Source organism: Actinomadura sp. K4S16 (assembly GCF_008327685.1).
Lineage (GTDB): Bacteria > Actinomycetota > Actinomycetes > Streptosporangiales > Streptosporangiaceae > Spirillospora.
Genome location: NZ_BDDE01000016.1, coordinates 400,089 through 456,365 on the forward strand (window position 1 = coordinate 400,089; position 56,277 = coordinate 456,365).

Consider the following 56,277-nt stretch of genomic DNA (forward strand, 5'->3'; position numbering starts at 1 on the left):
CTCATGCCGCTGTTGTTCGCCGGTCCCGCTTTCTTCTCTTTGGAGGTGATGGGCCGTGGGTGACGTGGTGAAAGCGCGGGCGGCCGCTGGCGAGGGGTGGCGGTCGGCGGCTGCGGCGCTGGTGGCTGACCTGGAGCGGCGGGGCCTGGTGGCCGAGGTGATCGGCAATGGCCTGGTGCGGGTGCGCAACCCTGCCGGGGAGCCGGACGGCGGTGATCCGCGGGTGCGGGCGCTGAGTCCGGGGCTGCGGCAAGAGGTGTTGTGCCGTCCGCACCGGGGGGCGTTGTGGTGGTGGTGGGTGTGGTCGGGTCCGACTCGCCATGCGCTCTCGGAGTTGGAGCCGTTGTGCCCGGTGGCCAACACCGCGTTCGCGGGGGAGCGCATCGCACGGGTACTGGCCGTCCCCTTCGCCAGCTCGCCGGAAGAGACGTCGGACGGGTGCCAGTGATGGGCGTGTCATGGGTGGCGACGGCGGCGGTGTCACCGGAGTTGAGTCGGCGGCCGGTGGCGGAGCAGATCGAGCGCGAGTTCTCCGGGGTCGTGGCCTGGTACGGCGAGGTCACCGGAGCATGGTGGGCCATGGTGCGGGTTCGCGGTGACGCGCGGTTGGTGGAGGCCCTCACTCCACGGGAGTTGCGGGACGCGATCGTGAACGCGCGGGGCTGGCCGTGGCCGAGGTAGTACGGGGCGGGCTCCGCTGACGCCCTGGCCGGTGGGCGGGCTGGTGGCGAGATTGGTGCCGGTGGTGGTGGGCTGTAGCCGTGACGCGGGTCCGGGTCGGCGTTACGCTGCGATGTGGTGCGCTTATGTGGTCAAGCGCCAGAGTCGTCAGGTGGTCGTGATGTCGGGTTTGGAGTTCGAGCCCCCGAAGTATGCGCGGGTGGTGCTGGAGCTGCGCCGCCGGATCGAGAACGGGGACTACGCGCCCGGCGCCATGCTGCCCTCGGAATCTCAGCTCGTGCGAGAGTTCGCGGTGGGGCGTACCACGGTGGTTCGGGCGCTGCAGATGCTCCAGCAGGACGGATGGATCATCCGCGAGCACGGGCGCGGCTCGTTCGTCAAAGGCCGGCCTGTCTCCTCGGCGCGGCCGTCTCGTCCTGGCCTGGCGGTGCTGGACCAACCCGAAACCGCGGCCGGTGTCACGCTGGTCGACGTCGGCTCGGTGCAGGCTCCTGCGGCGGTCGCGGGCCTGCTGGGCGGTGACGGCGGCCGTGTGGTGATGCGGCGGTGGGTGACCGTTCGGGACGGGATCGCCTCGGAGGTGGTGACGTGCTGGTTCCCGCAAGAGCTGGTGTACGGCACCGACCTGGACAAGGATGCGGCGCTTCCGGTGGGGCTGCGGGCGCACCTGCGCACGGTCAAGGGCCTGCGCATCGATCACATCTCCGAGCGGACGGCGGCGCGGCTTCCCGCTGGTGACGAAACCCGCCTCTTGCAGATCAAGAAGTCTGAGCCGGTGCTGTCGGTGCTGGCGGGTCTGCATGACGCCTCGGATGCGGTGCGGTTCGTCGCCGAGGTCGTGATGCCCGGATCGCTGCATGAACTGGAAGACGTCTACAGCGTTCCGGAGTGATCCCGGCCGCCTGACCTGCCTACATGCAAAATGTGACGCAGGTCACTCCTTGTGAAGGTTGTCCGGTCGAGTGGCTGAGGTACTTTCAAGGCATGCACTCGTCCGGACAAGCGGACGAATGAACGTCTGGAGGTAGCCGCAATGGCGGTCAAGGGTCCGTTCAAGGTCGCGTTCGGGGACGTGTTCCCCTTCGGCGCGTTCGTCAAGGGCGGTGTGGAGGCGGTGCGCGACTTCGACCGCTCCACCGCCGAGAACTTCGTGCAGGCGCGGGACAAGGACACCGGGGAACTGGTGTGGGCGGTGGAGGTGCTCGACGCCGATCCCGAGTCCAAGGGGACGTTCAAGGTGAAGCTGACCGCGCCGGTTCAGCCGATGATTCCGGAGGCTCCGGCGGGGTTCCCGTTCGTGCCGGTGGAGTTCGAGGGGCTGGCGGTGACGCCTTACGTCAACTCCGGTACCGGGCGGCTGGCGTACTCGCTGAAGGCGTCGGCGGTACTCCCGGCCAACCTCAACAAGGGCGGCGGCCGTGCGGCTGCGAAGGATGCGGCCTGATGGCGGGCGGGCGTATGTCGGCGCTGTCGCTGCCGATCGACGCTGCGGCGTCGGTGGAGTTCAAGCCGTTTCGGGCGCGTACGCCGCTGTTCACGGTCTCGGCGGGTCGGGTGCTGGTCACCCTGACTCTTCCGGAGCGGGTGAGCGCGGGTGATGTGGAGTTCGCGCGGGGTCTGGCGGTTCAGGCTGCGGCGTACGCGGTGGAGGTGGAGCGGCTGTACCGGTCGGGGCGTCGTCCCTCGTCGGGCCGGTCCTCGGGCAAGGGGAAGGCGGCGTGATGGAGACCTCGTACAGCTACACCACGGTGAGTGTGGACTCCGACGGGGCCTCGACGGTGAACGTGGCCTTGCGGCCCGACCGTGATGTCTCGGTGCTGTGCGCCCGTGGCCGTGACCGCGCGCAGATCTCGATCTCGCACGCTCGGGCGCACGTGACCATCACCCCGACCAACCCGACCGCACCCACCGCCGAAGACGTCGCGACCGCGCGCCAGCTCGCCGGGTTGTTCGCGCGGTACGCGGCTGAGGTCGAGCGGCTCCACGCCAACGGTGCTTCGGTGCCGGGCGGGTCGGTCGAGTCGGCGGCCTGAAAAGCAAGGTGGGGCGGCTGGAGTTGGTACCTCCGGCCGCCCCGCTCTCTCCCCTGAACTGCGCAAAGAAGAGGTGTGACCCATCATGGCATGGGAGTTCCGCAAGCTCGGCCCCGGTGAGAACGTCGCCGTAGAAGCGCAGCGTGACCCGTTCGCCGCTCCGAAGTGGGCGCCTCCGGTGTGGCACATGCCCGAGGGCCTCGTGCTCGTGGTCAACGCCGTCCGCGCCCTCGTCCGGACCGTGGTGTTCCTGGTCCGCAACATCGTCCCCGTCTCGGTCCTGTCCGGCCTGGGCTGGCTCGGCTACCGGTACGGCTGGACGGTCCCCGTCGTGGTCCTGGCCCTCGTCGCCGTGGGCCTGGTGGCGTGGGCGGTGCTGGAACGTCCCTCGTTCGTCCGGTGGGTGGTCCGTCCGGCTCATGGCTGGTGGCGGCTGGTGGCGGTGTACCGGCGGCATTGGCAACCCGTCCTGGTGACGGCGGGCCTGACCAAGGTCCACAAAGGGCGGGAGTACCTGCCCTCCCTGGTGCGGGTCCGCTGCGGCCCGACGTCCGATCGGGTGCTGGTGAAGATGCTCAAGGGGCAGGCTCCCGACGCGTGGGAGAACGTGACGGCGAACCTGGCGCACGGGTTCGGCGCGGTGCTGGTCCGGGTGCGGGATGGGGACCGTCCGGGGCGCATCTGGCTGGAGTTCGTCCGCCGTGACGCTCTGGCCGTCCCGTTCCCTGCGCTGCCTGTCCCGGACGCGTCCGCGGTGGACCTGTCGGGGCTGGTGATCGGGCGGCAGGAGGACGGTTCGCCGTGGCGGCTGCGGCTGCTCGGTACGCATGTGCTGATCGCGGGGGCGACGGGTGCCGGCAAGGGCTCGGTCATCTGGTCGACCGTTCGGGCGCTGCTGCCGTTGATGATGGCGGGCCTGGTGGAGGTCTGGGCGGTCGACCCGAAGCGTATGGAGCTGTCGTTTGGGCGTCCGCTGTTCGAGCGGTACGGGCGGTACTCCTCCGACCCGTCCGGCGGCATGGTCGCGCTGCTGGAGGACGCTGCGGCGGACATGAACGCTCGCGCTGAGCGCTTCGCGGGCGTCACCCGGTCGTTCACGCCGTCGCATGAGCATCCGTTCCGGGTGATCGTGGTCGATGAGCTGGCGTTCCTGACGGCGTACTGCCCTGAGCGTGATCTGCGCAAGCGGGCCGAGTCGGCGCTGGCGGTGCTCACCTCGCAAGGCCGGTCGGTGGGGTACTGCGTGATCGGTGCGCAGCAGGACGCGCGCAAAGAGGTCAACAACCTGCGCAACCTGTTCCCCGACCGCATCGCCCTGCGCCTCGATGAGGACGAGCAGGTTGACATGGTGCTCGGCGACGGTGCCCGCGACCGTGGCGCCCTGGCCGACCAGATCTCATCGGTTCCTGAGATCGGCGCGGGCGTGGGGTTCGTCCGACTGGAGACCACCCCCGACCCGGTCCGGGTGCGGGCGGCCTACGTCTCCGACGACGACATCCGGGACATGGTCGCGCTCGGCCTCCCCGATGTGGAGGCGGCGTGACGCAACCGGCCCTCGACGGTTCGGTCTCCGAGTCGGCTCCGGCGGCCCCTGCGGAGACGGGCGCGGTGGTCAAGACGCTGCCTCCGCTGGCGCGGGGCGTGCTGGAATCGGTCGCGGTCGAACACGGCGTGTGCATCCGCCCTGTCCCGATGCGGCGGGTGGACCTCAACACCGGTGCGGCCGAGGTCGTCTACGTTCCGTGTGGTCACACGCTGGCCTCGGTGTGTCCCTCGTGCGCTGAGCGGAAGCGCAAGCTGCGGGCGGTGCAGTGCTCCCAGGGCTGGCACCTGACCGAGGAGCCGGTCATCACGCGCGCCGATCCCGACGATGAGCAGCGTGCGTGGATGGAGTTGCGGGCGCAAGCGGCTGCGGCCCGTGACAAGGCGGCCGAGGAGGGGGCGGCGGACGGGGAAGACGTCGGGTTCTGGGATGCCGTGATCCGTGACCTGGACAACGAGCTTGAACGCACGGGGGTCCGGGGTGCCCTCAAGTCGGCTGAGGACATCAGAAGCCGGCGGACTCGGTCGACTCGGCGGCGGCAGGACGCACCGGACCTTCCTCGGCGTCCAGTCGACTCCCGCACTCTCGGCAAGGTCTACCGGGGCAAGGACGGGAAGACGTTCCGGCCGTCGATCTTCCTGACGCTGACGCTGGATTCCTACGGGCGGGTGCGCTCGGACGGGACGCCGGTCGATCCCGAGTCGTACGACTACACGCGGGCGGCTCGGGACGCGTTGCACTTCTCCAAGCTGGTGGATCGGTTCGTGCAGAACCTGCGCCGGTTCGTCGGCTACGACGTGCAGTACTTCGCCACCGTAGAACCGCAACGCCGTCACGCTCCCCACCTGCACATGGCCATCCGCGGAACCATCTCGCGGGCGGAACTGCGTCAGGTCGTGGCGGCGACCTATCACCAGGTGTGGTGGCCCTCGACCGATCGCGTGGTCTTCTCCGGGGATCACCTGCCGGTCTGGGATGACGTGGCGGGTGAGGACGGCGGCGGCTATCTCGACCCTTCGACCGGGGAAGTCCTGCCGACCTGGGATGACGCGCTTGACGCCCTCGGCCTGGACGACGAGGCCGAACCCTTGCACGTGGTGCGGTTCGGGCGGCAGATCGACGCACAAGGCGTCATGCCCGACTCTCCCCAGTCCCGCAAGCTGATCGGCTACCTCACCAAGTACCTCGTCAAGGGCGTCGCCGAATGCCACCAGGCCGAGACTGGCGCGCAGCGTGAGCATGTCGACCGGATGGCCGAAGCACTCCGGTATGAGCCGTGCTCTCCGACGTGTGCGAACTGGCTGCGCTACGGCATCCAGCCCAAGAACCCGCGCAAAGGGATGCAACCCGGGTTCTGCAAGGGCAAGGCACACCGCCGCGAGCACCTCGGCTACGGCGGCCGTCGCGTCCTGGTCTCCCGCAAGTGGTCCGGCAAGACCCTCGCCGACCACAAGGCCGACCGGAAGGCGTGGGTCCTGGCGCGGCTGGCTGAGGCCGGTATCCCGGTCTCCAACCCGGCCGATCCGAACGCCGTCCACGTCTGGGAACGCGCCGGTCCCGCCGATCCCGACGTCAAGCCGACCGAGGCGCGGCTGTTGCACCTGATCAACGAACGCATCCAACGGCGCCGCCAGCTCGACGCCGCGACCCACACCCCAACCCCCGAACTTTCGGCAACTGCGGAGGCAGCGTGACCGACCGGCGTAAGCAGATGACGGCCCTCGACCCGGATGACCGCCTCCTGACCTACGACCAGGCGGCCGACGTCCTCAACACGACTCCGCGGTTCCCCCGCCGCCTGGTGGAGGAACGGCGCATCCGCTTCGTCAAGGTCGGGCGGTTCGTCCGCATCCCCGAGTCCGCGCTTCACGAGTTCATCGCGGCCGGGCTCGTCGAGCCGGTCACCCTGCGCGGCAGGAACACAAGGAGGGCTGCCTGATGGCTGGCAAGCGACGCTTCGGGCGCGTCCGCAAACTTCCCTCTGGTCGATTCCAGGCTCGGTATCCGGGGCCTGACGGCCTGGACCGACCTGCGCCACACACCTTCGCGACCAAGCGGGACGCTGAACAGTGGCTCGTCCTCAAAGAGGCGGAGATCGCGCGGGGGGAGTGGATCGACCCGAACGCGGGCAAGGTGCCGTTCGACGTCTACGCGAAACAGTGGATCGATGACCGCGTACTCAAGCCTCGCTCTGAGGGCCTGTACCGCAGCCTTCTCCGCAACCACCTGAGCCCGACTTTCGGCAACTACGATCTCGCCGACATCCGTGAGGCCGACGTGCGCCGCTGGCGGAAAGAACGCCTCGGCGTGGTCGGGCAGTCGACGGTCGCCAAGGCCTACCAACTCCTCAAGTCCATCCTGAACACGGCGGTGGACGACGAGTTGATCCGCCGGAACCCGTGCCGCATCAAGGGTGCCGGCACCCCGGACACACCTGAGCGGGAGATGATCCCGCTGACCAAGGTGGTCGAGATCCTCACCGTGATCCCGGACCGGTACCGGGCGCTCGTCCTGCTCGGCACGTTCGCGAGTCTGCGATGGGGTGAGCTGGCGGCGCTGCGTCGCAAGCACCTCGACCTGAACGCGGGCGTCGTCCGGGTGGCGGGCTCGCTGGCCGAGTTGGACGGCGGCAAGCTCCTGGAGGACACGCCCAAGTCCCGAGCCGGTCGGCGCATCGTCTCCATCCCGCCGGAGATCATCCCGGACCTGCAAGCGCACCTGGACGAGTTCGCCGAAGACGGTCCGGACGGTCGGGTCTTCGTCGGCCCTCGGGGCGGCCCTCTCCGGCGCTCGGGCTTCCGGCGCATCTGGAACAAGGTGCGGGTGGACGTCGGTCTTCCTGATCTGCACTTCCACGACCTTCGTCACGTCGGCAACACCCTCGCCGCCACCACGGGCGCGAGCCTCAAAGAGCTGATGGTCCGCATGGGCCATGCCTCGTCGCGGGCGGCGCTGATCTACCAGCACGCCAGCCAAGATCGAGACAGGGTGATCGCGGCGGCGCTCGGTGAGGCGTTCAAGGTCGCTCGGGCTGGTGACAAGAGTGACAAGCGCACCCCGAAACGATCGGGCACGCAACGGGCACGGAAGCCCTAGCGATCATGGCAAAAAGCAAGGCCCAGGTGGGGAAACAGGGTTCCTACCTGGGCCTTCGCAGTGGGAGCGGGCGACGGGAATCGAACCCGCGTAGCCAGTTTGGAAGACTGGGGCTCTACCATTGAGCTACGCCCGCTAGGCGTCTCGGGGCCTGGGTGGGCCTCGATCGCCATCCCGTAGCGTACAGGGTTCTTGGGGTGGTCGTGCCTTGGCGGAGCGGGCGGGGGGCGAACGGGACTACACTGCTCGCGTTATCGCGTTCGGCGGTGGTGTGCGGGCTGTAGCGCAGTTTGGTAGCGCACTGGCTTTGGGTGCCAGGGGTCGTGGGTTCAAATCCCGCCAGCCCGACTGTCTAGCCCCGCTTCCTCCTCGGAAGTGGGGCTTTGTCGTGCCATCGGGTATCGCTCCTCTGAGACGTCGTCAGGGGGAAGCATGGAGCCACTGCAGTACCGGGAGGTCGGGAAGGCGCCGGAGGTCGTGATGGTGTCCGCGCCTGTGCCGGGGCTCTTGAGGTTCTGCTGAAGGTGACCGCGGTCGGGGTGCCATTCGGACAGCGCGGTCATGAGCCGGCGGCTGGTGGATCAGCGCTGCCAGTTCACCGCATCGCAGGTTTGCGGACGTGGGGCGATCGGTCTGGGGCCGGTGCGTGATGATGTGCGAGGGCGGCCGCTCCGGCCGGTGAGAGCGGAGGTCGCAAGGCGGGCGGTCTTGATTCGGTACGCGTTGTACCTTGATGATCATGACGACAGAGGTGCGAGGCTGGCCGGACGGGCTTGGGGTGGTCCAGGTTCGGGTTGCGCGGCCCACCGACAGGCTGGACGAGGTGGTCACCTTTTATAGGGACCACTTGGGCCTGCCCGAGCTCTCCCGGTTCAGCGGCCATGCCGGTTATGACGGCGTGATGCTCGGCCTTCCCGGCACCGACTACCACCTGGAGTTCACCTCGCACGCCGACGGCAGCCCTTGCCCGGCGCCCACCGGCGACAATCTGCTCGTGCTGTACTTCGCGGGCGAGGCGCAGATGCACGACGTGGTCGAACGGCTCGCGGTGGCCGGGCACGACCCGGTGCCGGCGGAGAATCCCTATTGGACTGAGAACGGCGCTCTGACCTTCGCAGACCCGGACGGCTGGCGCGTTGTCTTGGTGCCCAAGCCCGTCTTCTGATGGCTGGACGTGCCCGCGGCCTGCGCATCGACAGCGCCGTGCTGGCCGCCACCGTCGAACGCGGCGTCCGCACGGGTGTGCGGACGCCGCGTCCGGTCATGCCTGAGCCGCCAGGAGGGCGCGGGCTTCGGTTGCCGCGGTCGTGAGCGCCTTCGGAAGGTTCTCCGGGTGGCGGCCGCCCGCGTTCGCGATCGGGCCCTTGCCGCCCGCGCCGCCGCCCACCTCGCGGGCCGCGGAGGTCAGCAGGTCGCGGGCCTGGAGGCCGGTGGACGTGCCCGCCGCCGCTACCAGCACCGCCTTGCCGTCCGTTTCGGTGCCGAGGACGATGACGCCCCGCTGGTCGCGGCGGGTGAGGACGCCGGTCGCGATCGTGCGGAGGTCCGCGCCGGTCAGGCCGGGGACGGAGCGCGCCACCAGCCAGCCGCCGGGCACCGGTTCGGCGAGCGAGGCCAGGTGGTCGGCGTGGCGGTCGAGTTCGGCGTTGTGCATGGTCTCCAGGCGGCGCTGGGTCTCCGCCAAGGTTTCCAGGCGTTGGCGGAGGCGGTCCGGGGCCTGGTCGGGGCGGGCGTTCAGCAGCGCCGCGAGCTCCTTCAGGAGCGACGCGGTGCGGTCGTGGTGGCGGAGGGCGTCGGCGCCGGTGAGGGCCTCGATCCGGCGCAGGCCGGTGCCGATGGACGACTCGCCGACGATGTGGACGGGGCCCGCCTGCGAGCCGTGGCCGACGTGGGTGCCGCCGCAGAGTTCGCGGGAGGCGTCCCCGATGTCCACGATGCGGACGTCGTCGCCGTACCTCTCGCCGAACAGCGCGATCGCGCCCGCGCGTTCCGCCTCCGCCCGGCTCGCCTCCCAGACGCGCACCTCGGGGTCGGCGAGGAGGTAGTCGTTGACGAGGGTCTGGACGAGGTCGGTGTCGACGGGGGAGAAGTGCGCGAAGTCGAAGCGCAGGCGTCCGGGTTCCACGCGGGAGCCCTGCTGCGCGGCGTGGTCGCCGAGGGTGCGGCGCAGCATCGCGTGCAGGACGTGGGTGGCGCTGTGCGAGCGCGCGGTGGCCGCGCGGCGGTCTCCGTCCACGACCGCCTCGGCGTCGTCGCCTGGGCGGACCTCGCCGTCCACGATGCGGACGGTGTGGACGTGCAGGCCGTCCAGTCCTGGCCGGGTGTCGACGACCTCCAAGGTCGCGCCGGAGGTGCGGATCGTGCCCGTGTCGCCGACCTGGCCGCCTGACTCCGCGTAGAACGGGCTGCGGGTCAGGATCACCTCCAGTTCGTCGTCCTCGGCCGCGGTGGGCACCTCGCCGTCCGGGCCGAGCAGGGCGCCGATCCGTGTTTCGGCTATTTCGGTGGAGTGGCCGACGAAGTCGGTGAGGCCGTGTTCCGCGGCGACGCGGCGGTAGAGGTCCTGGCGCGCGACCGCGCCGCCCTTGCGGCCCTGGCCGGCGCGGTGCGCCTGGCGGCGCTGCGCTTCGAGGAGCTCGGCGAACGCCTCCTCGTCGACGGTGAGGCCGGCCGACCGCGCCGCGTCGACCGTCAGGTCGATGGGGAAGCCGTAGGTGTCGTGCAGCTCGAACGCGGTCCGGCCGGAGATGGTGGTCGTGGCGCGGCCGATCGCCGCGTCGAGGAGCTGGGAGCCCTGGCGCAGCGTCCGCTCGAACGCCTCCTCTTCGGCCGTGACGACCTGCTCGATCAGCTCGGACCGCCGCGCCAGCTCCGGCCAGGTGTCGCCAAGGGTGCCGACGACGCTGGAGGTCAGTGCGGGCAGGGCCGGGCCCTCGATGCCGAGCCTGCGCGCGTGCCGGATCGCACGGCGCATCAGGCGGCGCAGGACGTAGCCGCGGCCGTCGCGGGCGGGCATGACGCCGTCCGCGACGAGGAACGCGATCGAGCGGGAGTGCTCGGTGACGATGCGGAAGGACGTCGAGTCGTCGCTGCCGTCGCGCCCCGGGTAGCCGCGTCCCGCCATCTCCTGGACGAGCCTGAACGTCGGCGCGAGCATGTCGGTCTCGCACGCGGTGTCCACGCCCTGCAGCACCGCCGCGAGACGGTCGAGACCGAGCCCCGTGTCGATGTTCTGTGAGGGGAGCTCGCCGAGGATCGGATATCCGCCCTTGCCAGAGCCCTCCCCACGGAGGTTCTGCATGAAGACGAGGTTCCACAGTTCCAGGTATCGCTCGCCGTCCACGGCGGGCCCGCCCTCACGTCCGAAGGACGGCCCCCTGTCGTAGTGCAGTTCGGAGGACGGTCCGCAGGGGCCGGGGATGCCCATCGACCAGTAGTTGTCCTCCATGCCGAGCCGCTGGATCCGCTCGGAGGGGACCCCGACGCGGCGCCAGAGCCGGACGGCCTCGTCGTCGTCCAAGTAGACGGTGACCCAGAGGCGCCCCGGGTCGAGGTCGTAGTGGCGGGTGAGCAGCTCCCACGCCCAGGAGATCGCCTCAGACTTGAAGTAGTCGCCGAAGGAGAAGTTGCCGAGCATCTCGAAGAACGTGGTGTGGCGCGCGGTGCGGCCCACGTTCTCGATGTCGGACGTACGCACGCACTTCTGCACGGACACCGCACGGGGGTGTTCGGGCGTGGTCTCGCCTAGGAAGTGGGGCTTGAACTGGTTCATGCCCGCGTTCACCAGCAGGAGCGTGGGATCCGAGGGGATCAGCGGGCTGGACGGCACGACGCGGTGGTCGCGCTCCTGGAAGAAGCCCAGGAAGGTGGAACGGATGTCAGTCGAGCGCATGGGACGGCCTCACGAGGTCGATGGGATGACGGAGCACACCGCCGAGCCGGGCCGGGCACGTCTGCGCGTTCCCCGGCTCGGCGCGGCTAGCTCGCCGTCCCACCCCGTGAATGACCATCGCCGTCCACGTTAGCTGCGCACGTCCTCCGCCTGCACGTCGTTTTGGCGGGCGTCGTAGTCGGCGCGGGCCGTGTCGATCTGGACAAGGTGGTCCTCGGCCCAGGCGACGAGGGTGCCGGCCGCGTCCATCAGCGTCGCGCCCATGGGAGTGAGGGTGTACTCCACGCGCGGAGGCACCACGGGGTAGACGGTCCGGATGACGATGCCGTCGCGTTCCAGGCCGCGCAGCGTGACGGTGAGCATCCGCTGGCTGATGCCGTCGATCTCGCGCTTCAGCTCGGTGAACCGCTTGGTGCCCTCGCCGAGCAGCGCGATGACCAGCAGGGACCACTTGTCCCCGATCCGGTCGAGGATCTCGCGGGCGCGGCAGCCCGCGACGGTGTGCTCCATTGGTTCTCTCCAGGTGACCAGGGCAGAAAAAAGTGCCTTCTTGTGCCGGTTGGTGGGGTGTCCGCACCATGGTGACGGTTCCCAATCGGAACCGCCTTACCTTCCATAACCGTAGGAGACACGATGACGGCCCAGCTTGTCGAGATCCCCGGCTACATCGCCGGAACCTGGACCATCGACCCCCTGCACACCGGGATCGGCTTCACCGTCCGGCATCTGATGGTCAGCCGGGTCCGCGGCCGCTTCGGGACGTTCGACGGGACGATCGTGACCGGCGCCGACCCGCTCGACTCGTCGGTGACCGCGACGATCGACCTGGCGTCGGTCGATACCGGGAACGCCCAGCGCGACGAGCACCTCAGGTCCGCCGACTACCTGGACGTCGCGAAGTACCCCGCCATGACCTATGCCTCCACCGGAGTGCGCCCCGACGGCGAGGACTTCGTGCTGGACGGCGAGTTGACGCTGCGCGGGCTGACCAGGGAGGTCCCGCTCCGATTGGAGGTCGGAGGGTTCGGCCCCGACCCGTTCCGGCAGGACGACCCGTCCAAGGGCGCCCGCGCCGGTTTCACCGCGACGGGTGAGATCAGCCGGCTGGAGTTCGGGGTCGGCGCGGCGACGACCCTCGCGGGCGGCGGGCTCGCGCTGAGCGACAAGATCCAGATCGTCCTGGAGATCGAGGCGGTCCTCCAGACCGACTGAGACGGCCGAGCGCCCCGGGCGGTGCGCGCCGCCGCCGCGGAGGCGGTGCCCACCGCCCGGGAGAGCGGACGGTCAGCCCGTGAGCAGCGGGGGGAGCGCGTCCAGCGTCGTGATGCGCGGGACGTCCAGGGCGGACGGCTCCGGGGCGCCGGAGCGGTCGAGCCACACGCCGGTGAGGCCCGCGGCGGCGGCGCCCTGCGCGTCGGTGACGAGGCGGTCCCCGACGTAGGCGGCCGCGTGCGGCTCGGCGCCGAGGGCCGCGCAGGCGGTCAGGAAGATCCCGGCGGCGGGCTTGGCGGAGCCGGCCTCGCTGGAGGCCACGACGACGGGGAGCCGGTCGGCGAACCCGATCCGCTCGACCTTCGAGCGCTGCTGCGCGGCGTCGCCGTTGGTGACGACTCCGAGGCGGAGGCCGCGCGCGGCGAGCAGGTCGAGCACCGGTTCCGCGTCCGGGAACGGGCGCCAGGCGGCCTTGTAGCGGGCCACGTACCCGCTGAGCCGGGCGTCGGCGCGGGCGTCGTCCCAGTCGCCGAGGCCGAGTTCCCGGGCGAGCGCGACCATCCGGAAGCGGCGCTGCCCGATGAAGGTCAGCTCGCCCGCCACGTACCGGTCGACCGCCTCGTCGGTCAGCTCCGCCCAGCGCGGGACGAGCCACGCCGGATCGACGTCCGGGAACGTCGCGACGATCGCCTCGCGCGAGGCCCCCTCGTGGTCGAGGAGCGTCCCGTCCAGGTCGAACAGCACCGCCGTGATCATGTGAGGAAGCCGAGGAGCGCGGCGGTCAGCTCGGCGGGCGCGTCCTCCTGCACCAGGTGACCCGCGCCTTCGATCGGCTGGAGGCGCGAGCCCGGGACGAGATCGGCCAGCTCGCGCCCCTTCTCGATCGGGATCCAGGTGTCCTCGGCGCCCCAGCAGATCAGGACCGGGAGGTCCAGCTCGCCGTAGCGGCTCTGGATCTCGTCGGTGAAGCGCTGGTCGGCCTGCGCGATCTGCTGGTAGAACGCGGGCTGGCCGGCTTCTCCCAGCCACGGATCCACGAGCGCGTCGAGGGCGGCCGGGTGCAGGCCGCGGTGGCTCGCCGACGTCACGTACTCCCGGACGAGGGCGCCGTGCAACGCGGGCGGCAGCTGCTCGAACACCTCCGCGTTGGCCCCCACAAGGCGGAAGAACGGCGAACCCCACGGGGCGAGCGCGACCGGATCGACCAGGACGAGGTCGCGGTAGCGCGCACCGTGCAGGAGATGCGCCCGCAGGGACACGGCACCGCCGAAGTCGTGCGCCACGACGGACGGCTCGGCCAGGCCCCAATGCGCCAGCAGCTCGGTGAACACCCTGCCTTGCGCCGCCAGCGAGACGTCCTGCCCATCGCTCATCTCGGACGTCCCATAGCCGGGCATGTCCCAGACGTACACACGGTGGGTAGCTGCCAGAGCGCGCACGACGCCACGCCACACGTAGGACGAGAACGGTGTGCCGTGCAGGAGGACGACCGGATCCGCATGCTCGTTCCCGAACACATCCCACCTGACCTCACCACTCCGGCTTCGGTGGATCTGACGCAGCGTCCAGTCCTGCAAGGAAGCTCCCCAATGTCGTCGAATCGGCTCAGCCGAACCCGTGGGATTCGGCGAGTACCCGTGCCGCCTCCATGACCGACGCGCGGCGGCGCGCGAAGGCGGCGGCGTCGTCCTCCTCGTCCAGGATCACCCGGCGCAGCTGCGGGACGGCGAAGTTCCACGCGATGAGGCCGAACACGGTGAACATCAGGTCCTGGACGGCCCGCGTACGGCCCGGGTCCGCGGGGTCGTCGCCGTGCTCCGTGAAGCGCGCGGCCTTGCGCCGGAACTCCTCGCGGCGCTCCGCCTCGCCCTGCACCTGGCCCGGGGTCTCCAAAGCTTCCCAGAGCAGCAGCCTGACCAGCTCCGGGTGCTCCCTGTACCAGTCGAACAGCCGGCCCACGGAGTCCGCCAGGCCGTCCGGATCGATGTCGGTCGCGTTGCCGATCTCCGCCATCTTCGCGCGCACCACGGCGCCGAACAGCTTCTCCTTGCCGCCGAAGTACAGGTAGATGGCCTGCTTGTTGGCCCGCGCCTCGGTGGCGATGCGATCGATCCGGGCGCCCGCGAGCCCGCGCGCGGCGAACTCGGCGGTGGCGGCCTGGAAGATCCGCCGGCGGGTCGCCTCCGCGTCGTAGCCCATACGCGGATTAAACCACCCGGTTGACTTGGGCCGGTCCGGCGGGCACTCTAAAACAACCAGATGGTTTATTTGTGGAGGACGCATGACCACGACCGAAGCACCCGTCCCGGTCCGCTCACCGCTCCCGCAGGGCCTCGCCGGCCGTACGGCGGTGATCCTCGGGGGCAGCTCCGGCATCGGCCTGGCCGCGGGGGAACTGCTCGCCTCGGTCGGTGCGCGGATCGTGCTCGCGAGCCGCGACAGGACCCGGCTGGACACCGCCGTGGCGCGAGTGGCCGCGGCCGGGACCGCGGCCCAGGTGCTGGGAGCGGCCGCCGACGTCACGGACGAGAACGCGCTGGAGGAGGTCTTCGAGAGCGCCGGCACCGTCGACCACGTGCTGGTGACGGCCGGGCGCCCCGCCGGGATGGGGCCGCTCACCGGGCTCACCCGGGACGTCGTGCGGGACGCCGTCGAGGGACCGGCGTGGGCGGTGGTCGCCGTCGCGCGCGCCGCCGCCCGCCGGATGCCCCCGGGCGGGTCGATCACGCTGACCTCGGGCATCCTCGTCACGCGTCCCCGTCCGGGGATGTCCGCGCCGGTCGCGGGGGGCGGTGCCGTCGAGACGCTCACCCGCGCGCTCGCCGTCGAGTACGCGCCCGCACGCCTGCGGGTCAACGCGATCCGGTTCGGGGCCTTCGACACCCCCCTGCTGCGGACGGCCTACGGAACCGCCTCCGGCGCGGAGGGCGACGCGGCCATGGCCGAGGCGGGCGGGTCCATGCCGCTCGGACGGTTCGGGACGGCCGAGGAGGCCGCCTCCGCCGCCCTGTTCCTCATGGCCAACCCCTACATGAACGGCGAGATCCTCACGGTGGACGGAGGCCAGTCCCTCGTCTGAGCAAGGGGCGGGCCCCTGACCGGCGTCCGGTGGTCAGGGGCCCGAAGTCTCGGCTGTCTGAGGGGCTGGGAGACCCCTTCTGCGAACAGCTCAGCCGAGACCGCTCTTGATCGCGGTGATCAGTTCACCGCCCGTCGTGTCGCCGCTGAGCTCCCAGAAGAAGGCGCCGCCGAGACCCTGGTCGTTGGCGAAGCCCGTCTTCCCGCGGATGGTGGACGGGGTGTCGTAGCTCCACCACTCGCTGCCGCATTTGGCGTAGGCGGTCCCGGCGACCGTCCCCGTCGCGGGGCACTTGCCCTTGAGGACCTTGTAGTCCTCGATGCCGGCCTCGTAGGTGCCGGGCGCGGCGCCCGTCGCGGTGCCGCCCGGCTCGGACTGGGTGACGCCGGTCCAGCCGCGGCCGTAGAAGCCGATCCCGAGCAGGAGCTTGGCCGCCGGCACGCCCTTGGCCCGGAGCTTGGAGATGGTGTCGGTGGTGTTGAAGCCCTGCTGCGGGATGCCCGGGTAGGACGTGAGCGGCGAGTGCGGCGCCGTCGGTCCCTTGGCGTCCCAGGCGCCGAAGTAGTCGTAGGTCATGGGGTTGTACCAGTCGACGTACTGGGCGGCGCCCGCGTAGTCGGTGACGTCCATCTTGCCGCCGTCGCTCGCGTCCGCGGTGATCGCGGCCGTCACGAGGTTGCCGGACCCGAACTTGGCCCGCACCGCCGACATCAGCTTCTTGAACGCGTCCGGGCCGCTGGTGTCGCAGGTGAGGCCGCAGGCGTTCGGGTACTCCCAGTCGATGTCGATGCCGTCGAACACGTCGGCCCAGCGCGGGTCCTCGACGAGTTTGTAGCAGGACTCGGCGAACGCTGCCGGGTTCTGGGCGGCCTGGCCGAAGCCGCCGGACCAGGTCCAGCCGCCGAAGGACCACAGCACCTTGAGGTTCGGGTGCAGCTTCTTCAGCTTGCGCAGCTGGTTGAAGTTGCCGCGCAGCGGCTGGTCCCAGTTGTCGGCGACGCCGTCGACGCTCTGGTCGGCGGTGTAGGCCTTGTCGTAGTCGGCGTAGGAGTCGCCGATCGCGCACTGGCCGCCGGTCACGTTGCCGAACGCGTAGTTGATGTGCGTGAGCTTGTCGGCCGAGCCGCTCGTCTCGATGTTCTTGACGTGGTAGTTGCGCTGGTAGACGCCCCAGTTGGTGAAGTAGCCGACGACCTTGCCGCCGCCGCCCGGGTTGCCGCCGCCGTCGGCGGTGGTGACCGACAAAGAGGCCGACGCGGGGGAGGTGTTCCCGGCGGCGTCCTTCGCCTTGACGGTGAAGGTGTAGGCGGTCTTGGCGGACAGCCCGCCGACGGTCGTGCTGGTGCCGGTCACGGACGCGGCCTTGGCGGAGCCGTTGTAGACGTCGTAGCCGGTGACGCCGACGTTGTCGGTCGAGGCGTTCCAGGCCAGCGACACGCTGGTGGCGGTCGTGCCGGTGGAACGGAGGCCGGACGGAGCCGAGGGGGCCTCGGTGTCGTCGCCGGGGGGAGTGGAGCCGTCGCAGGCGGCGCCGTTGATCGTGCAGCCGGTGAACCAGCCGGAGCCGGTGCCGCCGAACCCGAAGCCGACGCTCGCGCCCGCGGCGACCGTGCCGTTCCATCCGGCGTTGGTGAACGTGTAGTGGTTCCCGGACACGGTCTTCGTCGCGTCCCAGACGCTGCCGACCGACGTCCCCGACGGCAGGTCCGCCTCCAGCTTCCAGCTGCTGATCGCGGAACCGGTCCCGTTGGTGATGGTGCACTTGCCGTCGAAGCCGGTGCCCCAGTCGGAGGTCTTGGTGCAGGCGGCGGTGACGGTCCCGGCCGACGACGCCGGGGGCGCCGTGAGCAGGGCGGTGGCCGCCGTCAGTATCGCTGCGCCGGCGAGCGCGATGGCCCGCCGTCCGCCCGGTCGTGACATGGTTCTCCGTTCGGTTCGGCCCCCGAAGCAAACAGGAATCCCCGCATACTCTTAGGAAAGTTTCCTAAGAATTGCGCCGATCGTAACCGGGCCGAACGGTGCCGACAAGGCCCTCCGGGCGCCCCGCGGACGCCGGATTGAGTGGTCTAAGCGACTGCCTGGACCCATACGGTCACCGGCCGCGCAGAAAAATCAGGACGTGCCGAACCATCCCGGCATGTCGAGCCGCCACAGGTCCGCGGGCGTCATCCGGCGGAGGTCCTGCTCCAGGGCGCGCATGCGGTCGGCGCCGAGCGTTCGGACCCAGTCGCCCCGGATCCGCTCGAAGACGCGCTCGGACCGGGCGAGGGAGTCCACGGCCCGCGGGGTCAGTCGGACGATCTTTCGGCGGGCGTCCCGCGGGTCGCTGCCGCGCTCCAGGTAGCCCGCCCGCTCCAGCGACTTCACCATCTTGCCCGCGGCCTGCTTGGACACTCCGAGCCGGCGGCCGAGCTCCACCGCCGTCGTGCCGTCCGGGCCGATGGCCTGGAAGACGAAGCCGTGCATCGGGCGCAGGTCCGGATGCCCCTCCCGGGCCAGTTCGGCGTGCAGTTCGTCGCTGATCGTGCGGAACGCCAGGAAGAGCCGCAGCGGCAGCTCGAAGCCGGGTGCGTCCCGCGGCCCGTCGTCACTTGACATGAAAGACAACCTCGTTGACTATATGGACAACCACATTGTCTAACTTAGGGGACGGGGAGCCATGACGCTCATCCGCAACGCCGAGAGCCGCCGGACCGAGACGCCGAACGCCGTGATGATCACCGCCGCCACGCCGACCCAGGGCGGCACCGAGGGGCTCGCCGTCTGGCGCGTGGAGATGGCGCCGGGCAAGACCGGTCCGCTGCACGCCATGGACACCGAGCAGGTGTGGACGTTCCTCGACGGCGCCGCAACCGTCGACCTGGACGGCCGCAAGCTGGAGGCGGGCCCGGGCGACACCGTCGTCCTGCCCGCCGACGCGCCCCGGCAGATGACGACCGGGGACACCGGTTTCACCGCCGTCGTCGCGGCCCACGCCGGCTGCCTCGCCTACGACCCGGAGGCCCTGGTGGACGAGACCCGGTGCGCGATCGCGCCCCAGGGGGACGAGCGGATCGTCCCGCCCTGGGCCCAGTGACCGGAGGCCCGGTGACCGGAAGCCCCGGTGATCAGGCGCCCAGGTAGGCCAGGACCGCGAGGACGCGGCGGTTGTCGTCCTCGGACGGCGGCAGCCCGAGCTTGCCGAAGATGCTGTTGGTGTGCTTGCTGATCGCCTTCTCGGTGACGAACAGCTTCGCGGCGATCGCGGCGTTCGAGCGGCCCTCCGCCATCAGCCCGAGCACCTCGCGCTCGCGGGGGGTGAGCTGCTGCAGCGGCTCCTCGCGGGCGTGCCGGGTGAGCAGCTGGGCCACCACGTCCGGGTCGAGGGCGGTGCCGCCGTCCGCGACCCGGCGCACCGCCTCCACGAAGACCTTGACGTCCGAGACGCGGTCCTTCAGCAGGTAGCCGATGCCGCCCGTGCTGTCGGACAGCAGCTCCCGCGCGTACAGCTGCTCCACGTGCTGCGACAGCACGAGCACCGGCAGGCCCGGGATCTCCTTGCGGGCCTCCAGCGCGGCCTTCAGGCCCTCGTCGGTGAACGTCGGCGGGAGCCGGACGTCCACCACCGCCACGTCCGGGCGGTGCGCGGTCAGCGCCCGCAGCAGGGACGGGCCGTTGTCGACCGCCTCGACGACCTCGAAGCCGAACGCCTCCAGCAGGCGGATCAGCCCGTCCCGGAGGAGGGCGAGGTCTTCGGCGATGACAACGCGCACGGCAGCTCCATGGTCACGACGGTCGGCCCGCCGACCGGGCTCGTCACGGCCATGGTCCCATCGAACGCCGCGAGCCTGCGCTCGATACCGCGCATTCCGCTCCCGGCCGCCGGGTCGGCGCCGCCCGTCCCGTCGTCCCCGACGATCATGAGCAGCCGGTCCCCGGTGTGCTCGATCTGCACCCACGCGCGCCGCGCGGCCGAGTGCTTGACGGTGTTGGCGAGCATCTCCGCGACCGCGAAGTACGCCGCCGACTCCACCGGGGCGTCGCCGCGCCCGGGCAGGTCGATCCGGACGTCCACGGGCAGCGGCAGGGTGAGCGCCAGCGCGCGCACCGCCCCGTCGAGCCCGCGCTCGGCCAGCACCGGCGGATGGATGCCCCGGACCAGGTCGCGCAGCTCCGTCAGCGCCGTCCCGCTCGCCTCGCGGGCCTCGGCCAGGAGCCGCTGCGCCGTCTCGGGGTCGTGCTTCATCATCTCCTCGGCGAGGCCGATGTTCATGCTCAGCGCGACCAGCCGGGCCTGCGCGCCGTCGTGCAGGTCCCGCTCGATTCTGCGCAGCTCGGCCGCCGAGGCGTCCACCGCGTCCGACCGCGTCTCGGTGAGCCGCTGGACGCGCTCGGCCAGCGCGCCCCGCGTCGGCGCCAGCAGCGACCGGCAGAACATCGCGTGCGCCCTCAGGAAGACCGGCCCGAGCCGGGCCGACACCGCGGTCAGCGCGGCGCCCAGCACGACCGTCCCGACGACGCCGACCACGCCCCAGTCGCTCAGCATCCAGAAGGGGCCCCACCCGTAGTCGGTCAGCTGCGCCACCCACGGCGCCACGAACACGCCCTCGAGCCCGTAGATCGTCATGCCCCCCGCGAGGACGCCGAGGACGAGCGCGACCGGCACGTTCAGGATCGTCCACAGCAGGTCCCGCCACGAGGCCGGGTCGGTGAGGACCCGCTTCAGCCGGCCGAAGGGGCCCGCGCCGGCGGGCTCCGGCCGGTACGGGACGGGGATCGCCACCCCCGACCACTCGGCCGCCCAGGCGCGCTGCTGGTTGGCGACCGTGCGGATCGCCTGGAACATCACGGGTGCCAGCACGACCCCGAACCCCAGGGGGATGAACGCCACCGACAGCACGGTCAGGATGAACAACGGCAGGCCCACCGCGTACGCCAGCACGATCTGGACGACGGAGCGGAGGAAGTCGATGAGGGCGCGCCGCCCGTACTCGCGCAGTAGCTCGCCCACCCGTTCCTCCAGGGATTCGCCGTTCTTGCGGACCTCCACCATTGTCATGGTTCGCGCCCCGGCGCTCGGTGGTGCTAGACCCCCTCTTCACGGCCGGGGCGGTGGGGTTAGGCCTACCGTCATTCGGCCCCGACAAGACAACAGGCCCCGTTCCCTGGACAATGCACAGGCGACACCCAGGGGAGAAAGCGAATCCAAGCTGTGACAGCGACCATCAGCCAGACGTCCGACGGCCAGGGCCACGGGCCCGCCCTCCGGCCCATCACCGAGCGCATCGCCGAGGAGATCGGCGTCCGCGAGGGCCAGGTGCGGGTCGCGGTGGACCTGCTCGACGGCGGGGCGACCGTCCCGTTCATCGCCCGCTACCGCAAGGAGGCGACCGGAGCGCTCGACGACGCCCAGCTCCGCGCGCTGGAGGAGCGGCTGCGCTACCTGCGCGAGCTGGACGAGCGCCGCGCCGCGATCCTGGAGTCGGTCGAGTCGCAGGGCAAGCTCACGGACGAGCTGCGGGCCCAGATCATGACGGCCGACTCCAAGGCGCGGCTGGAGGACATCTACCTCCCGTACAAGCCGAAGCGCCGCACCAAGGCGCAGATCGCCCGCGAGGCCGGACTCGAACCGCTCGCCGAGATGCTGCTCGGCGACCCGTCCCGCGACCCGCAGGCCGAGGCCGCCGCCTTCGTGGACGAGGAGAAGGGCGTCGCCGACGCGGCCGCCGCGCTGGAGGGCGCCCGCGCCATCCTGGTCGAGCGCTTCGCCGAGGACGCCGACCTCATCGGCGCGCTGCGCGAGCGCATGTGGAACCAGGGCCGCATGGTCTCGCGCGTCCGGGAGGGCAAGCAGGAGTCGGGCGCGAAGTTCTCCGACTACTTCGAGTTCGCCGAGCCGTTCGCGAAGCTGCCCTCGCACCGCGTCCTCGCGCTCTTCCGCGGGGAGAAGGAAGAGGTCCTCGACCTCGACCTGGAGCCCGAGGAGGCGGGGGACGACCCCGCGGCGCGCAGCTCCTACGAGGTGGAGATCGCGCGCCGGTTCCAGATCGCCGACCAGGGCCGTCCGGCCGACAAGTGGCTGTCGGACGCCGTGCGGTGGGCCTGGCGCACCCGGATCCTCGTCCACCTCGGCATCGACCTGCGCACCCGGCTGCGGCAGGAGGCCGAGGACGAGGCGGTCCGCGTGTTCGCGGCCAACCTGCGCGACCTCCTGCTCGCCGCGCCCGCCGGCACCCGCGCCACCATGGGCCTGGACCCGGGCCTGCGCACCGGCGTCAAGGTCGCCGTCGTCGACGCGACCGGCAAGGTCGTCGCCACCGACACGATCTTCCCGCACGAGCCCCGGCGCAAGTGGGACGAGTCGATCGAGACGCTCGCCAGGCTGGCCCGCGAGCACCGCGTCGACCTGGTCTCGATCGGCAACGGCACCGCCTCGCGCGAGACCGACAAACTCGCCGCCGACCTGATCGCCCGGTACCCCGACCTGGGGCTCACCAAGGTCATGGTGTCGGAGGCCGGCGCGTCGGTGTACTCGGCGTCGGAGTACGCGGGCCGCGAGCTGCCCGGCATGGACGTCTCGCTGCGCGGCGCCGTGTCCATCGCCCGCCGCCTCCAGGACCCGCTCGCCGAACTGGTCAAGATCGACCCAAAGTCGATCGGCGTCGGCCAGTACCAGCACGACGTCTCCGAGGTGAAGCTGTCGCGCTCCCTCGACGCCGTCGTGGAGGACTGCGTGAACGCCGTCGGCGTCGACGTCAACACCGCGTCCGCGCCGCTGCTCACCCGCGTGTCCGGCATCGGCGAGGGCCTCGCGGAGAACATCGTCGCGCACCGCGACGCCAACGGCCCGTTCCGCAGCCGCGCCGGGCTGAAGGGCGTCCCGCGGCTCGGCCCGAAGGCGTTCGAGCAGTGCGCCGGCTTCCTGCGCATCCCCGGCGGGGACGACCCGCTCGACGCCTCCAGCGTGCACCCCGAGTCCTACCCGGTCGTCCGCCGGATCCTGGACGCCGCCGGCACCGACATCAAGGCCCTCGTCGGCAACACCGCCGTCCTGCGCTCGCTCAGGCCGGCGGAGTTCGTCGACGACACCTTCGGGCTGCCGACCGTCACCGACATCCTCTCCGAGCTGGAGAAGCCCGGCCGCGACCCGCGCCCCGCGTTCCGGACCGCCACGTTCAAGGAGGGCGTCGACAAGCTCGGCGACCTCGAACCCGGCATGGTCCTGGAAGGGGTCGTCACCAACGTCGCGGCGTTCGGGGCGTTCGTGGACGTCGGCGTCCACCAGGACGGGCTCGTCCACATCTCCGCGATGTCGGACAAGTTCGTGTCCGACCCGCGTGATGTCGCCAAGCCCGGCGACATCGTCCGGGTGAAGGTCCTGGACGTCGACCTCCAGCGCAAGCGCATCTCGCTGACGCTGCGCCTGGACGACGAGCCGGGCCGCGACCAGCAGGGCGGCGGGCGCCGCGGTGAGCAGGGCGGCGGGCGCCGCGGCGGCGAGCAGCGCGACCGCGGTCCGCGTCCGGGCCGCGGCGGGCAGGACGGGCGCGGCGACCAGAACCGGCGCGGTCAAGGACAACGCGGCCAAGGCCAGCGCGGTCAGGACCAGCGCGGCCGGAACCAGCGGGGCGGGCAGCGCAGCGGCGGGCAGGGCGGCGGCGACTTCTCCGGAGGCGGCGCCATGGCCGACGCGCTCCGGCGGGCCGGCCTGGACAAGGGCCTGCCCGGCAAGGACAAGGGCCTGCCCGGCAAGGACAAGGGCCGCTCCGGCAAGGGCCGCTGAGCCCGGCTACGCGTGACGGACGGCGTCCCGTGCTCCGCGCAGGGGCGCCGTTCAGCCGTCGCCGAAGCCGCGCCAGCGACCGTCCGAGCCCGTGTCGGTCGGGGGCTGCGGCCGGACGGGACGGCGCGGCTGCTGCGACGCCGCGTCCGGATGAGGGGCCTCGGGACGGTCGTAGGGGCCCCTGCCGAGCGGGTCGGTCGCATACGGAGAGCGCTGAGGCGGCACCTGAGGCGCCTGCCCGAGACGCGGGCCGCCCAGGACGGGCCCGCCGACCGCCGTGCTACCGAACGGGTCCACCTCGTCGGCGGCCTCCGTGCGGGCGGAGTCGCCCGGCCCCTCCGGTATCGGCCGGTGCCGGGGGAACTGGAGGACGGCGATCGCGCCCAGCGCCAGCGCGCCCAGCCGCATCGCGGAGCGGCCCACGTCCTGCGGCCACGGCTCCGCGTAGAGGAAGGTGCCCATGGTCAGCAGGTAGCTCTTCGCGCTCACCGTCATCACGGTGGCCACGATCGACACCCGGCAGCGCTGGAAGGCCGCGACCATGATCCCGAACCCGACCGCCGCCGCCAGCACCGTCAGGTACGGCCACGGCGTCGCGGCGATCCGCAGGCTGGTGGCGTGCGCGTCGTCGCTCCATCCCTTGATCGCCAGCTCGGCGGTGCCGACCGGGAAGCCCGAGCTCAGCCCGTAGGCGATGCCGGTGACCGGGCGCGCGTGCCGGCCGTCCGGCCGGTGGTCGCCGAGGACGAGGATCAGCAGCGGCACGATCACCGCGGGGGCGACCACCGCGGCGATCTTCCACAGCGGCGCGTCGGCGGAGCCGATCGGCTCGTCCCCGCGCAGCGACCCGGTCAGCAGCAGGATCGCCGCGCCGATCAGCACCAGGCTGAGCCACTCGCGCGCGATCAGCCGCTCGCCGAAGAACACCAGCGCGATCAGCAGCAGCGGCACGATGCCGGACATGAAGATCGGTACCGCGGTGGACAGGGGCAGGTTGCGCAGCGCGAGAATCTGCAGGCCGAGCCCGCCGAGCACGATCCCGAGCGCGATCAGGAAGATCCAGTTGCTGAGGACCGTCCATGCCAGGTGCGGGATGCGGTTGCCCCGGACAGGGGGCATCCGGTCCGCCGCCAGCTTGAACACGGCGAACCCGAGGTAGTAGAGACCGGTCGCACTGAAGGCCGCAGCTATCCCGTTCATCCCGGACGAGTATGGGGGTTCCGGTGTCCTATGTCACTGCCCGTGCGGCATCGTTGACGCGGTTTCGCCGGGCTTGTGGGCGTCCGATGTCCGCAGACGGCGCCGCTACCCCATAGACTTGGCCGCGCGAAGGCGCGGAGCCGTATCTCGGCGTGGCCGCGCCGCTGAGAGACTGACCGGCCGAGCACCGCGGTGCAGCCGCCGCGCGGAGGCCGAGGGCTCGCAGGCAAGAGAGAAGAGTACGCGTCGAACGCCGCGGCCGAGACAGCGCCCGATCAAGGAGACCGACCCCAGTGAAGACCGATGTCGAGGAGCTGACCCCCACGCGGGTCAAGCTCACCGTCGAGGTTCCGTTCGACGAGCTCAAGCCGAACCTCGACAAGGCGTACAAGGAGATCTCGCAGCAGGTGCGGATCAAGGGCTTCCGGCCCGGCAAGGTTCCCGCCCCGCTGATCGACAAGTACGTCGGCCGGGGTGCGGTCCTCCAGGAGGCGGTCAACGACGCGCTTCCCGAGCTGTACGGCCGCGCCGTCGAGGAGTCCGAGATCTTCGTGCTCGGGCAGCCCGACGTCGAGGTGACCGAGCTGGAGGACGGCACCCAGTTCGCGTTCACCGCCGAGGTCGACATCCGGCCGAAGTTCGAGGTGCCCGACTACGACGGCCTGGAGGTCGTCGTCGAGGACGCCGAGGTCACCGACGAGCAGGTCGAGGAGACCATCGGCAACCTCCGCGAGCGCTTCGCCTCCCTCACCGGCGCCGAGCGCGCGGCCGAGGAGGGCGACTTCGCCACCATCGACCTCGTCGCGCGGATCGACGGCGAGGAGATCGAGGACGCTTCCACCACCGGCTACTCCTACGAGGTCGGCAGCAACTCCGCCATCGAGGGCCTGGACGAGGCGATCACCGGCCTGGCCGCGGGCGAGGACAAGACCTTCACCGGCACCCTGGTCGGCGGCGAGCGCGCCGGCGAGGAGGCCGAGATCACCGTCACCGTGCAGAGCGTCAAGGTGAAGAACCTGCCCGACCTGGACGACGAGTTCGCCCAGCTCGCCAGCGAGTTCGACACGATCGAGGAGCTGCGCGAGGACGTTCGCGTCCGGCTCGGCCGGCAGGTGAAGCTGCAGCAGCTGTCCGAGGCGCGCGACAAGGCCCTCGAGGCGCTCCTGGAGAAGGTCGACATCCCGCTTCCCGAGAAGGTCGTGGAAGAGGAGATCAGCCGCCGCAACCAGCAGCTGGAGCAGCAGCTCCAGATGGCGGGGATGTCCAAGGACGACTACCTCGAGGAAGAGGAGAAGACCGCCGAGGAGTTCGACGCCGAGGTCGCCGACGCGGCCCGGCTCGCGGTCAAGGGCGGCTTCGTGCTCGACCAGCTCGCCGTCCAGGAGGAGCTCGGCGTCGAGAACGAGGAGCTCAGCGAGTACGTCGTCTCGCAGGCGATGCAGATGGGCGTGCAGCCGCAGCAGCTCGCCGAGTACCTGACGCAGAACAACCAGCTTCCGGCGATCGTCTCCGAGGTGCTGCGCAGCAAGGCGCTGAACCTCGTCGTCGAGCACGTCACGGTCAAGGACGAGTCCGGCAACGAGATCGACGTCGACGCCGTCCAGCGGGAGCTGAACGGCGAGACCGTCCAGGCGGAGGACGCCGAGACCGAGGTCGAGACCGAGGCTGAGGCGGGCGCGCAGGACGAGACCCCCGAGGAGACGGCTGAGGCCGCCGCTGAGGAGACCCCGGCCGCCGAGGCGGCCGACGAGCAGGACGCGAAGAGCAAGGACGCCTAGAGCCTTCTGGACGCCTTCGACGCACCGGGCGCGCCCCGCATCCGTACGACGGGTGCGGGGCGCGCGCGTGAGCGGGCCCGGCCGGCCCGCCGGCGGTGAGGATCCTCCCCAACGTGCGAGTCGCCCGGGCAGCCCCGGGTACGCCCCTGGCGAAAAGCCGGGCCCCCGGGCGTGAGTGGGCCCGTGAGCGCGTTAATGTCCAATCATCCGAACCGATTAAAAGGACCGGAGGAACACCCGGTGAGCATGCCTCCGACTTTCGAAGAGTCGTCGCGGATCCAGGCGCGGGTCGCCGAGGCGCCCCTGCTGCCTCTGGGCGACCAGCTTTTCCAGCGGCTGCTGCGCGAGCGCATCGTCTTCCTCGGCCAGCAGGTCGACGACGACATCGCCAACCGCATCTGCGCCGAGCTCCTGCTGCTGTCGGCCGAGGACGGCCGCCGCGACATCACGCTCTACATCAACTCGCCAGGTGGCTCCGTCACCGCCGGCATGGCGATCTACGACATCATGCAGTACGTCCCGAACGACGTCGTCACGGTCGGCATGGGCCTGGCCGCGTCGATGGGCCAGTTCCTGCTGTGCGCGGGCGCCCGGGGCAAGCGTTACGCCCTGCCGCACGCGCGGATCATGATGCACCAGCCGTCCGGCGGCATCGGCGGCACCGCCTCCGACATCAAGATCCAGGCCGAGCAGATGCTGTACGTGAAGAAGACGCTCGCCGAGAAGATCGCCGAACACACCGGCCAGGAACTCGACCAGATCGAGCGCGACTCCGACCGGGACCGCTGGTTCACCGCCGACGAGGCCAAGGACTACGGGTTCGTCGACCACGTGGTGCTCAGCGCCAACCAGGTGCCCTCCGAGGGCCCCGTCTCCTGACGACCTCACAACGATTCGGAGGCACACAGTGAGCGACCTCATCCGACCCGGCTTCAGCGATATGGTCCGGCCCGGCGCGTACGCCGGCGGGGCCCCGCGGCCGGTCGACGACCGCTACATCATTCCGTCGTTCGTCGAGCGCACCACGTACGGGGTCAAGGAGATGAACCCGTACAACAAGCTCTTCGAAGAGCGGATCATCTTCCTCGGCGTGCAGATCGACGACGCGTCCGCCAACGACGTGATGGCCCAGCTGATCACGCTGGAGTCGATCGACCCCGACCGCGACATCAGCATCTACATCAACTCGCCCGGCGGCTCGTTCACCGCCATGACGGCGATCTACGACACGATGCAGTTCGTCAAGCCCGACATCCAGACCGTGTGCATCGGCCAGGCCGCGTCCGCCGCGGCGGTCCTGCTCGCGGCCGGGACGCCGGGCAAGCGGGCGGCGCTGCCCAACTCGCGGATCCTGATCCACCAGCCCGCGACCGAGGGCACCTACGGCCAGTCCAGCGACATCGAGATCCAGGCGCGCGAGATCATGCGGATCCGCGACCTGCTCGAGACGATCCTGGCCGAGCACAGCGGCAAGGGCATCGACGAGGTCCGCCGCGACATCGAGCGAGACAAGATCCTCACGGCGGCCGAGGCCGAGGACTACGGCCTCATCGACGACGTCTTCGCCAGCAGGAAGCGGAAGGCCGAGGTAGTGTCGTCCTGAGACGGCACGAGGACGAGGGAGTCCCCCAGCCCGGTCGTCACACTTCCGGGCGAGGGGCTTTCCAAGTCCGCTGGAGGCGGTAACGTCGATTGCGACGTCGTGAGCCTCCGGGACGCAGACCAGCTGCGCCGCATCCTCCAAGGCTGGCGGCCCCACGAAAAGGAGACGGTTGGGTGGCACGCATCGGCGACGGCGGTGACCTGCTCAAGTGCTCGTTCTGCGGGAAGAGCCAGAAGCAGGTCAAGAAGCTCATCGCGGGTCCGGGCGTGTACATCTGCGACGAGTGCATCGATCTCTGCAACGAGATCATCGAGGAGGAGCTCTCCGAGACCTCCGACCTCAAGTGGGACAACCTGCCCAAGCCGCGGGAGATCTACGAGTTCCTCGACTCCTACGTCATCGGGCAGGAGACGGCGAAGAAGGCGCTCTCCGTCGCCGTCTACAACCACTACAAGCGGATCCAGTCGGGTGACACCGGCCGTGACGACCTGGTCGAGCTGGGCAAGTCCAACATCCTGCTCCTCGGTCCCACCGGATCCGGCAAGACGCTGCTCGCGCAGACGCTCGCCAAGCTGCTCAACGTCCCGTTCGCGATCGCGGACGCCACGGCGCTGACGGAGGCGGGCTACGTCGGGGAGGACGTGGAGAACATCCTCCTCAAGCTGATCCAGGCGGCCGACTACGACGTCAAGAAGGCCGAGACCGGGATCATCTACATCGACGAGGTCGACAAGATCGCCCGCAAGAGCGAGAACCCGTCGATCACCCGCGACGTGTCGGGGGAGGGCGTCCAGCAGGCCCTGCTGAAGATCCTGGAGGGCACCACCGCGAGCGTCCCGCCGCAGGGCGGCCGCAAGCACCCGCACCAGGAGTTCATCCAGATCGACACCACCAACGTGCTGTTCATCTGCGGCGGCGCGTTCGCCGGCCTGGAGAAGATCGTCGAGTCCCGGGTCGGCAAGCAGGGCATGGGCTTCGGCGCGCAGATCCGCTCCAAGTCCGACTTCGAGGAGTCGTCGGCCGTGCTCGGCGACGTGATGCCGGAGGACCTGCTGAAGTTCGGGATGATCCCCGAGTTCATCGGCCGGCTCCCGGTGATCACCTCCGTGCACAACCTGGACCGCGAGGCCCTGATCAACATCCTCACCGAGCCGAAGAACGCGCTGGTCCGCCAGTACCACCGCCTCTTCGAGCTCGACGGGGTCGACCTGGAGTTCACCGACGACGCCCTGGAGGCCATCGCCGACCAGGCGATCCTGCGCGGCACGGGTGCCCGCGGCCTCCGCGCGATCATGGAGGAGGTGCTCCTGTCGGTGATGTACGAGGTGCCGAGCCGCCAGGACGTCGCCCGCGTCGTCATCACCCGCGAGGCGGTGCTGGAGCACGTCAACCCGACCCTCGTCCCGCGCGACCGCCCCAAGCGCGAGCCGCGGGAGAAGTCGGCCTGACGCCGCACGGAACGGTCTGAGACCACAGAAGAGCAGCGGGCGCCCACCGGGCCCCGCTGCTCTTCGCTTTCCTCACAGGGCCCGCCGGGTCAACGGAGCGATCGGCCGCGGGACGGGTGGTTCCTGAGGGCGAAGTCGACCGTGTCCAGCGCCCACGACCAGGACGCGTCGGCGTCGCGGCGGGTGTGGCCGAAGGCGCCCGCCAGTTCCAGGCTCACATAGCCGTGGAACACGCTGCCGAGGAAGCGCACGGCGTCGGTCTGGTCGGGTTCCGGAAGGTCGTATCCGCGCAGGATCGCCCTCGTCATCTCCGCGTGCCGAGGCCCGGCGCTCGCCGCCGCGGTCTCGGGGTCGAGTTCGAACCGGGCCGCGGCGTACCGCCCGGGGTGCTCCGCGGCGTAGGCCCGGTAGGCGCCGGCGCACGCGACGAGGGCGTCCTTGCCCGCGCGTCCCGCCACCGCGCCCGCGACCCTGTCGGCCAGCTCCTCCAGCGCCAGCAGCGCGACCCGCACCTTCAGCTCCCGGGCGTTCTCGATGTGCGCGTACAGGCTCGGGTCCTTGACACCGAGCCTGCGCGCCACCGCCGAGACGGTCAGCCGGTCGAAGCCGATCTCGTCGGCCAGCTCCGCCGCCGTCCGGGCGAGGCGTTCGGCGGTGATGCCCGCGCGCGCCATGGGACCTCCATGCCTTAAATGATTTTGTATTTGCCTAAATATATTAGGTAGCCTCGCCACCGCAACGCCCGCCGCCGCGCGGGCCACCCGCCGGCAGGGAGGCCGACATGACCGAGTGGACCACGACGCCCATCGACGCGCGCATCCTGCGCGGCGCGCTCGAACTGGAGCGCACCGGCCGCGGAGTGCTGCCGCACCGGCTGCCCCTCGCCGCCCGCGCGCAGTTCCCGGACGAGTACCTGGCGAGGACGGAGGAGCAGCCGTCGGGGGTGCGGCTGGCCTTCCGTACCCGGGCCACCGCCGTGGAGGTGGACGTCCTGCCCACCAAGCGGGCCTACCAGGGCACTCCGCCGCAACCGGACGGCATCTACGACCTCGTGGTCGACGGCCGCCCGGCGAGCCAAGGCACCGTGCCCGGAGGGAACCTGGCCGTCATCGACATGGCGACCCAGAAGGCGGTCACCACGCCGGGCGAGCCGGGCACCCTCCGGTTCGCGGGGCTGTCCGCCGAGGCCAAGGACGTGGAGATCTGGCTGCCGCAGGTCGAGACCACCGAGCTGATCGCGCTGCGCACCGACGCGCCCGTCGAGCCCGTCCCGGACAGGGGCCGCCCGGTGTGGCTGCACCACGGCAGCTCGATCAGCCACGGCTCCACCGCCGCGAGCCCCACCTCCACCTGGCCCGCGGTGGCCGCCGCCCGCGGCGGGGCGGACCTGGTCAACCTGGGGTTCGGCGGCAACGCGCTGCTCGACCCGTTCACCGCGCGGGCGATCCGCGACACTCCCGCCGACCTGGTCAGCATCAAGATCGGCATCAACGTGGCGAACGCCGACGCGATGCGCCTGCGCGCGTTCGTGCCCGCCGTGCACGGCTTCCTCGACACCGTCCGCGAGGGGCATCCCGACACGCCGCTGCTGCTCGTCTCGCCGATCCTGTGCCCCATCCAGGAGGACACGCCGGGGCCCCTCGCCCCCGATTTCGGGGCCTCGCGCCTGCGGTTCCGGGCCATGGGCGACCCGGCGGAGGTCGCGACCGGACGCCTGACGCTCAGCGTCATCAGGGACGCGCTGGCCGGCATCGCCGCGCGGCGCGCCGAGAGCGACCCCCACCTGCACTACCTTGACGGACGCGCCCTCTACGGCGAGGCCGACTACGCCGAGACGCCCCTGCCGGACGAGGTGCACCCCGCGCCCGAGACCCACCGGCGCATCGGCGAACGCTTCGCCGCCCTGGTCTTCGAGGACGAGAACGGCGCCTTCGCGCGCCGCTCAGCCGGAGCCGGGCATCGCTGAAGCGGGGGAGCGCCGTCGGGCCGGGGCGGGTCAGCCGCGCGACTCGCCGAGGCCGGCCTCGCGGGCCAGCACGATGGCCTGGGCGCGGTCGGCGACGTGCAGCTTCATGAAGATGTTCGAGACGTGGTTGCGGACGGTCTTCTGGCTGAGGAAGAGCGTCCCGGCGATCTCGGTGTTGCTGCGGCCCTGCGCGACCAGTTCGAGGACCTCCCGCTCCCGCTCGGTGAGCTGCGGGAACGCGGCCTGCCTCGGGTCGGGCATGTCGGTGAAGTAGGTGAGCACGCGGCGCGCGATCTCCGGGCCGTAGATGGCCTCGCCCGCCGCGACCGCCTTCACCGCGCGGGCGATCTCCTCCGCGCCCGACTCCTTCAGCAGGTAGCCGCGGGCGCCGGCGCGCATCGCCGCGAAGACCGAGTCGTCGTCGCGGAACATCGTCAGCACCAGCACGCCGATGCGCGGGCTGGTGCGGGTGATGGTGCGGGTCGCCTCGATGCCGTTGCCGCCGGGCATGTGCAGGTCCATGACGACGACGTCCGGCTGGAGTTCCGCCGCCAGCCGCACCGCGTCGGGCCCGTTCTCGGCCTCGCCGACGACCTCCACCCCGAGCGCCTGCAGCAGGCCCTTCAGCCCCTGCCGGAACACCGGATGGTCGTCGGTGATGAGCACCCGGATGGTCTCGGTCATCGTCGCCCGTCTCTTTCGATGGATGGACGATGGTACCCGGCGGCGGTCTCCGCGGCGGCGAGCGGGAGCCGGACGGCGACGACGGTGCCGCCGCCGTTCCGGGACGTGATCGCGCAGCTGCCGCCGACCTCGGCGGCCCACTCCTTCATCGCGGCCAGGCCGCGGCGCGGGCGCGGCTGGCCGCCGTTGCGGGCGGTGTCGGCCAGGCCGGGCCCGGTGTCGGCGACCATCAGGTGCAGGTCGGTGTCGCGGGTCAGCCTGACCGTCGCGACGCTCTCCGAGGCGTGCAGCCGGACGTTCGTCAGCGCCTCCTGCGCGATCCGGTACGCCGCGACCTCCACCGCCGCCGGCAGGCCCGCGGGCTCGCCGTCGAACCGGACGTCCACCCGCTCGCAGCAGCCCTCGGCGAACGACTCGATGGCGGCGACGAGGCCGAGGTCGTCCAGCGCGGGGGGCCGCAGCCCGTGCGCCAGGTCCCGGATCTCCCCGACGGCCGTCGCCAGCCGGTCCCGGACCTCGGCGAGCAGCGGGTCCATCCGCTCCGGCTCGCCGGCGAGCGTGATGCGCGCCGCGTCCAGGGACATCGCGAGGCTCGCGAGCGTCGGGCCGAGCCCGTCGTGCAGGTCGTTGCGCAGCTGCCGGCGCTCCTCCTCCCGGCTGGCGAGGATGCGCTCCCGGGAGCGCTGGAGGTCGGTGGTGAGGCGGCGGAGGTGAGGGAGTGTCGCGGCGCGCGCCGCCACGGCCCCCGCTGTGAACGCGCCGGCCAGCACGGCGGCGCGTGCCAGTACCGCTCGCATCCCTTCCCTCTCCCTCCGCCTGCCGTTGCGGGACTACGCCGCCCACCCTTTCCGGCGGGGCGACCCGATGTCAGGTGACCAGTGTCCCGAACGCGACGGGAAACCGCTCTCCGCCCCGGTTCGGCGCGCCGTCGCGGCCGTCCCACCCCCGGCGTCCCCGTAGAATCGTCAGCCGTGACACAGCCCAGCAATGAGCGCGGCCAGGGCGCCGCCGCGGACGTCGACCTTCCCACCCAGTACCGACCGGCCGAGGTAGAGGGCCGGCTCTACGAGCGGTGGGTATCGGCGGGGCTGTTCACCGCCGATCCCGAGCGCGCGCCGGAGCGGCCCGCCTTCTCCATCGTGATCCCGCCGCCGAACGTGACCGGTTCGCTGCACATGGGCCACGCCCTCGACCACTCCATCCAGGACACCCTCGTCCGGCGCCGCCGGATGCAGGGCCACGAGGTGGCGTGGGTGCCGGGCATGGACCACGCGGGCATCGCCACGCAGATCGTGGTGGAGCGCGGGCTCGCCAAGGAGGGGCTGTCGCGGCACGACCTCGGCCGCGCCGACTTCGTCGAGCGCATCTGGCGGTGGAAGGCGGAGTCCGGGGGCCGCATCCTCGGCCAGATGCGCCGCCTCGGCGACAGCGTCGACTGGACGCGCGAGGCGTTCACGATGGACGACGACCGCGCCCGCGCCGTCCGGACGATCTTCAAGCGGCTGTTCGACGACGGGCTCATCTACCGCGCCGAGCGCATCATCAACTGGTGCCCGCGCTGCCTGACGGCCCTGTCGGACATCGAGGTCGAGCACGAGGAGGTCGACGGCGAGCTGGTCTCGCTCCGGTACGGGTCGGGCGAGGACGAGATCGTCGTCGCGACCACCCGGGCGGAGACGATGCTCGGCGACACCGCCGTGGCCGTCCACCCGGAGGACGCCCGGTACGCGCACATGGTCGGGCGGGAGATCGAGCTCCCGCTGACCGGCCGCCGCATCCCGGTCGTCGCCGACGAGCACGTCGACCCCGCGTTCGGCACCGGCGCCGTCAAGGTGACGCCCGCGCACGACCCGAACGACTTCGAGATCGGGCGCCGGCACTCGCTGCCGTCCCTGTCGGTCATGGACGAGCGGGGCGTCGTCACCGCGCCCGGCCCCTTCGAGGGCCTCGACCGGTTCGAGGCCCGCCCGGCGGTCGTGGCCGCGCTGCGCGAGCAGGGCCGGATCGTCAAGGAGGTCCGCCCCTACAAGCACTCGGTCGGGCACTGCCAGCGCTGCGCCACGGTCGTCGAGCCGCGCGTGTCGCTCCAGTGGTTCGTGAAGGTCGAGTCGCTGGCGCGGGCCGCGGGCGACGCCGTCCGCGACGGCCGCGTGAAGATCCACCCGCCGGAGATGGCGTCCCGCTACTTCGAGTGGGTCGACAACATGCACGACTGGTGCATCAGCCGGCAGCTGTGGTGGGGGCACCGGATCCCGGTCTGGTACGGGCCGGACGGCGAGGTCGTCTGCCCGGGCCCTGACGAGGAGCCGCCCGCCGGCTGGACGCAGGACTCCGACGTCCTCGACACGTGGTTCTCGTCCGCGCTGTGGCCGTTCTCCACGCTCGGCTGGCCGGACGAGACCCCCGACCTGAAGCGGTTCTACCCCACGTCCGTCCTGGTCACGGGATACGACATCCTGTTCTTCTGGGTCGCCCGCATGATGATGTTCGGGCTGTACGCGATGGACGGCGTCCAGCCGTTCGACACCATCGCGCTGCACGGGATGGTCCGCGACCAGTTCGGCAAGAAGATGTCCAAGTCGTTCGGGAACGTCATCGACCCGCTCGACTGGATCGACGCCTACGGCGCCGACGCGACCCGCTTCACACTGCTGCGCGGCGCGAACCCGGGCGGCGACGTCCCGGTGGCCGAGGAGTGGGCGCAGGGGTCGCGCAACTTCTGCAACAAGCTGTGGAACGCGACCCGGTTCGCGCTCATCAACGGCGCGCACGTCCGCGGCGACATGCCTTCCGAGATCTCCACGGTCGACGCCTGGATCCTGTCCCGGCTGCACGCGGTGATCGAGGAGGTCGACGCGCACCTGGAGGGGTTCGACTTCGCCAAGGCGTGCGAGGCGCTCTACCACTTCGCGTGGGACGAGGTCTGCGACTGGTACGTGGAGCTGGCCAAGGTGCAGCTCGCCGACGAGCGCGCCGAGGCGACCCGGCGGGTGCTCGGCGAGGTCCTCGACAACCTGCTGCGGCTGCTGCACCCGGTCGTCCCGTTCGTGACCGAGGAGCTGTGGACGTCCCTCACCGGCGGGGAGACGGTCGTCACCGCGCCGTGGCCGGCGGCCGACCCGGGGCGGCGCGACGGCGCCGCGGAGGAGCTCGTCGCCTCGCTCCAGCGGATGGTGACCGAGGTCCGGCGGTTCCGCGCCGACCAGGGTCTCAAGCCCGGCCAGCGGGTCGCCGCGCGGATCGACTGGAACGGCTCGGCCCTGCACCGCCACGAGGACGGCATCCGCTCGCTGCTGCGCCTCACCGACCCCGAGGACGGCTTCTCCTCGACGGCGTCCCTGCCGGTCGAGGACGTGAAGGTGCACCTCGACACCGCCGGCGTGATCGACGTCGCCGCCGAGCGCAAGCGGCTGGAGAAGGACCTGGCCGCCGCCCGCAAGGAGGTCGACCAGGCGCGGCGCAAGCTCGGCAACGAGGCGTTCATGGCCAAGGCGCCCGAGGCGGTCGTCGCGAAGAACCGCGACCGGCTCGCCCAGGCGGAGGCCGACATCGGCAGGCTGGAGGCTCAGCTGGCCGCGCTCCCGGCGGGCTGAGCGCGGCGCCGGCGGGCGCATCCTGACAGCGGGGCCAACACGACGATCTTTCGGCGCGGCGGCCCCGCCGCCGTTACGATCCGGTAGGGCCTGTAGGCCTTTGCGGCATTGGAAGCATCGGGAGTGCAATGGCCGAATCACCACCTCGGTCCGGCATGCCGGACTCCCCGTCCGGCGACGACCTGGACGCGGCGCAGGCCGGCGGGGACGCTTCCGGGCAGGAGGCCGCCCCCGCGCCTTTCGGCGGCATGCGCCCCTGGTGGTCGGTCGACATGGGCGACGGGACCGGCCCGCACGCGCTGGTGAACGGCACCGGTCCCCAGCCCCTGCCGAGGAACGGCACCGGCCCGCACCCCATGCCCGGCTCGGTGAACGGCTCGGGCTCGCATCCGGTCGTGGGAGGCACGGGCCCGCACGGCGTCCTGCGGGACGGCTCGGGGGCGCATCCGGTGGTCCGGAACGGCACTGGACCGCTGCCGCCGGTGACCGGCGCACCCGCCGGTTCCCGCCGCATGCCGAAGCTGCTGCTGGTGGCGGGCGCCGCCGCGGTCGCCGGGATGGTGCTCGTCGCGGGCGTGCTGGCCTGGCGGACCGGCGGCGCCCGCAAGGCGGCCGAGACGGCGGCGGGCCCCGCGGCGTCCGACAAGGTGATCAACGCGGGCCCGACGGCCGGGGGACTGCGCAAGGACCCGCTCACCGCGCCGCAGGCGAGCGCCGCGTACCCGTTCGTCGCGGGCGCGCTGGAGGCGGGCGGCGTGCCGGTCGCGAAGAGCGGCCTGGCCGTCTACACCGAGGAGCCGGTGCGCAGGGTCAGCCTCCTGTTCGCGGGCGGGACGGGCCGCATCGGCGACCCCGCCGACTTCCTGCAGAAGACGCAGCCCACCACGTTCATCGCCGGGCAGGACGCCGACCCGGGCCGCAAGGGCGGCAAGGCGGTCTGCGGCACGTTCGCCGTCCTCGCCGAGACCCACACCTACTGCGCGTGGGCGACCCGCGACTCCTTCGGCGTCGTCGCGTCCAACAGGCCCACGGTGAACCCGCAGTTCCCGCTGATGGCCGATCTGATGCACCGCATCAGGAAGGACGTCGAGAAGCCGAAGTGACGTAGAGGCAGTCGGTGTCGGCGTCCACCGCGTCCAGGACGAGCCCGGTGAAGTAGACCGTGCCGAGGGCGACCACGCGGTGGCCCAGGGTCGCCAGCGCCTCGGGCGTGACGGCGGTCGACTCGACGACGTCCCAGTGGGGCGGCAATGCGTGGGTGAAGCGGAGGTGCGGCAGCGGCAGCCGCACGAACGTGACGGGCAGTGCGCCCAGCTCGGCGATGGCGCCGTCCAGGTCCTTGTGGTCGGGGAGGCAGACGACGGCGTGGTCGATCGTCCCCCACGCCTTTCGCGCGGCGGCGAGGGCGGCGGCGATCCCGGTCCGGTCGATCGCGGAGTCGACGAGCACCCGCGTGGCCGATCCGGGCACGTCGTGCCAGGACAGGCGGCCTGGCAGGACGATCGTGGACAGCACGTCCCGCACCGCGCCCGCGGGGGGCTCGGCCACTCCGGGGAGGCGGCGGGCGGCGGCCACGCCGAGTTCGGCCGCCGCGCGCCCGAGACCGGCGGGGAGGAGGTCCGGGGGGATTCCGCTGGTGCCGGGCTCCACGAACTCCGCGGCGGCGAGCACCCGCGCGACCTCGGCCGACTGGGGAGCCGACAGGACGCGCGTGTGCGGCCCGGCGACGCCGAGCTTCTCCTCGGCGATCTCCGCCTCGGTGTCGCCGAGGACGCCGGCGTGCTCCCGGAAGACCGGCGTGATCGCGGCGACGTCCGGCGGGAACAGGGCGACCTCGTCCGACCGCCCGCCCATGCCCGCCTCCAGGACGAGCGCGTCCGCCCCGGCGCGGCGCGCATGCAGGACGCCCGCGATCGTGAAGAGCCCCGACGGCGACAGGTAGCCCCCGGACGGGGGCGGAAGGGCCGTGACGGCCTCGTCGAGGGCGTCCGCAAGGAAGGCGAGTTCCTCGGGGGAGACGGCGCGACCGTCCATCCTGATGCGGTCCCGATGGCTGCGCAGCCCCGGACTCGTGACGGTGCACACACGGAGCCCGGCGGCCCCGAGGAAGGCCGACGCGTACGTCGCGGCCGTCCCCTTGCCCTTGGAGCCGACGACGGTCAGGACGGGAACGCCCGGCGCGAGGAGGCCCAGCGCCCTGGCGAGGGCACGGGCCCGCCCGATGTCGCGGGTCTCGCCCGGAGCGCGCCGCTCCCACTCGCGGAAGAACACCTCCATGCCTCCAGTGTGGCCGCCTCCAGTGTGGGCCCGGGCGGGGGCGCGCCCACCGCCGAGTAGGCTCTGTGACCGTGAGTCAGGTATCCGAGCCGTCCGATTACAGGGCCACCGTCGCCGCGATCATGGGGCGGGGGGTCGAGTGGGACATCGACCCGACCCTCGACCGGATCGCCGACCTGGTCGACGTCCTGGGCGGGCCGCAGCGCGCGTACCCGGTGATCCACATCGCCGGGACGAACGGCAAGTCCAGCACCGCGCGGCTCATCGAGGCGCTGCTGCGCGAGCGCGGCCTGCGCACCGGGCTCTACACCAGCCCCGAGCTGACGACGCTGCGCGAGCGCATCGCGATCGACGGGGAGCCGATCAGCGAGGAGGGCTTCGTCGAGACGTTCAACGACGTGCTGCCCTACCTCCAGCTGATCGACGGCAAGCACGAGACGCGGCTGTCGTTCTTCGAGGTGCTCACCGCGATGGCCTTCGCGGCGTTCGCGGACGCGCCGGTCGACGTGGCGGTGGTCGAGACCGGCATGGGCGGCGCCTGGGACGCCACGAACGTCGCCGACGGCGCCGTCGCGGTGATCACGCCGATCGGCCTGGACCACACCCGCTACCTCGGCGACACGCTGGAGCAGATCGCGGGGGAGAAGGCGGGCATCATCAAGCCGGGCGCGGTCGCGGTGCTGGCGCAGCAGCCGGTCGAGGCCGCCGAGGTGCTGCTGCACCGGGTCGTGGAGACCGGCGCGACGGCGGCGCGTGAGGGCGTCGAGTACGGCGTGCTGAGCCGGGACGTCGCGTTCGGCGGCCAGCAGATCGCGATCCGCGGCCTGCACGGCGTCTACGACGAGATCTTCCTGCCCCTGTTCGGCGAGCACCAGGCGAGCAACGCCGCGACGGCCCTGGCCGCCGTGGAGGCGTTCGCCAGCGGCGCCCCGACCCGGGGCGAGCCCAACCTGGAGGCCGCGACCCGGATCGCGCCCGGCGAGTCCTTCCTCGGCGGCGAGGAGGGGCAGCTCGACCCGGCGCTGGTCCGCAGCGGCTTCGCCAAGTCGGCCTCGCCGGGCCGGCTGGAGGTCGCCCGGACGGGCCCGACCGTCCTGCTGGACTCGGCGCACAACCCGGCGGGGATGGCCGCGACCGTCGCCACGGTCACCGAGTCGTTCGGCTTCACCCGGCTCGCCGGGGTCCTCGCCATCGCCGCCGACAAGGACGTCGCCGGGGTCCTCGACCAGCTCGAACCCGTGCTGGCCGAGCTGGTGGTGACCCGCAACTCCTCGCCGCGCTCGATGCCGCCCGAGGAGCTGGCCGAGATCGCCGAGGGGATCTTCGGGCCGGAGCGCGTCCATGTCGCCGAGCGCCTGGACGACGCCATCGACCGGGCGATCGGGCTCGCCGAGGAGACCGGCGAGTACCGGGGCGCCGGCGTGCTGATCACCGGCTCGGTGGTCACCGCGGGCGACGCCCGCACCCTGCTGCGCGTCGAGGAAGGCCGGTGACGGGCATGAGCACACGGACCGCCGCGAACCCGGCACGGAGGCTGTTCGCCACCGTGCTGGCGTGCGAGGCCATCGTGATCGCGCTCGCGATCCCGGTGGCGGTGACGGTGCTGGACGTGGACGGCGCGACCGCCGGCGGCGTGTGCGGCGGGCTGGCCTTCGCCTGCGTGCTGCTGGCGGGCCTGCTGCGGTTCCCGTGGGCGGTCGCCGCGGGCACGGTCCTGCAGGTGCTGATCATCGCGACCGGGTTCATGGTGCCGGCCATGTTCTTCCTCGGTGTCGTGTTCGGGGCGCTTTGGGGCACGGCCATTTGGCTGGGACGCAAGGTGGGGAACGCTCAGCCGCGCTAGGTTCGCGGGGACGGCACCATTGCGTCCGCCAATTCTCGCCAATCCCAATTATTGCCTTAATTTGGACATTTTTCCTTTCTGGGAATGTGCGTGCGGCGGATGACGACGTCCTAAGGAGCACGCCGTGTCCTCCCACGCACGCGAACACCCGCCCGGCGGCCTCGCAAGGAGGCGGCCCGCCACCGGGCCCCAGCCGCGCTTCCCCGAGGGCGCCGCCCGGCGGCGCCTCGCCATGCTCGGCGCGCTGCTGCTCACGTTCACCGCCCTGCCCGCCGCCGTCCTGGTCGTGCCCGACGCGTCCGGCGACGTGGTCCCGGCCGCCGCGAGCGCCCTCGCACTCGGCGACGCCGAGATCCCCGGGCTGCTGCGCGCCACCGGGCTGTCGCTGCCCGCGCTGCTGGTCACCGTGCCGCTCGCCGCCGTCGCCGCCCGCCGGTTCCCCGCGTGGTTCGTGCTCATGGCCGGGCTCGCGGTGCTGCTCGCCGGCACCGGCGCCGTCCGCCTCGCCGACTCGGTGCCCCTCGTCGGGGCGGTCAGGGCACTCCAGGGCGCCGGCGCGGGCATCGTCCTGCCCGCGAGCCTCGTCCTGGTGTGGGAACGGCGGAACCGCGCCCTGACCGCCGCCTGGGCCGGCGCCCTCGCGGGCACGCTGATCCTCGCGATGCCGCTGGCGCTGAAGGCCGTCCCGCCGCCCGCCGACGGCACCGCCGTCCCCGACTGGCGCGTCGCGCTCGCCCCCTACCCGCTGCTCGCCGTGGCCGCCACCGCGGCGGCGCTCGCCCACCCGCTCCTGTGCGCACGCCCCCGACGGCCGCTCGCGTTCCGGCGCACCGAGCGCGGCCAACTGCTCCTCGTGCTCGTCCCCGCAGGCGGCTTCGCGTTCCTCGCCGTCGCCGCCGCGCACAACTGGTCGCCCGGCGCGCGCCTCCTTCTCGCCGGCCTCGCGCTGCCCGCCCTGGCCGGACTCGCCCTCACCGGCGGCCGGGACTCGGCGGCGGGCAGCCCGTTCGGCTGCGCGGTCGTCATGATCGCCACCGGGCTGCTCTGCCACCCGGTCGCCGGCCCGCTGGCCGGGCTGGCCGCCGCCCGGGCCGGCACGGGGACCGGCGGCCCGCCGCTGCTCCCGTTCGCCGTCGCGGCCGCCGCAGCGCTCGCCGGGGCGCTCGCGGCCACCCGCACCGGGGCGCGCGGGGCCGTCCGCGCCGGCTACCTCCTCATGATCGTCGCCGTGCCGCTCGGCCTCGCGGGCGGCACCCCAGGCCGCTGGGCCCTGCTCGCCCCCCTCGTCCCCCTCGGCGCCGGCGCGGGGCTCGCCCTCGCCGCCTCGCTGCGGGACGCGAAGGCGGGCGCCGCGCTGTTCGGGCTGTCGCTGTGCTTCCCCGCGGTGCTGGCCGGGCAGCTGCTCGCCCTGTCGGCGCAGGCGGCGCGGTTGCAGCGGACGCGCCCCGTCACGGAGGCCCAGCAGATGCACGCGCTGCTGGAGGGCTACCGCGTCTGGCTGGTCATCGCCCTGGCGGCCGCCGTGCTGCTCGCCGGCGCCACCGCCCGCCTGTGCGCCGGACGCGCCGGGCGGCCGTGCGCCCGCGCCGCGCGGCACCCCGGGAATGCCGCCGCGGACCCGAGAGCCGGGTAGTATTCGCGCGCTCAACGAATCCGAAATCCTCGAGGAGAAAAACCCGTGTCCGAGCGCACTCTTGTCCTGGTCAAGCCCGACGGCGTTCGCCGCGGCGTCGTCGGCGAGGTCGTCTCCCGGATCGAGCGCAAGGGCCTGACGCTCGTCGCGCTGGAACTGCGGACCCTCGCCCGCGAGACCGCCGAGGCGCACTACGAGGAGCACGCCGGCAAGCCGTTCTTCGGCGAGCTGGTCGAGTTCATCACCGGCGGCCCGCTCGTCGCCATGGTCGTGGAGGGCCCGCGCGCCATCGAGGCGTTCCGCGCCCTCGCCGGCGCCACCGACCCGGTCAGCGCCACCCCCGGCACCATCCGCGGCGACTTCGCCCTGGAGATCGGCGAGAACATCGTCCACGGCTCCGACTCCACCTACTCCGCCGAGCGCGAGATCAAGCTCTTCTTCCCCGAGCTCGGCTGACCCAGGGGGAGCGACCCCCCTGGAACCCCCCGTTGCGAGCCGGGCGATCCTCACGCCACGGCTGAGGTTCTCGTGCCCGTGCGGGTTTTCGTCGTGGCGCTGCGGTCGCCCGGCTCGGCGGGTCGGGCGACCTCCAGGCGCTAGAGCGCCTTCCAGCCGCCCGACCCGCGATCCCGCTCAGGTCAACTCCAAGAGCGTGATGATGGTGGCTCATCCAAGAGCGTTGGACGTGCACGGTTCACACCCTCTTGGACTGGGTGCTCAGCCGGGGCGCGGGTAGGCGCGTGGAGCGAGCGCGGCGAGCGCAACGCGCGTGCCCGCCGACGCAGGCGACCGCAGCGACGCCGCACAAGCCGTCACAGGCACAAGAGACCGCAACGGCGGCGTGAGGATCGCCTGCGTCGTGACGGGGGTTCCAGGGGGTCGCCCCCCTGGGAAGACAGCAGTGCGGGCAGGCGCGTGGAGCGAGCGCGGCGAGCGCAACGCGCATGCTCGCCTGCGTCGCAACGGGGGTTCCAGGGGGTCGCCCCCCTGGGAAAACACAGGCTTTAAATTCCAGGGGCGGTTCGGGGGGCGGTAACGGGGGGCTCTGGCGGGTCGGGGTGCTCATCATGAGGCGGTAGATCCTCGTTCGAGGGTTGGGCTTTTTCGCGGGGGTGCGGGCGGGGGCGTGGCGCCGATTCGTTCGTGTCGGGCGCGGGGGCTGTGTTCGGGCGGCGGCGACCCCTAAGATCCTCGTTTACCCGATGGCGTCGGGTGTCCGCGGGTGCCGTGCGCACTCCGGTCGACCGTGCCGCGGGGCTGCCGGAGATCAGTCCGCCGGGTTCTCTTTATGGAAAACCGGGCTGGTCAGGACGCGTTTTTTTCGCGACGCGCGGCGCGGGGGTGACTGCCCGCGGAGGTGCGCGCACGTTACGATGGACGCGCCGCTATACACGCCCGTCAATCATGAAGGGCTCCCTTTCTTCATGGGTAACAAGCTGTCGTTTCTTGGCCGTGACATGGCGGTCGATCTTGGTACCGCCAACACCCTGGTGTACGTGCGCGGGCGTGGCATCGTCCTGAACGAACCCTCCGTGGTCGCGATCAATACCAATACCGGGAAGATCGTCGCGGTGGGCATCGAGGCGAAGCGGATGATCGGCCGCACACCGGGCAACATCGTCGCGGTCCGTCCGCTGAAGGACGGCGTCATCGCCGACTTCGACGTCACCGAACGGATGCTGCGCTACTTCATCCAGAAGGTGCACAAGCGCCGGCACTTCGCCAAGCCGCGGATCGTCGTGGCCGTGCCGAGCGGGATCACCGGGGTGGAGCAGCGCGCGGTGAAGGAGGCCGGCTACCAGGCCGGAGCCCGCCGCGTCTACATCATCGAGGAGCCCATGGCCGCCGCGATCGGCGCCGGGCTGCCCGTCTACGAGCCCACCGGCAACATGGTCGTCGACATCGGCGGCGGCACCACCGAGGTGGCGATCATCTCGCTCGGCGGGATCGTCACCAGCCAGTCGGTGCGCGTCGGCGGCGACGAGCTCGACCAGGCCGTGATCTCTTTCTCCAAGAAGGAGTACTCCCTGATGCTCGGGGAACGCACCGCGGAGGAGATCAAGATGGCGATCGGGTCGGCCTATCCCGGCGGCGACGAGGAGCCGCACGCCGAGATCCGGGGCCGCGACCTCGTCAGCGGGCTGCCGAAGACCGTCGTGATCTCCGCCGAGGAGGTCAGGCGGGCGATCGAGGAGCCGGTCAACGCCGTGGTGGACGCGGTGAAGACGACCCTCGACAAGTGCCCGCCCGAACTGTCCGGCGACATCATGGACCGCGGGATCGCGCTCACCGGCGGCGGCGCGCTGCTGAAGAACCTCGACGAGCGGCTCCGTGAGGAGACCGGGATGCCCATCCACCTGGTGGACAACCCGCTCGACTCGGTGGTGCTCGGCACGGGCAAGTGCGTCGAGGACTTCGAGTCGCTCCGGCAGGTCCTCGTGCCGGAGCCGCGGCACTGATTCGGACGTGGCCCGCCAGGGGGCGTGAGGGGTCGTCCCTCCGGCGGGCTGATTCGGACATGGTCCGCCGAGGGGGACGCGGGGGCGTCCTGCCTCGCGAGGCACCGGGCTCCCGGCGGACCAGGGAACGGGAGGTCGGTGCGTGAAGGACACCCGTCGCACCCGCGTGGTCCTCGGCGCGCTGCTGGTCGTGGCGCTCGCGATGATCACCATCGACTACCGCGGTGGGCAGGACTCGCCGCTGCACGGCCTGCGCGGCCTCGGCGCGACGGTGTTCGGCCCGGTGGAGCGGGCGTCGGCGTCCGTCGTGCGGCCGGTGGGCAACACCTTCGACGCGATCACCGACGCGCCGGGCGAGCGGCGCCGCGCCGACCGGCTGGCGCGGCAGAACCAGCGGCTCCGCGAGCAGCTGCGCTCCAGCCGCCTCGACCAGGACCGCTCCGAGCAGCTCCGCAGGCTCCTCGGCACCGCCGGGATGGGCGGCTACCGGATCCACGCCGCGCAGGTGATCTCCGCCGGGCAGGGCTTCGAGGACACCGTCACCATCGACGTCGGCAGCCGCAGCGGCATCAAGCCCGACATGACCGTGATGAGCGCCGAGGGCCTCGTCGGCCGCATCACCCGCGTCGGGCCCGCGACCTCCACGGTGCTCCTCGCCACCGACCAGACCTCCTCCATCGGCTCCCGCCTGGAGGACTCCAAGGAGATCGGGATCACCCAGGGCCGCGGCCGCCGCGGCCTCGGCCGGGGCGGCGCCACGCCGCTGCGGTTCCAGCTGCTGGACGCCGCCGCGCCGATCCGGGTCGGCCAGCGGATCGTCACGCTCGGATCGCAGGGTCAGAAGCCGTACGTCCCCGGCGTCCCGATCGGCGTCGTCGAGCGGATCGAGAAGTCCACCAGCGGGCTGACCCGCACCGCCTACGTCCGCCCGTTCGTACGGTTCACCAGCCTCGACGTCGTCGCCGTCGTGGTCGCCCCGCCGAAGACCGACCCGCGGGACGCCGTCCTGCCGCCCAAGCCCCCGCCGCCGCCGTCCCCCACCCCGACCGCGACCCCCTCGGCGAGCAAGAGCCCAAAGACCAAGCCGCGCCACTCGAAGAGCCCGTCCACGAATCCGACCCGGGGGGACTGACGTGCTGAACCCGCCCGAGGCGTCGCCGGCCGGCCGCGCCGCGGTGACCGCCGTGGTGATCGTCGTGACGCTGATCCTGCAGGTGTCGGTGGCGAACCGGCTCCCGCTGCCCGGCGGCGTCCAGCCCGACCTGGTGCTGCTGGCCGTGGTGGCGCTCGCGCTCGTCGCCGGCTCCACCACCGGGATGGTGGCCGGCTTCCTCGCGGGCCTCGCCGCCGACATCATCCCGCCCGCCGACCACACCCTCGGCCGGTACGCGCTCGTCTACTGCCTCATCGGGTACCTGTGCGGCGCCGCGTCCGCCGAGATGGACCGCCAGTCCGCCGTGCCGTTCCTCGCCGTCGCCGCCGGCGCGCTCGCCGGGACCGTGCTGTACGCGGGCACCGGCATGATCCTCGGCGACCCGCGCGCCGAGTGGGGCACCGTGTCCAGCATGGTGCCGCTGCAGGTGCTCTACGACGTCATCGCGAGCCCGTTCGTCGTGTGGGCGGTGCTGCGCGCCACCCGCCGGTACGAACGCGGGGAACGCGTCCGGGGCGACCGCCTCGCGGTGCCCGCCGCCCGCTACCGCGCGATGTCGGGGCGGAGCGGGAACCTGTGAACCCGAGGACCCACTTCCGCCTCGTCGTCCTGTACGTGCTCGTCGGCGCGCTGCTGCTCGTCCTGATCGGACGCATGTGGGCGCTCCAGGTCCTGGAGGGCGAGCACTACAAGGCGATCGCCGCCCAGAACCGCACCCGTGACATCGTCGTCCCGGCGACCCGCGGCATGATCCTTGACGACCGCGGCCGGCCCCTCGTGCGCAACCGCAGCGCGCTCGTCGTGTCGGTCGACCGGACGACCCTGTCGCGGCAGAAGGACGGCGGCAGGACCGTCCTGCAGCGGCTCGCCGACGTGCTCGGCGTGAGCCACGACGAGATCACCAAGCGGATCCGGCTGTGCGGGCCCGGGATCAAGCGGCCGTGCTGGCCCGGCTCCCCGTACCAGCCGATCCCCGTCGAGGACCACGTCGACCCCAAGCGCGCCCTGCAGATCATGGAGCGGCAGGAGGACTTCCCCGGGGTCACCGCGCAGGTCCAGGCCGTCCGCGACTACCCCCAGCCGGAGGGCGCGCGGCCCGCGCAGATGCTCGGCTACCTCCAGCCGGTCACGCAGGAGGAGCTCGACAAGCGCAAGGGCCTCAAGGTCACCGGCTACAGCGGCGTCGACCTGGTCGGGCGCGACGGCCTGGAGGCGCAGTACGACTCGCTGCTGAGCGGCGAGCCCGGGTTCCGCAAGGTGCTGGTCGACAGCCAGGGCCGCGTCACCGGCACCGCCGAGGAGCAGCCTCCGATCGCCGGCAGCAACCTCGTCACCAGCATCGACGCCGGCGTGCAGGGCGCCGCGGAGGACGCCCTCAAGCACGCGATCGACGGCGCCCGCAAGCAGGGCCGCCCCGCCGACGCCGGCGCCGCGGTCGTGATGGACGTGCGCACCGGCCGGATGGTCGCGATGGCGAGCTACCCGACCTACGACCCGGGCATCTGGACCGGCGGGATCTCCCAGGACGAGTACGACGCGCTGCTCGGCAAGAAGCAGGGCGAGCCGCTGATCTCCCGGGTCACCCAGGGGCAGTTCGCGCCCGGCTCCACCTTCAAGATCTCCTCGGTGTCCGCCGCGGTGGAGGACGGCAACAGCCTGACCGGCACCTACGACTGCCCCGGCTCCCTGAACGTCGGCAACCGCGCCTTCCGCAACTTCGAGGGCGAGGCGCTCGGGGCGATGTCGCTGCACACGGCGCTCGTCAAGTCCTGCGACACGATCTTCTACCGGTTCGCCTACCAGGAGTGGCAGCGCGACGGCGGGATGAAGCCGAAGAAGAACCCCTCCGACCCGATGGTGAAGATGGCCCGCAACTTCGGGTTCGGGTCGCGCACCGGCATCGACCTGCCCAGCGAGAGCGAGGGCCGCATCCCCGACCGGGGGTGGAAGAAGAACTTCTGGAACATCACCAAGGCCGCCAACTGCAAGGGCGCCAAGGAGGGCTACCCGGAGGTCGCCAAGACCGACCCGGCCCGCGCCGCCTATCTGAAGGCGGTCGCGACGGAGAACTGCACCGAGGGCTACGTGTGGCGGCCCGGCGACGCGGCGAACTTCTCGGTCGGGCAGGGCGACGTCCTGGTGACGCCGCTCCAGCTCGTCCGCGCCTACGCGGCCGTCGCCAACGGCGGCAAGCTGATGACGCCGCGGCTCGGCGTCGCGGTCGTGCGGCCCGACGGCACGGTCGTCCGCCGGATCGACGCGCCGCCGCCGCGGAAGCTGCCGGTCGACGGGAAGGTGCTCAAGTACATCCGGGCCGCCCTCGGGGACGTGACCAAGAGCGGCACCGCGTCCGGGGCGTTCTCCGGTTTCGACTTCAAGCGCGTCGACGTCGGCGGCAAGACCGGCACCGCGGAGGTCTACGGCAAGCAGGACACGTCCTGGTTCGCCTCGTTCGGGCCCGTGGACAAGCCGCGCTTCGCGGTGGTCGCGATGGTCTCCCAGGGCGGGCAGGGCGCGCAGACGTCCGCGCCGGCGGTCCGGGAGATCTGGGAGGCCATGTACGGGACGAAGGACCGCAAGCCCATCCTCCAGGACGGCAAGCTCCCGTCGGAGCTGCCGCGGATGCCCGCCGAGGGGACGGCCCCATGATCACAGGCTCCGGGGTCGGCAGCGTCGACGCCTATGCCGCGCACCGGTCGTGGACCAGCCGCGTCGCCGAACTGCGTCGCCTCGACCTGCCGATGCTGCTGGCCGTGCTGGCGCTGTCGGTGGTGGGCGCGCTCCTGGTCCGCTCGGCCACCTTCCACCTGCTGACCGAGCAGGGCAAGGACCCGGAGGGCTTCCTCAAGCGGCACATCCTCAACCTCATCATCGGGTTCCTGCTCGGCGGCCTGGTCACCGTGCTGGACTACCGGCTCCTGCGCGCCTACGTCCCCATCCTGTACGGGCTGGCGTGCGTGGGGCTGCTGGCCGTGCTCACCCCGCTCGGCTCGACGATCAACGGCTCGCACTCGTGGATCGTGCTCGGCGGCGGGTTCCAGGTGCAGCCCTCGGAGTTCGCGAAGGTCGGGCTCGTGGTGCTGCTGGCGATGATCCTCGGCGAGCCGAGGGACGGGGAGATCGGCCCCGGCCGGCGGGACGTGCTGCTCGCGCTCGTGCTCGCCGGGGTGCCCGGCGTCCTGATCATGCTGCAGCCCGACCTCGGCACCACGCTGGTGTTCATCGCGGTCGTGCTCGGCATGCTGGCGATCTCCGGCGCCCAGAAGCGCTGGCTCGTCGGGCTGGTCGGCGGGGGCGTCGCCGCGGGCGCCGCCGTGTACTTCTTCGGGCTGCTGAAGGCCTACCAGATCGCCCGGTTCACCGCCTTCCTGAACCCCGAGGCCGATCCGCGCGGCGCCGGCTACAACGCCCAGCAGGCCCGCATCGCGATCGGGTCGGGCGGGGCGTTCGGCAAGGGCCTGTTCAACGGCGAGCAGACCGGCGGCCACTTCGTCCCCGAGCAGCAGACCGACTTCATCTTCACGGTGGCGGGGGAGGAGCTCGGCTTCGTCGGCGCCGCCGTGATCATCGCGCTGCTCGGCGTGGTGCTGTGGCGCGGCCTGCGCATCGCCACCCAGGCCGCCGACCTGTTCGGCACGCTCGTCGCCACCGGGGTCGTGTGCTGGCTGGGGTTCCAGACGTTCGAGAACGTCGGGATGACGATCGGCATCATGCCGATCACCGGGCTGCCGCTGCCGTTCGTGTCCTACGGCGGGTCCGCGACGTTCGCCAACATGATCGCGTTCGGGCTGCTGCAGGCCGTGCACGTGCGCCGCCGCCCGTTCGATTAGCGACCGGCGACCGCGTAGGCTGGACGTTCTTCCCCACGTCCCCTGCACGGAGGGTTCCGTCATGCCGGTCGAGTCGCTCTTCCCGCGCCTGGAGCCGCTGCTCCCGAGCGTGCAGAAGCCGATTCAGTACGTTGGCGGCGAGCTGAACTCCCAGCTCAAGGACTGGGACGAGACCACGGTCCGGTGGGCGCTGATGTATCCCGACGCCTACGAGGTGGGGCTGCCGAACCAGGGCGTCCAGATCCTCTACGAGATCCTCAACGAGCGCGACGGCGTGCTCGCCGAGCGGACGTACTCGGTGTGGCCCGACATGGAGGCCGTCATGCGGGAGCACGGCATCCCGCAGTTCACCGTCGACGCGCACCGCCCGGTCGCCGCCTTCGACGTGTTCGGCGTGTCGTTCTCCACCGAGCTCGGCTACACCAACCTGCTGACGGCGCTCGACCTCGCGGGCATCCCGCTGGAGGCCGCCGACCGCACCGACGGCCACCCGATCGTGATCGCCGGCGGGCACGCCGCCTTCAACCCCGAGCCGATCGCCGACTTCGTCGACGCCGCCGTGCTCGGCGACGGCGAGGAGATCGCGCTCGCCATCACCGAGGTCGTCCGCGAGTGGAAGGCCGAGGGCGAGCCAGGCGGGCGGGACGAGCTGCTCATGCGCCTCGCCGCGTCCGGCGGCGTGTACGTCCCGCGCTTCTACGACGTGACCTACCTGCCCGACGGCCGCATCCAGCGGGTCGCGCCGAACCGTCCCGGCGTCCCGTGGCGGATCGAGAAGCACACCGTCATGGACCTCGACCAGTGGCCGTACCCGAAGAAGCCGCTGGTCCCGCTCGCCGAGACCGTGCACGAGCGGTTCAGCGTGGAGATCTTCCGCGGCTGCACCCGCGGCTGCCGGTTCTGCCAGGCCGGCATGATCACCCGTCCGGTGCGGGAGCGGTCGATCACCACGATCGGCGACATGGTGGAGCAGGGGCTCAAGGAGTCCGGGTTCCAGGAGGTCGGGCTGCTCAGCCTGTCCAGCGCCGACCACAGCGAGATCGGCGACGTCGCCAAGGGCCTCGCCGACCGCTACGAGGGCACCAACACCTCGCTGTCGCTGCCGTCCACGCGCGTGGACGCCTTCAACATCACGCTCGCCAACGAGTTCTCCCGCGGCGGCCGGCGCTCCGGCCTGACGTTCGCGCCGGAGGGCGGCTCCGAGCGGATGCGCAAGGTGATCAACAAGATGGTCTCCGAGGACGACCTGATCCGCACCGTCACCACCGCCTACGAGAACGGCTGGCGGCAGGTCAAGCTGTACTTCATGTGCGGCCTGCCCACCGAGGAGGACGAGGACGTCCTCGCCATCGCCGACATGGCCAAGCGGGTCATCAAGGCCGGACGGGACGCCACCGGCCGCAAGGACATCCGCTGCACCGTGTCCATCGGCGGTTTCGTGCCCAAGCCGCACACCCCGTTCCAGTGGGCCGCGCAGTGCGACCACGAGACCGTCGACCGCCGCCTGCGCGCCCTGAAGGACGCCCTGCGCGGCGACAAGGAGTACGGGCGCGCCATCGGCCTGCGCTACCACGACGGCCAGCCCTCGATCGTCGAGGGCATGCTGTCGCGCGGCGACCGGCGCGTCGGCAAGGTCATCCGCGCCGTCTGGGAGGACGGCGGCCGCTTCGACGGCTGGAGCGAGCACTTCTCCTACGAGCGCTGGACGGCCTGCGCCGAGAAGGCCCTGGCCGGCGAGCCCGTCGACCTCGCCTGGTACACCGTCCGCGAGCGCGACGAGGTCGAGGTGCTGCCCTGGGACCACCTCGACGCGGGGCTCGACCGCGAGTGGCTCTGGCAGGACTGGCAGGACGCCGTCGACGAGACCGAGGTCGAGGACTGCCGCTGGACGCCCTGCTACGACTGCGGCGTCTGCCCCACGATGGGCACCGAGATCCAGATCGGCCCGACCGGCAGGAAGCTGCTCCCGCTCGACGTGGTGTAACCGGATTCCTCCGTGGAAACCCCTGACCTGTAAGGGTTTCGGGCTTACGGGGCCGGTGCCTGGCGGAACCGGCTCCGGCGCCCCGTACTCTATAGGGAGACCTTTATTTCGACTCGACACGAGTAGGAAGGACCAGAACCCTGCCACCCATGCCGGAGGGTCCGGCGCCGGCCCCCGTGACCCAGCGACTGCGCGTCCGCTACGCCAAGCGGGGCAGGCTGCGGTTCACGAGCCATCGCGACATTTCCCGGGCCGTGGAACGCGCCGTACGGCGTGCCGGGATCCCTGTCGCGTTCAGCGGCGGATTCACCCCCCACCCGAAGATCTCGTACGCGGGTGCGGCGGCGACAGGGGTGGCCAGTGAGGCCGAATACCTCGAACTCGGGCTCACCGAGTCCCGCGACCCTGCGCGGGTGCGAGCCGATCTCGACGCGGCCCTGCCTTCCGGACTCGACGTCCTCGACGTCGTGCCGGTACGGGCGGGCCACGGCGACGCCCCGGTGAAGCCGGGCGCGTTCAGCGATCGGCTCGAGGCGTCCGAATGGCGGATCCGGCTTGACGGCGTGGCCGAGAGCGACGCCGCCGACGCCGTGGCCGCCTTCATGGCCGCCGAGAACATCGAGGTGGAACGCCTCACGAAGAAGGGACGGCGCCGTTTCGACGTGCGCGCCGCCGTGTCCGCCTGCGAGCTGGACCGGCGCGCCGCCGAGGCGGCGGATGCCCCTTGTGCGATACTTCGAATGGTTGTTCGGCATTCCACACCCGCCGTTCGACCCGACGACATCCTCACCGGACTGCGCCAGGTCGCCGACCTCGCGCCGCCGTCACCGCCGCTGGTGACCAGGCTGGCGCAGGGGCCCCTCGACGCGGACACCGGTGGCCTCGCGGATCCCCTGGATCCCGACCGGGAGACCGGCCTGCCGTCCGGCGACGACGCCGAGACGGCCCGCGGCCATGACCGGCCGCAGTCCGGGGACGCCGCGAGCGCGGATGCCGTCAGCGCCTGACCGTGGGACCGAAGCCGTGGAGGCACGGAACCGGTCCGCAGGGTACGGCCGGCGCACCCCCGACGACTTCGTCGTCATGGCCGGACCACCGTCCGGCCGTGGCGGCACCGACTGACGAGGTGCTCCCGCGCGGCGCACCGCATCGCCCCGCCCTGGCGGGACGGGTGGACGCGCCCGGGAGCCTGACGGGAGATTGCCCGGATGCTTGAGAACGAAGCCGACGCGGCCCCGGCCGAAGGCGCCGACGACGGGACCGTTGACAACGAGACCACGGAGAGCACGGAGAACGCGCAGGCCGAGGGCGCGCAGAGCGAGGGCGCCGAGAGCGCGAGCACGGGCGTGACGTCGCGTCCGCGCCGTGCGAGCCGGCCCGCCGGTCCGCCGCCCGACGTGGACGACGCCGCCGCGGCCCCCGCCGCGCAGCAGGAGCCCGCGGCCGAGCAGGGCGCCGCCGAGGAGCCCGCAGTTGCCGAGGAGCCTGCGGCGCCCGCCGAGACGCCCGAGGCGGCCGAGCCGCCCAAGCGGACCCGTACCCGCGCCCGCAGGACCACGAAGGCCGCCGCCGAGACGCCCGAGCCCGTGCCGATGACCGGCGCCGAGACCTCCCCCGAGGCCCCGGCCGAGCAGCCCGCGCAGTCCGAGGAGTCCGAGCAGCCCGCCGAGGAGGCGGCCCCGGCCCCCCGCACCCGCACCCGGCGCCGCACCACCAGGGCCGCCGCCGAGGTCCCCGCCGTGCCGCAGGTCCCGGCCGTCCCGGTCGCCGGGGAGCAGCCGACCCCCGAGCAGGTGTCGGAGACCGAGCCCGCGAGCGGTGTCGGCGTCCCCGGCGTGACGTTCCAGCCCCCGATGGTCGTCTTCCAGCCGCCGCAGCCCAAGGCCGAGGCCCCCGCCCGGCCGAAGGCCGCCGAGGCCGAGCCCGCCGAGCCCGCCGCCGAGGAGGACCTCGACCACGGGCCCGCGGACGAGGACGACTCCGAGGACCGCCCGTCCCGCCGTCGCCGCCGCCGCGGCGGCCGCGGCCGCGGCCGGGGCGGCAAGGAGGGCGCCGAGGACGAGGCCCAGGCGGAGGAGGCCGAGACCGAGGAGCCCAAGGACGAGGAGCCCGCCAAGTCCGCCAAGCCCGCCAAGGGCAAGGCGGCGAAGGGCAAGGCGTCCAAGGCCAAGGACAAGGAGCAGGAGAAGGAGCCCAAGGCCGAGCAGCCCGAGCAGGGCGCCGCCGAGGGCGAGGGCGAGGACGAGGGAGAGGGCGGGACGAGCCGCCGCCGGCGGCGCCGCAGGCGCAGGTCCGGGGCCGACGGCGAGACCGGCGCCGGCACCGACGACCCGCCGAACACCGTCGTCCACGTCCGCACGGCCCGCGAGGAGCGCGCCGACGCCGAGGCCGAGGTCCAGTCCGTGCGGGGCTCGACCCGCCTGGAGGCCAAGAAGCAGCGCCGCCGCGAGGGGCGCGAGCAGGGCCGCCGCCGTCCGCCGGTGATCACCGAGGCGGAGTTCCTGGCGCGCCGCGAGGCCGTCGAGCGGGTCATGGTGGTCCGGCAGGAGGGCGAGCGCACCCAGATCGCCATCCTCGAGGACGACGTGCTCGTCGAGCACTACGTCAACCGCGCGACGCACCAGTCGTACGTCGGCAACGTCTACCTCGGCAAGGTCCAGAACGTCCTGCCGTCGATGGAGGCGGCGTTCGTCGACATCGGCAAGGGCCGCAACGCCGTGCTGTACGCGGGCGAGGTGAACTGGGACGCCTCCGGGCTGGAGGGCCAGCCGCGCCGCATCGAGTCGGCGCTGAAGTCGGGCCAGTCGGTGCTCGTCCAGGTCACCAAGGACCCCCTCGGCCACAAGGGCGCCCGGCTGACCAGCCAGGTCTCGCTGCCCGGCCGGTACCTGGTGTACGTGCCGGACGGCTCGATGACCGGCATCAGCCGCAAGCTGCCCGACAAGGAGCGCAGCCGCCTCAAGTCGATCCTGAAGAGGGTCATGCCGGAGAACGCCGGCGTGATCGTCCGGACCGCCGCCGAGGGGGCGACCGAGGAGGAGCTCGCCCGCGACGTCTCGCGCCTCGCCGCCCAGTGGGACAGCATCCAGAAGAAGGTCAAGACGGCGTCGGCTCCGTCGCTGCTCTACGGCGAGCCCGACCTGACGATCCGCGTCATCCGCGACATCTTCAACGAGGACTTCTCCAAGCTCGTCGTGTCCGGGGACGAGGCCTGGGACACCGTCTCCGAGTACGTCGAGTACGTCGCCCCGCATCTGGCCGACCGGGTCGAGCGCTGGACCGTCGACCAGGACGCCCTGTCGGCGTTCCGCATCGACGAGCAGATCGCCAAGGCCATGGACCGCAAGGTCTGGCTGCCGTCCGGCGGCTCCCTGGTGATCGACCGCACCGAGGCGATGACGGTCATCGACGTCAACACGGGCAAGTTCACCGGGCAGGGCGGCAACCTGGAGGAGACCGTCACCCGCAACAACCTGGAGGCGGCCGAGGAGATCGTCCGCCAGCTCCGGCTCCGCGACATCGGCGGCATCATCGTGATCGACTTCATCGACATGGTGCTGGAGAGCAACCGGGACCTGGTGCTGCGCCGCCTCGTCGAGTGCCTGTCGCGGGACCGTACCAAGCACCAGGTCGCCGAGGTCACCTCGCTTGGGCTGGTCCAGATGACCCGCAAGCGGGTCGGCCAGGGGCTGCTGGAGGCGTTCTCGGAGACCTGCGAGTCCTGCAACGGGCGCGGCATCCACGTCCACCTGACGCCGGTCGAGCCGAAGGCGGAGAAGGCGGCCGGCAAGGAGTCCGGACGCCGCCGCAAGCGCAAGGGCGAGGTCGAGAAGGCCGTCGAGGAGAAGCTGTCCCGGCACGAGGCCAAGCCGAAGGAGCCCGCCGAGGAGCCCGCGCCGGAGCCCGTGAAGGAGCCCGTGAGCGAGGCCGTCCCCGAGCCGGCGCCGGTCGTGGAGGCCAAGGCCGAGCCGGTCCGTTCGCGGCCGAAGAAGTCCGGGCCCGCGAAGCGTCCGGCCGGCCCGCCGCCCGAGATCGACGAGCCCCCGGCGCAGGCCGCCGTGGAGGCCGCCGAGGCCGCCGTCGAGACCGCCGACACCGCTCCGGGCGCGCTGGACTCCGCCGAGCCGGTGCCGGTCGGCCCGAACGGCGCCGAACCGGCCGAGCCCGAGGCCGCGGGAGCCGAGGCCGCGGGAGCCGAGCTGAACGGGGCCGAGGTGACCGCCGGCGCGTCCGCCGCCGAGTCCAACGGCTCCGCGCCCGCCGGCGACCAGGACGCCGGCGAGCCCGCCCGCCGGCGTCGCACCCGCCGCCCCCGCGCGGCGGCGGCGCAGGCCGCCGACGGCGGCGAGTCCTCCGACTGACGGGGCCGGACGCCCTGGCCGGACGCGTTCGCGTTCCGGTCAGGGCATCCGGTACCCTTGACCTTCGGCGCGCTCTCGGCGCGTCGCCCGAACCCGCACCGCGAGCCCCGTCCGGGGATCGGTCGGTGCTCACCTCGCCGATCCGGTGAGGACAAGCAGAGAGCGCCAGGGTCCTCCTGGTGTGCCGCCTTCGGCCCGGTGCCGGGGGTAGGCCCCCGTCCGGGGGCTGGTAAGCCACGCGTGGGACCGGTTCACTCCGGAAGCGCGCGCAGACGAAGGGTTTTCCGCGGTGTACGCGATTGTCCGCGCAGGCGGCAGGCAGGAAAAGGTCGCCGTCGACGACGTGCTGACCGTCGACAAGCTGGCCGGCGACGTCGGGTCGACCATCAAGCTCCAGCCCCTGCTGGTCGTTGACGGCGACGACGTCGTGAGCGCCACGGCCGACCTCGCCCGCTACGAGGTGACCGCCGAGATCCTCGGCGCGGTCAAGGGCCCGAAGATCAACATCATGCACTACCGGAACAAGACCGGGTACAAGCGGCGGATGGGTCACCGTCAGCCGTACACCGAGGTCAAGATCACCGGTATCAAGGCCGGGAAGTAAGGGAGAGCGGTCTCATGGCACACAAGAAGGGCGCATCGTCCAGCCGTAACGGTCGCGACTCCAACGCCCAGCGCCTCGGTGTGAAGCGCTTCGGCGGCCAGGTCGTCAACGCCGGCGAGATCATCGTCCGCCAGCGCGGCACCCACTTCCACCCCGGCCCGGGCGTCGGCCGCGGCGGCGACGACACGCTGTTCGCGCTGGTCGCGGGCGCGGTGCAGTTCCGCCGCTACCGCGGCCGCAACGCGGTGAGCGTCGTCCCGCCGGCGGAATAGTCCGCCGGGCAGAGCGACTTTTCGAAGGGGCGGACCGTTTCCGGTCCGCTCCTTCGCCGTTTTTCACCGAGGTTTCCTGAGGAGAGTCACCGTGGCCGCTGGAGCGGGATCGGGCGCGCAGTTCGTCGACCGGGTGGTGCTGCACGTCGCGGCGGGCAACGGCGGCAACGGCTGCGCCTCGATCCACCGGGAGAAGTTCAAGCCGCTCGGCGGCCCGGACGGCGCCAACGGCGGCCGCGGCGGCGACGTCGTCCTCGTCGTCGACTCGAACGCCGCGAGCCTCCTGGAGTA

General features: G+C 71.9%; 51 protein-coding genes and 2 tRNA genes (1 of these 53 cut by a window edge). 38 read left to right on the plus strand and 15 right to left on the minus strand.

The genetic code is table 11. From position 1 onward, the window contains the following. Positions 1–55 precede the first annotated feature (55 nt). The 10 genes from K4S16_RS25690 to K4S16_RS25735 all read left to right on the plus strand — a co-directional run bounded on the left by K4S16_RS25690 (position 56) and on the right by K4S16_RS25735 (position 7,353). Positions 56–448 carry a hypothetical protein gene (locus K4S16_RS25690; RefSeq protein ID WP_149261576.1) on the plus strand — a complete coding sequence of 131 codons (393 nt, stop codon included), beginning with the start codon at positions 56–58 and terminating at the stop codon, positions 446–448. Then, on the plus strand, positions 448–681 hold the full coding sequence (locus K4S16_RS25695; protein ID WP_149261577.1) for a hypothetical protein: 234 nt from the start codon (positions 448–450) through the stop codon (positions 679–681). Before K4S16_RS25690 ends, K4S16_RS25695 begins: the two co-directional genes overlap by 1 nt. 127 nt (positions 682–808) lie before the next feature. Further along, a complete protein-coding gene (locus tag K4S16_RS25700; RefSeq protein WP_235037073.1) occupies positions 809–1,573 on the plus strand; it encodes a GntR family transcriptional regulator in 765 nt (254 codons plus the stop codon). Positions 1,574–1,714: 141 nt separating this feature from the next. Next, positions 1,715–2,125, plus strand: a complete 411-nt coding sequence (locus K4S16_RS25705; RefSeq protein ID WP_149261578.1) for a plasmid replication, integration and excision activator — start codon at positions 1,715–1,717, stop codon at positions 2,123–2,125. Then, complete coding sequence (locus K4S16_RS25710; protein ID WP_149261579.1) at positions 2,125–2,403, plus strand: hypothetical protein; 279 nt, start codon at positions 2,125–2,127, stop codon at positions 2,401–2,403. Before K4S16_RS25705 ends, K4S16_RS25710 begins: the two co-directional genes overlap by 1 nt. After that, positions 2,403–2,714, plus strand: coding sequence for a hypothetical protein (locus K4S16_RS25715; RefSeq protein ID WP_149261580.1), 312 nt, complete (start codon positions 2,403–2,405; stop codon positions 2,712–2,714). The genes K4S16_RS25710 and K4S16_RS25715 overlap by 1 nt, the downstream gene beginning before the upstream one ends. Positions 2,715–2,799: 85 nt before the next feature. Next, on the plus strand, positions 2,800–4,257 hold the full coding sequence (locus tag K4S16_RS25720) for an FtsK/SpoIIIE domain-containing protein (protein WP_235037074.1): 1,458 nt from the start codon (positions 2,800–2,802) through the stop codon (positions 4,255–4,257). Beyond that, positions 4,254–5,951: a replication initiator gene (locus K4S16_RS25725; protein WP_375708347.1), complete on the plus strand. Its 1,698-nt coding sequence runs from the start codon at positions 4,254–4,256 to the stop codon at positions 5,949–5,951. Before K4S16_RS25720 ends, K4S16_RS25725 begins: the two co-directional genes overlap by 4 nt. Continuing rightward, positions 5,948–6,196 carry an excisionase family DNA-binding protein gene (locus K4S16_RS25730; protein WP_235037075.1) on the plus strand — a complete coding sequence of 83 codons (249 nt, stop codon included), beginning with the start codon at positions 5,948–5,950 and terminating at the stop codon, positions 6,194–6,196. The genes K4S16_RS25725 and K4S16_RS25730 overlap by 4 nt, the downstream gene beginning before the upstream one ends. Continuing rightward, positions 6,196–7,353, plus strand: coding sequence for a site-specific integrase (locus K4S16_RS25735; protein ID WP_149261581.1), 1,158 nt, complete (start codon positions 6,196–6,198; stop codon positions 7,351–7,353). Before K4S16_RS25730 ends, K4S16_RS25735 begins: the two co-directional genes overlap by 1 nt. 65 nt (positions 7,354–7,418) lie before the next feature. On the opposite strand, the gene K4S16_RS25740 is transcribed toward K4S16_RS25735, so the two are convergent. Further along, positions 7,419–7,489, minus strand: a tRNA-Gly gene (locus K4S16_RS25740). 138 nt (positions 7,490–7,627) lie between these two features. Here K4S16_RS25740 and K4S16_RS25745 point away from each other — a divergent pair. Next, a tRNA-Pro gene (locus K4S16_RS25745) sits at positions 7,628–7,701 on the plus strand. Between the two features lie 391 nt (positions 7,702–8,092). Continuing rightward, the gene (locus K4S16_RS25750) at positions 8,093–8,518 is read left to right on the plus strand and encodes a VOC family protein (protein WP_149261582.1); all 426 of its coding nucleotides are present in this window, start codon (positions 8,093–8,095) and stop codon (positions 8,516–8,518) included. A 96-nt stretch (positions 8,519–8,614) separates the two neighbouring features. Here the strand turns inward: K4S16_RS25750 and alaS are convergent, their stop codons facing one another. Next, on the minus strand, positions 8,615–11,245 hold the full coding sequence (gene alaS / locus K4S16_RS25755; RefSeq protein ID WP_149261583.1) for an alanine--tRNA ligase: 2,631 nt from the start codon (positions 11,243–11,245) through the stop codon (positions 8,615–8,617). Between the two features lie 129 nt (positions 11,246–11,374). Then, positions 11,375–11,755: a helix-turn-helix domain-containing protein gene (locus tag K4S16_RS25760; RefSeq protein ID WP_149261584.1), complete on the minus strand. Its 381-nt coding sequence runs from the start codon at positions 11,753–11,755 to the stop codon at positions 11,375–11,377. 123 nt (positions 11,756–11,878) lie between these two features. Between K4S16_RS25760 and K4S16_RS25765 the strand changes: the two genes are divergently transcribed. After that, a complete protein-coding gene (locus K4S16_RS25765; RefSeq protein ID WP_149261585.1) occupies positions 11,879–12,457 on the plus strand; it encodes a YceI family protein in 579 nt (192 codons plus the stop codon). A 72-nt stretch (positions 12,458–12,529) separates the two neighbouring features. On the opposite strand, the gene K4S16_RS25770 is transcribed toward K4S16_RS25765, so the two are convergent. From K4S16_RS25770 to K4S16_RS25780, 3 genes are read right to left on the minus strand one after another with little or no spacing between them, the layout of a single operon-like run. Next, complete coding sequence (locus K4S16_RS25770; protein WP_149261586.1) at positions 12,530–13,213, minus strand: HAD family hydrolase; 684 nt, start codon at positions 13,211–13,213, stop codon at positions 12,530–12,532. Continuing rightward, positions 13,210–14,034 carry an alpha/beta fold hydrolase gene (locus K4S16_RS25775; RefSeq protein WP_149261587.1) on the minus strand — a complete coding sequence of 275 codons (825 nt, stop codon included), beginning with the start codon at positions 14,032–14,034 and terminating at the stop codon, positions 13,210–13,212. The genes K4S16_RS25770 and K4S16_RS25775 overlap by 4 nt, the downstream gene beginning before the upstream one ends. Before the next feature lie 28 nt (positions 14,035–14,062). Then, positions 14,063–14,656 (minus strand): TetR/AcrR family transcriptional regulator, encoded by a 594-nt coding sequence (locus tag K4S16_RS25780; protein ID WP_149261588.1) that lies wholly within the window; start codon positions 14,654–14,656, stop codon positions 14,063–14,065. Between the two features lie 82 nt (positions 14,657–14,738). Here K4S16_RS25780 and K4S16_RS25785 point away from each other — a divergent pair, with 82 nt between their 5' ends. Then, positions 14,739–15,536 (plus strand): SDR family oxidoreductase, encoded by a 798-nt coding sequence (locus tag K4S16_RS25785; RefSeq protein WP_149261589.1) that lies wholly within the window; start codon positions 14,739–14,741, stop codon positions 15,534–15,536. Positions 15,537–15,626: 90 nt separating this feature from the next. Here K4S16_RS25785 and K4S16_RS25790 read toward each other — a convergent pair whose 3' ends face one another. Further along, positions 15,627–17,456 carry a glycosyl hydrolase family 18 protein gene (locus K4S16_RS25790; RefSeq protein ID WP_149261590.1) on the minus strand — a complete coding sequence of 610 codons (1,830 nt, stop codon included), beginning with the start codon at positions 17,454–17,456 and terminating at the stop codon, positions 15,627–15,629. 192 nt (positions 17,457–17,648) lie between these two features. After that, positions 17,649–18,134 (minus strand): MarR family winged helix-turn-helix transcriptional regulator, encoded by a 486-nt coding sequence (locus K4S16_RS25795; RefSeq protein ID WP_149261591.1) that lies wholly within the window; start codon positions 18,132–18,134, stop codon positions 17,649–17,651. Positions 18,135–18,195: 61 nt separating this feature from the next. On the opposite strand from K4S16_RS25795, the gene K4S16_RS25800 reads away from it, so the two are divergent. Then, positions 18,196–18,612: a cupin domain-containing protein gene (locus tag K4S16_RS25800; protein ID WP_149261592.1), complete on the plus strand. Its 417-nt coding sequence runs from the start codon at positions 18,196–18,198 to the stop codon at positions 18,610–18,612. A gap of 31 nt (positions 18,613–18,643) precedes the next feature. On the opposite strand, the gene K4S16_RS25805 is transcribed toward K4S16_RS25800, so the two are convergent. Together K4S16_RS25805 and K4S16_RS25810 are read right to left on the minus strand one after the other, a co-directional pair. After that, complete coding sequence (locus tag K4S16_RS25805; RefSeq protein WP_149261593.1) at positions 18,644–19,288, minus strand: response regulator transcription factor; 645 nt, start codon at positions 19,286–19,288, stop codon at positions 18,644–18,646. Continuing rightward, a complete protein-coding gene (locus K4S16_RS25810) occupies positions 19,240–20,574 on the minus strand; it encodes a sensor histidine kinase (RefSeq protein WP_235037076.1) in 1,335 nt (444 codons plus the stop codon). The genes K4S16_RS25805 and K4S16_RS25810 overlap by 49 nt, the downstream gene beginning before the upstream one ends. Positions 20,575–20,727: 153 nt before the next feature. Between K4S16_RS25810 and K4S16_RS25815 the strand changes: the two genes are divergently transcribed. Then, positions 20,728–23,298, plus strand: coding sequence for a Tex family protein (locus K4S16_RS25815; RefSeq protein ID WP_149261594.1), 2,571 nt, complete (start codon positions 20,728–20,730; stop codon positions 23,296–23,298). A gap of 51 nt (positions 23,299–23,349) precedes the next feature. On the opposite strand, the gene K4S16_RS25820 is transcribed toward K4S16_RS25815, so the two are convergent. Further along, positions 23,350–24,498: a hypothetical protein gene (locus K4S16_RS25820; protein ID WP_200842108.1), complete on the minus strand. Its 1,149-nt coding sequence runs from the start codon at positions 24,496–24,498 to the stop codon at positions 23,350–23,352. 293 nt (positions 24,499–24,791) lie between these two features. On the opposite strand from K4S16_RS25820, the gene tig reads away from it, so the two are divergent. The 4 genes from tig (at position 24,792) to clpX (ending at position 29,327) form a co-directional block, all read left to right on the plus strand. Further along, on the plus strand, positions 24,792–26,276 hold the full coding sequence (gene tig, locus K4S16_RS25825; RefSeq protein ID WP_149261595.1) for a trigger factor: 1,485 nt from the start codon (positions 24,792–24,794) through the stop codon (positions 26,274–26,276). Between the two features lie 246 nt (positions 26,277–26,522). Continuing rightward, entirely contained in the window at positions 26,523–27,155 is a 633-nt protein-coding gene (locus tag K4S16_RS25830) for a ClpP family protease (protein WP_149261679.1), read from the plus strand. A 61-nt stretch (positions 27,156–27,216) separates the two neighbouring features. Beyond that, on the plus strand, positions 27,217–27,879 hold the full coding sequence (locus K4S16_RS25835; protein WP_149261680.1) for an ATP-dependent Clp protease proteolytic subunit: 663 nt from the start codon (positions 27,217–27,219) through the stop codon (positions 27,877–27,879). 173 nt (positions 27,880–28,052) lie between these two features. Then, complete coding sequence (gene clpX, locus K4S16_RS25840; RefSeq protein ID WP_149261596.1) at positions 28,053–29,327, plus strand: ATP-dependent Clp protease ATP-binding subunit ClpX; 1,275 nt, start codon at positions 28,053–28,055, stop codon at positions 29,325–29,327. Positions 29,328–29,416: 89 nt separating this feature from the next. Here the strand turns inward: clpX and K4S16_RS25845 are convergent, their stop codons facing one another. Continuing rightward, positions 29,417–30,001: a TetR/AcrR family transcriptional regulator gene (locus K4S16_RS25845; protein ID WP_149261597.1), complete on the minus strand. Its 585-nt coding sequence runs from the start codon at positions 29,999–30,001 to the stop codon at positions 29,417–29,419. 107 nt (positions 30,002–30,108) lie between these two features. On the opposite strand from K4S16_RS25845, the gene K4S16_RS25850 reads away from it, so the two are divergent. Beyond that, on the plus strand, positions 30,109–31,293 hold the full coding sequence (locus K4S16_RS25850; protein ID WP_149261598.1) for a GDSL-type esterase/lipase family protein: 1,185 nt from the start codon (positions 30,109–30,111) through the stop codon (positions 31,291–31,293). A gap of 30 nt (positions 31,294–31,323) precedes the next feature. On the opposite strand, the gene K4S16_RS25855 is transcribed toward K4S16_RS25850, so the two are convergent. Both K4S16_RS25855 and K4S16_RS25860 read right to left on the minus strand, forming a co-directional pair. Beyond that, entirely contained in the window at positions 31,324–31,977 is a 654-nt protein-coding gene (locus K4S16_RS25855) for a response regulator transcription factor (RefSeq protein WP_149261599.1), read from the minus strand. After that, positions 31,974–32,774 (minus strand): sensor histidine kinase, encoded by an 801-nt coding sequence (locus K4S16_RS25860; RefSeq protein ID WP_149261600.1) that lies wholly within the window; start codon positions 32,772–32,774, stop codon positions 31,974–31,976. The genes K4S16_RS25855 and K4S16_RS25860 overlap by 4 nt, the downstream gene beginning before the upstream one ends. 174 nt (positions 32,775–32,948) lie before the next feature. Between K4S16_RS25860 and K4S16_RS25865 the strand changes: the two genes are divergently transcribed. Beyond that, positions 32,949–35,570: a valine--tRNA ligase gene (locus K4S16_RS25865; RefSeq protein WP_149261601.1), complete on the plus strand. Its 2,622-nt coding sequence runs from the start codon at positions 32,949–32,951 to the stop codon at positions 35,568–35,570. A gap of 155 nt (positions 35,571–35,725) precedes the next feature. Next, positions 35,726–36,673, plus strand: coding sequence for a hypothetical protein (locus K4S16_RS25870; protein WP_149261602.1), 948 nt, complete (start codon positions 35,726–35,728; stop codon positions 36,671–36,673). Here the strand turns inward: K4S16_RS25870 and K4S16_RS25875 are convergent. After that, positions 36,645–37,847: a hypothetical protein gene (locus K4S16_RS25875; RefSeq protein WP_149261603.1), complete on the minus strand. Its 1,203-nt coding sequence runs from the start codon at positions 37,845–37,847 to the stop codon at positions 36,645–36,647. The genes K4S16_RS25870 and K4S16_RS25875 overlap by 29 nt on opposite strands. 122 nt (positions 37,848–37,969) lie before the next feature. Here K4S16_RS25875 and K4S16_RS25880 point away from each other — a divergent pair, with 122 nt between their 5' ends. The 15 genes from K4S16_RS25880 to obgE all read left to right on the plus strand — a co-directional run. Then, positions 37,970–39,340, plus strand: a complete 1,371-nt coding sequence (locus K4S16_RS25880; RefSeq protein WP_149261681.1) for a folylpolyglutamate synthase/dihydrofolate synthase family protein — start codon at positions 37,970–37,972, stop codon at positions 39,338–39,340. A gap of 5 nt (positions 39,341–39,345) precedes the next feature. Further along, positions 39,346–39,690 (plus strand): DUF4233 domain-containing protein, encoded by a 345-nt coding sequence (locus K4S16_RS25885; protein ID WP_149261604.1) that lies wholly within the window; start codon positions 39,346–39,348, stop codon positions 39,688–39,690. Between the two features lie 124 nt (positions 39,691–39,814). Beyond that, a complete protein-coding gene (locus K4S16_RS25890; protein ID WP_149261605.1) occupies positions 39,815–41,323 on the plus strand; it encodes a hypothetical protein in 1,509 nt (502 codons plus the stop codon). 45 nt (positions 41,324–41,368) lie between these two features. Continuing rightward, on the plus strand, positions 41,369–41,779 hold the full coding sequence (ndk, locus tag K4S16_RS25895) for a nucleoside-diphosphate kinase (protein ID WP_149261606.1): 411 nt from the start codon (positions 41,369–41,371) through the stop codon (positions 41,777–41,779). Positions 41,780–42,747: 968 nt separating this feature from the next. After that, positions 42,748–43,782 carry a rod shape-determining protein gene (locus K4S16_RS25900; protein ID WP_067794123.1) on the plus strand — a complete coding sequence of 345 codons (1,035 nt, stop codon included), beginning with the start codon at positions 42,748–42,750 and terminating at the stop codon, positions 43,780–43,782. A 142-nt stretch (positions 43,783–43,924) separates the two neighbouring features. Further along, entirely contained in the window at positions 43,925–44,914 is a 990-nt protein-coding gene (gene mreC / locus K4S16_RS25905; protein ID WP_149261607.1) for a rod shape-determining protein MreC, read from the plus strand. Position 44,915: 1 nt separating this feature from the next. Next, the gene (gene mreD, locus K4S16_RS25910; protein WP_149261608.1) at positions 44,916–45,515 is read left to right on the plus strand and encodes a rod shape-determining protein MreD; all 600 of its coding nucleotides are present in this window, start codon (positions 44,916–44,918) and stop codon (positions 45,513–45,515) included. After that, positions 45,512–47,584 (plus strand): penicillin-binding protein 2, encoded by a 2,073-nt coding sequence (gene mrdA / locus K4S16_RS25915; RefSeq protein WP_149261609.1) that lies wholly within the window; start codon positions 45,512–45,514, stop codon positions 47,582–47,584. The genes mreD and mrdA overlap by 4 nt, the downstream gene beginning before the upstream one ends. Continuing rightward, positions 47,581–48,765, plus strand: a complete 1,185-nt coding sequence (rodA, locus tag K4S16_RS25920; RefSeq protein WP_149261610.1) for a rod shape-determining protein RodA — start codon at positions 47,581–47,583, stop codon at positions 48,763–48,765. Before mrdA ends, rodA begins: the two co-directional genes overlap by 4 nt. Positions 48,766–48,826: 61 nt before the next feature. Next, a complete protein-coding gene (locus tag K4S16_RS25925; protein ID WP_149261611.1) occupies positions 48,827–50,749 on the plus strand; it encodes a TIGR03960 family B12-binding radical SAM protein in 1,923 nt (640 codons plus the stop codon). Between the two features lie 149 nt (positions 50,750–50,898). Further along, a complete protein-coding gene (locus K4S16_RS25930; RefSeq protein ID WP_149261612.1) occupies positions 50,899–51,756 on the plus strand; it encodes a TIGR03936 family radical SAM-associated protein in 858 nt (285 codons plus the stop codon). A 201-nt stretch (positions 51,757–51,957) separates the two neighbouring features. Beyond that, on the plus strand, positions 51,958–55,110 hold the full coding sequence (locus tag K4S16_RS25935) for an Rne/Rng family ribonuclease (protein ID WP_149261613.1): 3,153 nt from the start codon (positions 51,958–51,960) through the stop codon (positions 55,108–55,110). 289 nt (positions 55,111–55,399) lie between these two features. Then, a complete protein-coding gene (gene rplU / locus K4S16_RS25940; protein ID WP_149261614.1) occupies positions 55,400–55,714 on the plus strand; it encodes a 50S ribosomal protein L21 in 315 nt (104 codons plus the stop codon). 14 nt (positions 55,715–55,728) lie between these two features. Beyond that, positions 55,729–55,986 (plus strand): 50S ribosomal protein L27, encoded by a 258-nt coding sequence (gene rpmA / locus K4S16_RS25945; protein ID WP_067640985.1) that lies wholly within the window; start codon positions 55,729–55,731, stop codon positions 55,984–55,986. A 91-nt stretch (positions 55,987–56,077) separates the two neighbouring features. Next, positions 56,078–56,277, plus strand: partial view of a GTPase ObgE gene (obgE, locus tag K4S16_RS25950; RefSeq protein WP_149261615.1) — the 5' portion only. Its footprint extends 1,198 nt past the window's final position; the window shows 200 of its 1,398 coding nt (coding positions 1–200); its start codon is at positions 56,078–56,080; its stop codon lies off the right edge, out of view.

What these genes read in the sequence shown, in the direction of transcription:
- K4S16_RS25870 (WP_149261602.1), top strand. Translation starts at nt 35,726, where the DNA reads ATGCCGGACTCCCCGTCCGGCGACGACCTGGACGCGGCGCAGGCCGGC.
- K4S16_RS25820 (WP_200842108.1), bottom strand. Translation starts at nt 24,498, where the DNA reads ATGAACGGGATAGCTGCGGCCTTCAGTGCGACCGGTCTCTACTACCTC.
- K4S16_RS25710 (WP_149261579.1), top strand. Translation starts at nt 2,125, where the DNA reads ATGGCGGGCGGGCGTATGTCGGCGCTGTCGCTGCCGATCGACGCTGCG.
- K4S16_RS25785 (WP_149261589.1), top strand. Translation starts at nt 14,739, where the DNA reads ATGACCACGACCGAAGCACCCGTCCCGGTCCGCTCACCGCTCCCGCAG.
- K4S16_RS25850 (WP_149261598.1), top strand. Translation starts at nt 30,109, where the DNA reads ATGACCGAGTGGACCACGACGCCCATCGACGCGCGCATCCTGCGCGGC.
- K4S16_RS25735 (WP_149261581.1), top strand. Translation starts at nt 6,196, where the DNA reads ATGGCTGGCAAGCGACGCTTCGGGCGCGTCCGCAAACTTCCCTCTGGT.
- K4S16_RS25760 (WP_149261584.1), bottom strand. Translation starts at nt 11,755, where the DNA reads ATGGAGCACACCGTCGCGGGCTGCCGCGCCCGCGAGATCCTCGACCGG.
- K4S16_RS25930 (WP_149261612.1), top strand. Translation starts at nt 50,899, where the DNA reads ATGCCGGAGGGTCCGGCGCCGGCCCCCGTGACCCAGCGACTGCGCGTC.
- K4S16_RS25715 (WP_149261580.1), top strand. Translation starts at nt 2,403, where the DNA reads ATGGAGACCTCGTACAGCTACACCACGGTGAGTGTGGACTCCGACGGG.
- rodA (WP_149261610.1), top strand. Translation starts at nt 47,581, where the DNA reads ATGATCACAGGCTCCGGGGTCGGCAGCGTCGACGCCTATGCCGCGCAC.
- K4S16_RS25770 (WP_149261586.1), bottom strand. Translation starts at nt 13,213, where the DNA reads ATGATCACGGCGGTGCTGTTCGACCTGGACGGGACGCTCCTCGACCAC.
- K4S16_RS25885 (WP_149261604.1), top strand. Translation starts at nt 39,346, where the DNA reads ATGAGCACACGGACCGCCGCGAACCCGGCACGGAGGCTGTTCGCCACC.
- K4S16_RS25900 (WP_067794123.1), top strand. Translation starts at nt 42,748, where the DNA reads ATGGGTAACAAGCTGTCGTTTCTTGGCCGTGACATGGCGGTCGATCTT.
- K4S16_RS25750 (WP_149261582.1), top strand. Translation starts at nt 8,093, where the DNA reads ATGACGACAGAGGTGCGAGGCTGGCCGGACGGGCTTGGGGTGGTCCAG.
- K4S16_RS25830 (WP_149261679.1), top strand. Translation starts at nt 26,523, where the DNA reads ATGCCTCCGACTTTCGAAGAGTCGTCGCGGATCCAGGCGCGGGTCGCC.
- K4S16_RS25855 (WP_149261599.1), bottom strand. Translation starts at nt 31,977, where the DNA reads ATGACCGAGACCATCCGGGTGCTCATCACCGACGACCATCCGGTGTTC.
- K4S16_RS25925 (WP_149261611.1), top strand. Translation starts at nt 48,827, where the DNA reads ATGCCGGTCGAGTCGCTCTTCCCGCGCCTGGAGCCGCTGCTCCCGAGC.
- rpmA (WP_067640985.1), top strand. Translation starts at nt 55,729, where the DNA reads ATGGCACACAAGAAGGGCGCATCGTCCAGCCGTAACGGTCGCGACTCC.
- K4S16_RS25835 (WP_149261680.1), top strand. Translation starts at nt 27,217, where the DNA reads ATGGTCCGGCCCGGCGCGTACGCCGGCGGGGCCCCGCGGCCGGTCGAC.
- K4S16_RS25780 (WP_149261588.1), bottom strand. Translation starts at nt 14,656, where the DNA reads ATGGGCTACGACGCGGAGGCGACCCGCCGGCGGATCTTCCAGGCCGCC.
- K4S16_RS25860 (WP_149261600.1), bottom strand. Translation starts at nt 32,774, where the DNA reads ATGCGAGCGGTACTGGCACGCGCCGCCGTGCTGGCCGGCGCGTTCACA.
- K4S16_RS25935 (WP_149261613.1), top strand. Translation starts at nt 51,958, where the DNA reads ATGCTTGAGAACGAAGCCGACGCGGCCCCGGCCGAAGGCGCCGACGAC.
- K4S16_RS25880 (WP_149261681.1), top strand. Translation starts at nt 37,970, where the DNA reads ATGGGGCGGGGGGTCGAGTGGGACATCGACCCGACCCTCGACCGGATC.
- K4S16_RS25765 (WP_149261585.1), top strand. Translation starts at nt 11,879, where the DNA reads ATGACGGCCCAGCTTGTCGAGATCCCCGGCTACATCGCCGGAACCTGG.
- K4S16_RS25845 (WP_149261597.1), bottom strand. Translation starts at nt 30,001, where the DNA reads ATGGCGCGCGCGGGCATCACCGCCGAACGCCTCGCCCGGACGGCGGCG.
- K4S16_RS25810 (WP_235037076.1), bottom strand. Translation starts at nt 20,574, where the DNA reads ATGACAATGGTGGAGGTCCGCAAGAACGGCGAATCCCTGGAGGAACGG.
- K4S16_RS25800 (WP_149261592.1), top strand. Translation starts at nt 18,196, where the DNA reads ATGACGCTCATCCGCAACGCCGAGAGCCGCCGGACCGAGACGCCGAAC.
- K4S16_RS25720 (WP_235037074.1), top strand. Translation starts at nt 2,800, where the DNA reads ATGGCATGGGAGTTCCGCAAGCTCGGCCCCGGTGAGAACGTCGCCGTA.
- K4S16_RS25705 (WP_149261578.1), top strand. Translation starts at nt 1,715, where the DNA reads ATGGCGGTCAAGGGTCCGTTCAAGGTCGCGTTCGGGGACGTGTTCCCC.
- K4S16_RS25790 (WP_149261590.1), bottom strand. Translation starts at nt 17,456, where the DNA reads ATGTCACGACCGGGCGGACGGCGGGCCATCGCGCTCGCCGGCGCAGCG.
- K4S16_RS25875 (WP_149261603.1), bottom strand. Translation starts at nt 37,847, where the DNA reads ATGGAGGTGTTCTTCCGCGAGTGGGAGCGGCGCGCTCCGGGCGAGACC.
- alaS (WP_149261583.1), bottom strand. Translation starts at nt 11,245, where the DNA reads ATGCGCTCGACTGACATCCGTTCCACCTTCCTGGGCTTCTTCCAGGAG.
- K4S16_RS25695 (WP_149261577.1), top strand. Translation starts at nt 448, where the DNA reads ATGGGCGTGTCATGGGTGGCGACGGCGGCGGTGTCACCGGAGTTGAGT.
- K4S16_RS25795 (WP_149261591.1), bottom strand. Translation starts at nt 18,134, where the DNA reads ATGTCAAGTGACGACGGGCCGCGGGACGCACCCGGCTTCGAGCTGCCG.